This is a genomic window from Flavobacterium piscisymbiosum, from assembly GCF_020905295.1.
In the GTDB taxonomy this organism is placed as follows: Bacteria; Bacteroidota; Bacteroidia; order Flavobacteriales; family Flavobacteriaceae; genus Flavobacterium; species Flavobacterium piscisymbiosum.
This window is the reverse complement of the sequence record NZ_JAJJMM010000001.1, coordinates 288,357-346,027: the sequence shown is the minus strand read 5'-3', so window position 1 is coordinate 346,027 and position 57,671 is coordinate 288,357. Positions and strand designations below refer to the sequence as shown.

Here is a 57,671-nt window from a genome sequence, read left to right as displayed (position 1 = left end):
CAAATTTCCCGATAATTCGTCGAATAATTTTTGCATTTACTCCATATTGAAATCCGTCAACAGGCAATTTTCTGGCATACGAAAAAGTAAAACCATAATCAGCAGTCGAGAACAACCGAATTCTGTTATAATCAATATTTCCCTGATTGTCGATTAACTGAGTGGTATCCATAATATCATCGACACCAAAACGAATCATCGAAATTCCCCATGCACTCCGGTCATCAATTGGGCTTGCATAACCTATATAATCGTATTGTGCAATATTTGCGAAATAATTGGCGTGCATCAATGAAATTTGATGATCTTCAAGATTGGTTAAACCAGCCGGATTCCAATAAACCGAGTTTACATCATTTGTAGAAGCTGTTACTGCGCTTGACATTCCCAGAGCTGCTGCGTCGACACCAATATTCATAAATTCATTCGAATACTTTCGAACGGTTTGCGCATACTGCAACGTACAACTCCAAGATAATAAAAGCACAAAGATTTTCTTCAACGGATATATTTTAGCAAACCGGAGTCTGTTTTAATTTTTACCAAAAATATAATATTTTACTCAGCAAATTTATTCCTTTTGAGAAATATTATAAAAGATGGATTTTAAATAAAAAAAACTTTAGAAACTAAACTTCCCATTTACTTTTTTAAAAGATTGATATAAATTTTTTATACTAATAGTATAAATTGTCACTTATTATGCGAAATTTGTGGTTGCAATTATCAAAAATTATAAATCATGAATATCAAAAAGCACATTCCTAATTTAATCACATTAATCAATTTATTTTGTGGTTGTATCGCCGTTGTTTTCGTTTCGCAAGACGATTATTTAATGGCTTTTTATATGGTTTGTTTAGGAATCTTTTTCGATTTTTTTGATGGTTTTTTTGCCAGATTATTTAAAGTTTCAAGTCCGCTTGGTTTGCAATTAGATTCTTTGGCAGATATGGTTACCAGTGGAGTTGTGCCAGGATATGTAATGTATTCTATGTTTTTAAAAAGTGCAAATCCTCATGAAGTTATTGGGTCGGTTTTTATTCCTTTCTTAGGATTTATTGTAACGTTAGGTTCTTGCTATCGTTTGGCAAATTTTAATATCGATACGCGTCAGACAGATTCTTTTATTGGTTTGCCAACACCTGCAAATGCGCTGTTTATTTTAAGTCTTCCTTTAGTTTTAGAATATTCAGATTCTTTAATAGTATTCGAAATTTTGAGCAATCACTGGGTTTTACTTTTAATATCGCTATGTAGTGCATATATTTTAAATGCTGAAATCCCTCTTTTTGCTTTAAAAATTAAAAAGTTTACAGTAAAGGATAATGTGCTTCAAATCGTTTTCTTGTTGATTTCTTTACTTTTAGTAATAGTGCTTCAATACATGGCAATTCCGTTAATTATCATTTTTTATGTGTTATTATCAGTTGTTAATAATGTGTTTTTGAAAAAGTAGTTTCATTTTAATGGCAAGAAAAACGACAAGACGAAACTCTTATTCACGAAAAACGAAACCTCAAAAATCGATTTTTGCAAGAGCAATTCGCTTCATTATTTATTCTTTTTTTGTATTACTTTTCTTTTTTGCAGTTTATCATTATCGTGATGGACTGGCATATTATCTTGGCTTTAAATCAAACAAAGTTTTAGATGAAGATGCTGTTGACAAACATCTTTCGGATGTTAGAAATATTAAGGTACTCGAAAATCATAAAGGAAAAGTAATAGGAATTGACGTATCTGAATTTCAGGGAAAAATACAATGGGATGAAGTTGAAGTTTTAGAAGAAAAATATCCTGTACAATTTGTTTTTGTTCGTGCAACTGCAGGCAATGACAGAGTTGACAGACAGTTTAAAAAAAATTGGGAAGGAGCAAAAGAGCATAAAATTATACGTGGAGCTTACCATTATTATCGCCCAAATGAAAACTCTATCGAGCAGGCAAATCTTTTTATTAAAACAGTAAAATTGCAAAAAGGTGATTTGCCACCAGTTTTGGATATCGAAAGATTGCCTAAAAACCAACCTTTGGATAGCTTAAAAAAAGGCTTAAAACGTTGGTTAAATAAAGTAGAAGCGCATTATCAGGTACGCCCAATTATTTATACCGGCGAACGTTATTATGGTGATTTTCTAAAAGAAGAATTCGGAGAATATTTATTTTGGATAGCCAATTACAATTTCTATAGAGAAAAAATCGAAGACGATTGGCTTTTTTGGCAATTTACAGAAAAAGCATCTCTGCCTGGAATCAAACATCGGGTAGATGTGAATATTTATAACGGAGATTTACAACAATTGCAGTTTATAACCGTCGAATAAGTTTTCAGTCGCGGTTTCAGTCTCAGTAAATAACTGTAAACTTAAAACTGCGACTGTAAACTGTATACTTTCTTAAAATTCAAGTTTCTTTTTACGAAGTTCGAAGTTTTGACCTAAGTAAACACGACGAACCATTTCGTCCTCTACTAGTTCTTCCGGAACGCCGGCTTTCAAAATTCCACCTTCAAACATTAAGTAGGTTTTATCAGTAATCGCTAATGTTTCCTGAACGTTGTGATCCGTAATTAAGATTCCGATATTTTTATTTTTTAACTGGGCAACAATTCTTTGAATGTCCTCAACCGCAACGGGGTCAACTCCTGCAAAAGGTTCATCGAGTAAAATAAATTTTGGGTCTGTTGCCAGAGCACGTGCAATTTCTGTACGACGACGCTCTCCTCCCGAAAGTAAATCTCCACGGTTGGTACGAATATGTTCCAAGCTAAATTCTTCGATTAAGCTTTCCATTTTTGCAATTTGTTCTTCTTTAGAAAGTTTCGTCAATTGCAAAACACTTAAAATATTGTCTTCAATACTTAATTTTCTAAAAACAGAAGCTTCTTGTGCCAAATAGCCAATTCCTTGTTGAGCGCGTTTGTACATCGGATAATCGGTAATATTCAAATCATCGAGGTAAATGTTACCCTGATTTGGTTTTACCAATCCTACAATCATGTAGAAAGAAGTTGTTTTTCCTGCACCATTTGGTCCTAAAAGTCCAACGATTTCTCCTTGGTTTACTTCAACAGAAATTCCTTTTACTACGCTACGACCTTTATAGGTTTTGATTAAATTATCAGCTCTTAATTTCATTTTTAAAGTTTAATCGTTTAAACGTTAGAATCGTTTATTCGGTACAAATTAACGAATAAACGATTCAGCAAATAAACGTATTAACAATTATTTAGTTTCGGCTTCCTCTAAAGCTTCCCAAAATTCGTAAGCTCTTCTTAAATGAGGTACTACAATTGTTCCTCCAACCAGAGTTGCGATTCCCATTGCTTCCATCATTTCTTCTTTAGTAACTCCTTCTTTATGGCTTGTTTCTAAGTGATATTTTACACAATCATCACAACGTAAAACTGCCGAAGCTACTAATCCTAAAAGCTCTTTTGTTTTTACATCAAGGGCTCCGGCTGCATATGCATTCGTGTCAAGGTTAAAAATACGCTTTACAATTTTGTTGTTATCAGCGAGTAATTTTTCGTTCATTTTAGAACGATAGTCGTTAAATTCTTGTACGATATCAGACATTTTCTTTCAATTTATTTTTATAAACAATCCGTGAAATAAGGATACTCACTTCGTAAATAATCAGCATTGGTATTGCTACAATAGTCTGGCTTACTACGTCTGGAGGGGTTACAATTGCAGCTACAATTAAAATAATTACAACGGCATATTTCCAATATTTTCTTAAGAAATCAGGAGTTACTAAACCTAATTTAGTAAGGAAATATATAATGATAGGCAATTCAAAAAACAATCCGCTCGCAAGAATACTTGTTTTTACCATTCCCATATAAGAATCTAATGTAAATTGGTTTTTTACAACATCACTCACAGAGAAAGTGGCAACGAAATTCACAGACATTGGTATTACAACAAAATACCCGAACAATACTCCCAAAAAGAAAAGCAATGAAGAAGTGAAAATAAATACTTTGGCATTTTTTCTTTCTTTCTCGTATAATGCAGGACTGATAAATTTCCAAAGTTCCCATAAAATAAAAGGAAAACTAAGTATGAAACCGGCTAAAAGACACATCCATACAAAAATGTTTACTTGTCCTTCCATTTCTGTATTCTGAATAATGAAATTCAGTTCGGTAATACAAATGCTATCGGCGAAACCCAATGCATGGGATAAATCGCAAAACCACACATATGTAAAAAATGTAGGCCTGATAGGTCCTAAAATAATCTGATCAAATAAATAATCACTTATAAAATAAGTAAAAAAAGCCATAATGCATATTGCAATTGTGCTTCTCACTAATAACCATCTAAGTTCTTCAAGATGGTCTAAAAATGACATCTCGCCAAGGTTCTTTTTTGCCATTATACGATTCCTTCTTTTAAAATGTCATGTAAATGTAATACTCCTTTGTACTCACCATTGTCTGCAACAATAAGCTGCGTAATCGAAAAATCTTCTAAAATATTTAAAGCATCAACTGCCATAGTTTCTGAAGATACTGATTTAGGATTTTTTGACATAATATCTCTTGCAGTTAAGTCAGCTATAGTATCTACGTCATTTAGCATTCTTCGGATGTCTCCATCGGTAATAATTCCAATTATTTTATCATCTTCGATTACCGCTGTAACGCCCAATCGTTTTTCAGAGATCTCAAAAATAACTTTTTTAACTGATGTATCCGGCGTAACCATTGGTTTTAACGAATGTTCAATCATATCTTTTACGCGAAGCAATAATTTTTTACCTAAAGCTCCGCCTGGGTGATATACAGCAAAATCTTCAGGTTTAAAATCGCGCATTTCCATCAGACAAACTGCAAGAGCATCGCCCATAACAAGTTGTGCTGTGGTACTGTTTGTTGGCGCTAAATTTATTGGGCAAGCTTCCATTTCAACGGTTGTGTTCAAAACATAGTCAGAACCTTTTGCTAAAAACGAAGTTACATTTCCTGTTATGGCAATCAAAGTATTTCCAAAGCGTTTTAATAACGGAACCAAAACTTTAATTTCAGGACTATTTCCGCTTTTTGAGATGCAAATAATGATGTCTTCGTTTTGTATCATCCCTAAATCACCATGAATGGCTTCAGAGGCATGTAAAAACATAGATGGTGTTCCGGTAGAGTTAAAAGTGGCTACCATTTTTTGAGCGATGATGGCGCTTTTTCCGATGCCCGTAACGATCAAACGACCTTTGGTTTCATAAATACGTTGGACAGCTTCGTAAAAATTTTCGTCTAAAAAATCAATTAATTTTGTAATTGCTTCACTTTCAGAGAGTATGGTTTTCTTGGCAATCGCCAATATATTTTCTTTTGTAATCAAAACAGGATATTTTAAATTTGTATGTATAAAAGAAAGTTGTATCTTTATGTGTTGCAAATTTATACAAAATACCATTAATATAAAGAATGAATTCAAACGAAATTGAAATACACAAGGAATTAAAGAAGTATTTCGGCTTTAGCCAATTTAAGGGCTTGCAGGAGCAAGTCATTACAAGTATTTTAGGTAAAACGAATACTTTTGTAATTATGCCTACTGGCGGAGGAAAGTCTCTTTGTTATCAATTACCCGCTTTAATTCAGGACGGAACAGCTATTGTTGTTTCTCCTTTAATTGCTTTGATGAAAAATCAGGTTGATGCGATTCGAAGCCTTTCTTCAGAAAACGGAATTGCGCATGTGTTAAATTCCTCTCTTACCAAAACAGAAATCGCACAAGTGAAAAAAGACATTACTTCTGGTTTGACCAAACTTTTGTATGTGGCACCGGAATCTTTAACAAAAGAAGAATATGTGGCTTTTTTACAAAGTGTGCCCATTTCGTTTGTGGCTATTGATGAGGCGCATTGTATTTCAGAATGGGGTCATGATTTTAGGCCTGAATACAGAAATCTGAAAAATATAATCAAGCAATTGGGGCAAGTACCTATTATTGGACTTACAGCAACTGCAACCCCAAAAGTTCAGGAAGATATCCTTAAAAACCTGGACATGTCTGATGCAAATACTTTTAAAGCGTCATTCAACAGACCAAACTTATATTACGAAGTTCGTACAAAAACTAAAAATATAGAATCGGATATTATTCGGTTTATCAAACAACATAAAGGCAAATCCGGAATTATTTACTGCTTAAGCCGTAAAAAAGTCGAATCGATTGCCGAAGTTTTACAAGTAAACGGAATCAGTGCGGTTCCTTATCACGCAGGTTTAGATGCTAAAACACGAGCCAAACATCAGGATATGTTTTTGATGGAGGATGTAGATGTGGTTGTAGCAACAATTGCCTTCGGGATGGGAATTGATAAACCAGACGTTCGTTTTGTAATTCATCATGATATTCCAAAATCACTCGAAAGTTACTATCAGGAAACGGGTCGTGCCGGCCGTGATGGAGGCGAAGGACATTGTCTTGCTTATTACTCTTATAAAGATGTAGAAAAGCTGGAAAAATTTATGTCCGGGAAACCAGTTGCCGAACAAGAAATAGGTTTTGCTTTATTGCAGGAAGTTGTGGCTTACGCCGAAACCTCGATGTCGCGCAGAAAATTCTTATTGCACTATTTTGGTGAAGAGTTTGACAGCGAAACCGGTGAAGGTGCAGATATGGATGACAACGTTCGTAATCCTAAAACTAAAGTTGAAGCAAAAGATCAGGCGGTTAAATTGCTTGAAATTGTTCGCGATACCAAACATATATATAAGTCTAAAGAAATTGTCTTTACTTTAATAGGTAGAGTTAATGCTGTAATTAAAGCGCATAAAACAGATACGCAATCCTTTTTTGGTTCAGGATCAGACCATGACGAGAAATACTGGATGGCATTGTTGCGACAAGTTCTTGTAGCGGGATATTTATCTAAAGATATTGAAACCTACGGAGTGGTAAAAATCACTAAAGAAGGTTTGAACTTTATTAAAAAGCCAGTTTCATTTATGATGTCTGAAGATCATGAATACAATGAATCTGAAGATGAAGCAATCGTTACCGCAGCAAAATCATCAGGAACTGCTGATGAAGTCTTGATGGGAATGTTGCGAGAACTACGTAAAAAAGTAGCGAAAAAACTGGGAGTTCCTCCGTTTGTGGTTTTTCAGGATCCTTCTCTTGAGGATATGGCTTTAAAATACCCAATTACTTTAACCGAGTTATATAACATTCACGGTGTTGGAGAAGGAAAAGCCAAGAAATATGGTAACGACTTCGTAACTCTGATAAATCGTTATGTAGAAGATAATGATATTATTCGTCCAGACGATTTAGTGGTAAAATCTACCGGAGTAAATTCAGCCAATAAATTATATATTATTCAGAATATAGATCGAAAATTATCCCTAAATGATATTGCTTCTGCAAAAGGACTTTCGATGGATGCTTTGATCAAAGAAATGGAACAGATTGTTTACGCAGGTACAAAACTGAATATCAAATATTGGGTTGATGATATGCTTGACGACGATCAGCAAGAAGAAATTCACGATTATTTCATGGAATCAGAATCAGATAAAATCGAAGACGCTCTTAAAGAATTCGATGGCGATTATGATATCGATGAATTACGTTTAATGCGTATTAAGTTTATTAGTGAAGTAGCGAACTAAAAAAGTTTACAGTCTCAGTTTACAGTCTCAGTCAGAACTGTAAACTGTGACAGAAAACTGCGACTGATTACTCTTCAAATACTTCCCCACGATGCGGTTTCAAAGCATCTCTTACGGGAATCATATTTTCATCAGTTACCACCATAAAAGCGGTAGCATGCATGTCGTTTACAATTTTAAAACCCGTAATGTTTAGCGGAAGTTTTTCTATAGCGATATATTCTTTTAGGTGAATTTCGTGATGTTCAGCTGTTTTTGCAGCAGCAGGTCCACGGAAATCCCAAATCAATTTTATTTTTCTAGACATTATTTTTTAGGTTTAATCCCGAAGCTTCGGGACAGAGAGGCAAAGGTACAAAGTCTATTTTGAAAAAAGGTACTGAGGTTCTGAGATACTATCCCGATAGCTATCGGGACTGAGTTTTTTTCTATAGAGACGCAGAGTCGCAAAGAAAATAAAAAACTTTGCGTCTTCGTGACTTTGCGAGATTAAAAAATAAAACTTAGTGCACTTCGCGGTTAATTATATAAAGTCAGTTCAAAATAGTATTTTTGCATGTTCTTTTCATAAATAGAAAAGCTAATTGAATAAATAAAATAAAATGCCAAGAGAACTTTTACTTCAGGTAACGCCGGAAATAGCTGCAAACGAATTGTTGCTAAAAGACTATTTGTCTAAACAAATAAAGGTTTCTCCAAAGGAAATTCAACATGTTTCTATTTTAAAACGCTCTATAGATGCGCGCCAAAAAGCGATAAAAATCAACCTAAAAGTGATTATCTATCTGCAAGGCGAAGCCTTTCAGGAAACTAAAATAGAGCTACCTATATATAAGGACGTTTCTTCGGCTCAGGAAGTGATTGTAGTTGGCGCTGGTCCAGCCGGGCTTTTTGCGGCTTTGCAATTAATAGAATTAGGCTTAAAGCCAATTGTAATCGAACGCGGAAAAGATGTTCGAGGGCGTAGACGTGATCTAAAAGCGATCAACGTAGATCATTTGGTAAACGAAGATTCTAATTATTGTTTTGGTGAAGGTGGAGCAGGAACTTATTCTGACGGAAAGTTATATACACGTTCTAAAAAACGTGGCGATGTTACGAGAATTCTGGAACTTTTGGTAGCTTTTGGAGCTTCAGAAGATATTCTGGTAGAAGCACATCCGCATATCGGAACAAATAAATTGCCTAAAATCATTGAAGATATTCGAAATAAAATCATCGAGTTTGGTGGTCAGGTTTTGTTTGATACCAGAGTAACCGATATTTTGGTAAAAAATAATGAAGTCGAAGGAATCGTTACTCAAAACGGAGAAAAGATTCTGGCTAATAAATTGATCCTTGCAACAGGACATTCGGCGCGCGATATCTTTGAATTATTAGATAAAAAGAAAATTTTTATAGAAGCGAAACCTTTTGCTTTGGGAGTTCGTGCAGAACATTCACAAGAATTAATTGACAGTATTCAATACAGTTGCGATTATCGTGGCGAACATTTGCCTCCCGCACCGTATTCTATTGTAAAACAAGTAAACGGCCGCGGAATGTACTCTTTTTGTATGTGTCCTGGAGGTGTAATTGCGCCTTGCGCGACAAGTCCGGGCGAAGTGGTTACAAACGGCTGGTCACCATCTAAACGTGATCAGGTTACGGCAAATTCAGGAATTGTAATCGAATTGAAATTGGAAGATTTTAAATCTTTTGCAAAATTTGGTGCTTTGGCCGGAATGGAATTCCAAAAAAGTATCGAGCAAAAAGCTTGGCATTTGGCAGGAGAAACGCAGAAAGTTCCGGCACAGCGAATGGTCGATTTTACTCAAAATAAAGTTTCGGCAGATATTCCGAAAACATCTTATGTACCAGGAACAACTTCGGTAGAAATGGGACAGGTATTTCCAGGATTTTTATCTCAGATTTTACGCGAAGGATTTAAAGAATTCGGAAAATCGATGCGTGGTTATTTGACCAATGAAGCTATTTTGCATGCACCGGAAAGCAGAACTTCATCACCTGTTCGAATTCCGAGAGATCCAATTACTTATGAGCATTTACAAATAAAAGGTTTGTATCCTTGCGGAGAAGGAGCAGGTTATGCTGGCGGAATTATATCGGCAGCTATTGATGGCGAAAAATGCGCTTTGATGATTGCTGAAACTTTAAAATAATATATAATATGAAAGACTTCTTTTCTAATTTATTTGGTCGAAATAACGATCCAAAATCGATTGTTTCTTTTGATGTTGTTGATGCTATTTATACTTATTTGTATAATGAGAATAATAAACTGGAGTTTAAGATAAAAGGAATTCATGATACTGTTTTAGTGAATTTATATTCATTTCCCGGTTCATTTAATTATGAAGAGGCCCAAAATGAAATTAAAAAGGCAGGTTATAAAAATGCCTACGAAGTTTTAAACGAAATCTATAAAAAGATTAATATAGGACCAGTTTCAGAAGAGCAGATGCTTCAGGAATTGGAATACGATTATATTCATATTCAGTTTTATACAGAGCCAACCCCGGAAGCTAAAAAGTACCTGAAACATGTTTTGCATAATTTCGTTATCTTTTTTTGTTGTACGAATAGTTTAGAAACTAACGATTTTAGAATGCTCTATAATAATAGTTTTTTTCTGGATTACACCAAAGGAATATTAGATACGGAATCTATCGATATAAAGGATCCAAAAAACGATACTCAGAAAATAGGTTTCAAAGAGTTTGAGAAGGTTTTGCAGGGAATATGCGAATATGTAAAAATTGAATTACCCAAAGAAATTGAGCTTCCTTCAGCAGAAAGTTTATTACCTGAAGAAGTTGAAGTTACGCAGGAAACTTTTGAAGAGTTTATAAAATTGGTTTCAAGAGGAGATGTCGATGAAAAATTGGTTCAAAAGCAATCGAAGAAACTTTTAAAGAATTTTAAAAAAGGACATACAGAATATCATGATATCGTGAAAGGACAATGGGACTTTTTTGAAAGTATCGATGCCTGGAACAGCGACTGGAAATTTGATCCTGAAGATGCTGAATATTTTATTTCAGAAATGATTGGCGAAGATCTTAATTTCGATTATCCCGAAGAAACCTATAGCCATGATTTGTTTCCTTACATTCAATCGGCTTTAGAGAAAAGAGGTCTTGAATTGATGAGTTATGATACTCATGGAGATAATTATTTGTTTTTTGTGGCGAATAAAAATGATGTTTCCCGAATTTTACAATTGTCTGAATTGACGAAAATTGAGGTGGATAGTTTATAGAATTGGATTGAATTTTATCGTAAACGGATCTTGAAAAAGAAAGTACGCGGATAAAACGGATTTTATATGTTCATTTTATGTCATTTGTATGATAAAAGTAAATCTTTTTTTAGGGAGCTAATCCCGCTATTCGTTTCAATCTTTTCCTGGCTAAAGAAGCCAGAAAAAGGATTTCCACTTCTATCGGGGCTAGGCCAATTATTTTCATAACAATATTTTCGTATAGTTTGTCATCCCGAGAAACGAGGGATCTCCGTTAGTAGCTCGACAAAGATTGAAAACCTTGCTTGAGGAGTTTCTTGCGGAGATCCCTCGTTTCTCGGGATGACAAGATTGCACTGAAAACTGATGATGCGTGAGGGATAGAGCTAAGCTACCGCAGTAGCAGTGAAAGCCCGACAGCAATAAAAAAAGGGGCGACTATGCGATTGCAATAGTTAGCGCCTTTTTTTATTGGTGGCACGCCCAGATTATTATTATTATTATTATTTATTTCAGCAGATTGATTTTAAATCCAGATATAAATAAATCAGCGTGAAAAATAATTCGTGGCGAAAAATTACGGAATCAATATTATTTTTCCGGTGCTTTTTCGGCTTTCGAGATAATCGTGGGCTAGTTTGCCTTCGGATAATTTGAAAGAGGTGGGTTCTGAAAGTTTGATTTTTCCTTCGATGATCCAGTTGAATAATTGGCTGGATCTTTTGATTCTTTCTTCTTTAGAATTTAAATAACTCCATAAATCGCCTCCGGTTAAAGTCTTTGAAGTATCCATTAGCATTCTTGGGTCTACAGGCTCGGGATCTCCACCGGCCATCCCAAAGAAAACAACCTGTCCGCATTCTTTGGTGACTTCGAAACTATCTTTTAAAGTATTTCCAATACTGTCGTAAACTACATCAACACCTTTTGCAATTGTTTTAAAAATGTCCGATTTCCAATCATTATTATATAGAAAAACATGATCTGCACCTTGTTCGATAGCCACTTTTGCCTTGTCTGCAGATGAGGTCAGGCCAATAACATTCGCGCCTAAAAGTTTGCTAATTTGAGTTAAAAATTGCCCAACTCCGCCTGCAACAGCATGAATTAAAACAGTTTCGCCTTTCGCAGTTTTATGACTGTCGGTTGCTAAATAATGCGCTGTTAAACCTTGTAATAAAATCGAAGCGGCAGTTTCAAAAGAAATGGCTTCAGGCAGAGGGAGAACATGATTGATATTTACTGCAACCAATTCTGCATTCGCAAAAGGAACATCGGCGAAAGCTATACGATCGCCTATTTTATATTCGGGATGATTGTTGGTATTGATAACAATTCCGGCGCCTTCGTAACCGGCAATAAAAGGCGGATTTCCTTTCAGGTGATAATTACCTTTTCGTCTGTAAACATCAGCAAAATTTAATCCGATGGCTTTCATCTCGACTAAAATTTCATCGTTTTTTAATTCAGGATTTGGAATTTCTATATATTCTAAAACATCAGAATTCCCGAAAGTGGAGAAGGTAAGTGCTTTCATTTTTTACATTTTTAGAAATACAAAGTACGGTAAAATTCGACATAAAAAAACCTCGTTCCAAGAGAAACAAGGTTTTGATTTTTTCCCACAGATTAAATTATTTAAATGATTTTTTTTAAATTTAACCTGAAATAATCTGTGAAAATCTTTTAATCTGTGGCAAGAAAAACAATTATATTTTAGGGAATTTCATTTCGTTGAAAGTACTTTTTTGAGTCGCTAATTTCTCGACATCCTGCCATTTTCTAGGAGATTCTGCTGATAAATTTTCGTATGAATCTTTTGTGATTGCGATATCATCTTCGATGCGAACACCAATATTCCACCATTTTTTATCGCATTTGCTGTTTGCAGGAATATAGATTCCGGGTTCAACCGTGAGCACCATGTTTTCTTTTAGATTGCCCATATAATTTCCTTTGTCATGAACATCTAAGCCCAGAAAATGGGAGCAGCCGTGCGGATAATATATTCGGGAATCTTTAGGGTCACTAATAATGCCTAGTTTAATTAATCCTGCCGCAATAACTTCTCTGGATCTTTCATTTAGATCCTGAATTGGAGTTCCTGGTTTACAAATTTTAAAAACCTCTTCCTGTGATTCATATACCAATTGATAAATGGCTTTTTGCTCTTCGGTAAATTTTCCGTTTGCCGGAATTGTTCTGGTAACATCGGCAGAATAACCGTGGTATTCAGAACCCACATCCATCAATAATAATTGATTGTCGATTTTTGTGGCGTTATTTTCGCCATAATGCAGGATGCATCCGTTTGCTCCGGCACCTACAATTGGCGGATAACCTTCGCCTTCGGCACCGTAATGTCTGTGAATGTAAGCGTGAATTCCGTCAGCTTCGTTTTCGCTCATATCTGGACCAACGGCTTTCATTACTTCGTTATGCGCAATGCAGGAAAGTTTTACGGTTTTACGCATTAACTCCATTTCTTCCGGAGTTTTTATTTCTCTAAGCGAATTGGTGATATGGGTAAATAAGTCTATTGATGCTCCATTTTGTTGTATAATCGCGGCTTTGGTTTTAAAACTTTCTAACAGACCATAAAGATCAAATCCGCTTTTGTCATTGCCAATATCTGTTGGGATTTTATCGTAAATTATCTTGTCGAATTTTTTAAAATCGATTGCAAAATTTTTAAAATCTTTTCCGTTATAAACTGTTGTGAATCCTAGTTTAGATTTTGCGCCTTCGGTTCCTAAACGTCTTCCTGTCCATGTTTCTTTTGATGCATTTCTTTCTCTCACAAAAAGAATTTCATTGTATTTTTCTGGTCCCTGAGTTTCTTTAAAAATAAATAAAACAGCATCAGGTTCTTTGTATCCTGACAGGTAATATAAATCGGGATTTTGATGATAATTATAATTAATGTCTTTTGAAAAAACTCTGTCGGGATAAGAAAAAATTACCGCTACAGAATTTGCAGGCATTAGATTTCTAAATGCTTCCCGACGTCCTCTATGAAATTCTTTCGAGAGATAATCTGTTGGTAAATTCTCCTGAGATTGGATTTGAAAAAATGTAAAGAATAAGGCAAACAAGAAAAATAATTGCTTCATTTTGTGGTTTTTAATTGGTTTGTGGCTGCAAATTACAAAAAATATGAATTGCTATTGGAGAAAAAAGTTTGCCACGAATTTCACTAATCTCCACTAATTTTTTTCTTTATAATGTTTAATTCTAATTCGTGATAATTCGTGAAATTCGTGGCAAAAAAATAAAAAAAAACCGTTCACTTTCATGAACGGCAACTATTATTAACCAATATAAAAGTCTGTTATTTCTTTTTTAATTTGTCTTTAAATACTTTTTCAAATTTTTCTATTTTCGGCTGAATTACCATTTTGCAATACGGTTGACTCTTGTTGTTTGCATAGTAATTTTGGTGATAATCTTCGGCTTTATAGAAAACTTTAAAAGGTTCTACTTTTGTCACAATTGGACTGTTGTAAACTTTTGCTTTGTTTAATTCTGCAATAATACTTTGGGCTGCTTTTTTCTGTTCTTCATTTTTATAAAAAATAACAGAACGATATTGAGTTCCAACATCTGCGCCCTGACGATTTAATGTAGTTGGATCATGAACGGTAAAGAAAACCTGAAAAATTTCATTGATATCAGTTTTTGTTTTGTCATAAGTTATTTGAACCACTTCGGCATGGCCGGTGGTTCCTGTGCAAACTTCTTCATAAGTAGGATTGGCTACTTTTCCTCCGGAGAAACCGGAAACTACAGATTTGACTCCGTCTAAATTTTCATAAACAGCTTCAACGCACCAATAACAACCTCCGCCAAGGGTAATAGTTTCGAGGTTTGAAGCGCTTTTTGTTTTGGTGTTTTGTGCAAATCCGTTCAGGGATAATGCAAAAAAGGCAATTAGAAATATATTTTTCATCGTTGTTTTATTTAGAATCAGGAACAAAGTCAAGTGCGATCGAATTCATGCAATAACGCTTTCCGGTTGGTTCCGGTCCGTCATCAAATAAATGGCCTAAATGTCCGCCGCAACGCCCGCAAAGCGCTTCGATTCTTTCCATTCCCAGAGAGTTATCATTTTTATATACTACACTTTTTTTGTTGTCTTGTTCAAAAAAACTTGGCCATCCGCAGCTGCTGGCAAATTTGGCTCCGGAACGAAAAAGTAAGTTCCCGCAAGAAGCGCAATAATAAGTTCCTTTTTCGTCTGTATTCCAGTATTTTCCGGTAAAAGGTCTTTCGGTATCTGCATTTCGCATTACATCATAAACGTCTTCGGGTAATACCTTTTTCCATTCAGCATCCGTGACATTAAGTTTGGTGGTATCTGTGTTCGAATAATAAGGATTTCCGGGTTTAGTGATTTTGTTTTCCATGACTACTGTTTTGGTATTTTGTTTTTTTGCGCTTTGTCCGCATGCCTGTAAAATAAAAAGCGGAATTAAAAAGCAAAGGCTGAAGATTTGGGTTTTTGTTTTCATTGTTTTTGAGTGCTTTAATTCTGTGATTTCAAAGATACAACTAGATTTCGCCCTGAAATCCTGTGTATTGTACAATTGAGATTTTTTTAAGTATGTTTTAACTTTTATTATGTACGTAAAACATTTAGTTTTAGTTTTTGGGTCTTATTTTTAAAGGATTTTTGCGATTGAATGATGTGTATTTTGTTGTGAATCAGTTTTTTGTAAAATGCAATGCTCGTTAAACTTTTCACAATCTCGTCTAGGATTTTCAAGCCATTTCTTTTTTCGTATTTTTGTTTGATCAATAAGCCCTATGATAGAAGAAAACGTAATATTAGTAAACCAAAACGATGAGCAAATTGGCTTAATGCCAAAATTAGAAGCACATGAAAAAGCAGTCCTGCATCGCGCTTTTTCGGTTTTTATTTTAAATGATAAAAATGAAATAATGCTGCAGCAACGTGCTCATCACAAATATCACTCGCCTTTACTCTGGACCAATACATGTTGTAGCCATCAGCGTGAGGGAGAAACGAATGTCGAAGCCGGAAGCAGAAGATTGTTTGAAGAAATGGGTTTTAAAGCCGAGTTGAAAGAACTCTTTCATTTTATTTATAAAGCACCTTTTGATAATGGTTTGACAGAGCATGAACTGGATCATGTTATGATTGGTTATTATAATGATAACCCAAACATAAATACTGAAGAAGTAGAAGACTGGAAATGGATGAAGATTGAGGATGTAAAAGCTGATATTGAAAAACAACCTGAAATTTATACCGTTTGGTTTAAAATAATATTTGATGAATTTGATCATTATTTAGAAGATCATAAGCTTTAACCCAGACTAACCAACCACCAAATGAGAGTAACCATATCAAGAAAAGCACATTTTAATGCTGCACATCGATTGCACAGAAAAGATTGGACATCTGAAAAAAACAATGCTGTTTTTGGAAAATGTAATAATCCCAATTTTCATGGTCATAATTATGGTTTAACAGTAAGTGTTACAGGAAAAATTGACCCGGAAACTGGTTTTGTTTTAGATGTGAAAGTATTGGCGGATATTATACTCGAAGAAGTAGAGATTCCGTTTGATCACAAAAACCTGAATCTGGATGTTCCGGAATTTCAGGATTTGAATCCAACTGCTGAAAATATTGCGGTTGTGATATGGAATAAAATTAGAAAAAGAATTCAGCCTGATTTTGACTTAGAAATCGTTCTGAATGAAACGGACCGTAATTTTGTAACTTATAAAGGAGAATAATAAATGTCACTAAAAATAGGAGATATAGTTCCGAATTTTACTGCAAAAGATAGTCACGGAGAAGTTTTTGAAAGCCAAAGTGTTTTGGGGAGAAAACCTCTAGTGATTTATTTTTACCCAAAAGATAATACGCCAGGATGCACTACTGAAGCTTGCAGCTTTAGAGATCAATACGAAGATTTTAAGGATCTTGGTGCTGAAGTTATTGGTATAAGCAGCGATAGTGTAAAATCACATCAAAAATTTGCCAACAAACATCAGTTGCCTTTTATACTCTTATCTGATCAGGATAAAAAATTGCGACACCTTTTTGGGGTTCGCGATACTTTATTTGGTCTTTTGCCAGGAAGAGTAACGTATGTCATTGACAGAAACGGTGTTGTTATTTTGATTTTTGATAGTTTGAATGCCGGAAAACATATTCCGAAAGCGCTCGAAACTGTCAAAGAATTAGTATTGTAGAAAAAAATAATATCAAATCGATATTGAATTAATAAAGATATTAGCCTTAAAAAATGAACCTAAAATCATACCCTTTACAATTTGATCCCATTCTTAAAGACAGAATCTGGGGAGGAGAAAAGTTGAAAACAATTTTGAATAAGCCCATTACTTCTAAAATAACCGGCGAAAGTTGGGAGTTATCAACCGTAGAAGGCGATGTAAGTGTTGTTTCTAACGGAGTATTGAAGGGAAAATCATTGATGGAACTTATTGATGAAATGCCAAATGAAATTCTGGGAACAAAAGTTTACGAACGGTTTGGAAAACAGTTTCCGTTACTTTTTAAGTATCTGGATGCTCGCGAAGATCTTTCGATACAAGTGCATCCAAATGATAAATTGGCAAAAGAACGTCATAATTCTTTTGGTAAAACCGAAATGTGGTATGTAACCCAAGCTGATGCTGATGCGAGAATCATTGTAGGTTTTAAAGAAAATTCAAGCAAAGAGGAATATTTAAAACATTTAGAGGATAAAACCCTGGTTTCGATTTTAGATACTGTAAAAGCAAAAGCTGGTGATGTTTTCTTTTTAGAAACCGGAACTGTTCATGCTATTGGTGCAGGATTAGTCGTAGCCGAAATTCAGCAAACATCTGATATCACGTATCGTTTATATGATTTTGATCGAAAAGATGCTCAGGGAAATACAAGAGAACTTCATGTAGATTTGGCACTTGATGCTATCAACTATAATAAGGTAGAAACGCAGAAGAAATACGAGACAAAAACTAATAAATCAAATGTAGTGGTTGATTGTCCTTATTTTACAACCAATTTTATTCCGTTAGAAAATAAAGTTGAAGTGGCTAAACCAGGAGAAACTTTTACCGTTTATATGTGTATCGAAGGAAGTTTTGAAATTGAATTTGAAGGATTCAAACAAACCTATATAAAAGGAGATACCGTTTTGGTTCCGGCTGAGATAAATGCATTTATTTTGAACGGAAAAGCTTCTATTTTAGAAATTTACATTTCATAGCACTTAATAGAAAGATTATATGTACTTTTGCAGTCGCAAATTAAAATAAAAATAAAAATGGCAAACGTTAAAAATTTAAAGAAAGACATCAACTTCGTATTAGGAGATATTATTGAGGCAATTTACTTATTCGAAATGTCTACAACAGGAAATCCAACTCCTGAAACGAATGCTTTGATCGATAAGGCTATCGCAGCTTTTGATACTTTGATCACTAAAGTGAATGCTAAGAACGTTGAAAACAAAAAAGCGCACTTCAAACAAATCAATGTTGAATTGGAAGAAACTGCTAATCAATTGATTGCTAAAATCAACGAATTGTAAGCAAAAAAAGTATAAAAAAAGTGCAAATTTATTTTGGTAAAACGAAAAACCGCTTTATATTTGCACCCGTAATGAGTCGCCAGCGTAGCTCAGTTGGCTAGAGCAGCTGATTTGTAATCAGCAGGTCGTGGGTTCGAGTCCCTCCGCCGGCTCAACAAAACCATCACTTCTAGTGATGGTTTTTAATTAAAATAAAAGACAAATTATTGTGGATAATTGAAAAACCACTTGTATTTGTAAACGTAATGAGTCGCCAGCGTAGCTCAGTTGGCTAGAGCAGCTGATTTGTAATCAGCAGGTCGTGGGTTCGAGTCCCTCCGCCGGCTCAACGTAAAACCATCACTTTTTAGTGATGGTTTTTTTTTTGCTCAAAAAATAAAAAAAGAAATTCCAATATTTGAAAATTCGAAATTCCAGATGATGGAGAATTTCGAATTAAAATCCTTTAGTTTCAACTTTGAGATAGAATGGTGAAATTGATTATTTTCTAATAGTTAAGGCTTTTGAAATGATTTGGTCTATTGCAAGAGTTAAGAAATTTAGAATTTAATATTATTATTTAAATCGGAATTTGCTTTGATGAAAAATTGTAACAATATTTTTCTTATGTTTGTTTCTTAACCAAAACATATTTAACAAATGGAAGAAAATTCAGTTTTTGAAAAATTTGAGTTGCAACTCGATCAATCTGCAAAAGACTTTTTAAAAGAAACCGCAAAATGGGCTTACTTTTTATCAATAGTAGGATTTGTAGGTATTGGACTTATCATGCTAATTGCAGTTTTTGCAGGAACCTTTTTCGCAGCAATGGGATCTGTTATTCCTGGAGCCAGCGCAATGGGAGGTTCTTTTGGGGTAGTAATAGGAATAGTGTATTTTATTATTGGAGCAATTTATTTCTTCCCTGTTTATTATTTATTCAGATTTGCATCTAATGCAAAAAAAGCTTTTAGAGACAATGATACCGAAGCATTAACCAGCTCTTTTGGGTATTTGAAATCTCATTACAAATTCCTTGGTATTTTTACGCTTGCTATTTTAGTATTGTACGGATTGATATTCATACTTTCTATGTTCGGAGCTTTGTTAGGAAGATAAGCTGAAAATAAATTCCAATTTTTTGAAATTCCAAATTCAATTATAAAATTAGTTTCGTTATAGTTTGGAATTTAAAATTTGAAATTTGCTATAAAACAAAAAAAGTCCTGAGATTTCTCAGGACTTTTTTTGTTTTATATAGCTATTTGTTATTTTTGTTGCTCTTTTTTAATGTCAGCAACATATTTCGTTAATTTTTTTCCATAAAGAGATTGTGCTACTTTTGGGGTCATTGATTTCTGAATTGTATCAAGGAATTTAACATTGATGTCATAAATCTCAGATAAAGCAATATAAGGCGCAATTTCGTGATCTTTATTGTTTAGAGCGAAGTTTGTAGTGTACAAGTATTTTCTTTTGATGTTAGATTCTTGTTTGGTGTCGATGCTGTCTATTGCTTTTTGATCTTGTCTTTTTATGGCCTTAAATCTTGATTCAACCATAGAAAGATTTTCATCATTAAAACGAGAGTTTATTTTTTTAAACTCATCATATAGTTCTTGATTCTTAGACCCTGTAATTTTTGCATTAAAGATAAAGTTGTCTAAGTTAGTATCGATATTGATATTGCCTGGTTCTGCAAAAAACAAAATATTATTGTCTAATGAATTTGTAACTCCGCGATCCAGGTACAAATAAAGTACCTCAGGAGATTCCAGTTTTATGTTACTTTCAAAAGAAGAGTCTCCGTCTATTTTGATACTGTCAATAGCTACAAGAGAGGTATCAACGATTCTTTGAATATATAAAGTCCCGTTTTTTAATCCTTTTATATTTCCTGTAAGGTGTAAGCTGTCGGTAGATTCTTTTTTGCTACAAGATGCTAATAATGCGAGTGTAACAAAAGCAATAATTGATTTTTTCATTGGTTTTTTAGATTTTGCTGCAAAATAAAGAAAATAGTTTGAATGTAATGATGTAGTGTTTAAATTTTCCGAAAAAATAAAATTGCAATATATTTTCAGTCATTTAAAAATAAAAGCATAAAAAAATCCTGTAAGCTGAACTTACAGGATTTTTAAATATTTATATGATTAAAAATGTTATTTAATCATTTCAAAACTTCTTTTTACGAACGCCGTTAAAGCTTCTCCTTTTAAAAGATTTTGCGATAATTTAGCTAAGTCCAAAGCTTGTTTTACCAAGTGTTCCTGATGTGTTTTATCTTCAGTATTCAAGATGTTGGTTGCCAAATCAGAATTGGTATTTACTACCAAATTGTACATTTCTGGCATATTACCCATTCCAAACATTCCGCCACCACCTGACTGGCTCATTTCTTTCATTCTACGCATAAATTCAGGTTGCGTGATGATAAACGGCGCCGCCTGGCTATCCATAGCTTCTAGTTGTACACTATACGCTTTAGGGATATAAGCTTCTAATGAAGTTTTTAAAGTTTCTTTTTCTTCATCAGATAATTTAGAAATCGTGTTCTCATCTTTTTTGATCAGATTATCAATATGATCAGAATCTACACGTACAAAAGTTACATCTTTATTATCTCCTTCAATTTTTTGAATCAAGTGCGAGATAATAGGAGAATCTAAAAGTAATACTTCGTATCCTTTTTCTTTCGCTGTTTCAATATAAGAGTGTTGTGCTTCTTTATTTCCTGCATAAAGAACTACCAGTTTTCCGTCTTTATCCGTTTGGTTTTCTTTTAATTTCTCTTTTAATTCTTCAAGAGTAAAGTAAGTATCATCAACGGTTGGATATAAAACAAATGCACCCGCTTTTTCATAGAATTTATCTTCAGAGAGCATTCCGTACTCTAAAACGATTTTAATATCGTTCCATTTAGCTTCAAAATCAGCACGGTTTTCGTTGAATAAAGCTTTTAGTTTATCTGCTACTTTACGAGTAATATAGTTAGAGATTTTCTTCACCGCGCCATCCGCTTGTAATCCTGAACGAGAAACGTTCAACGGGATATCCGGTGAGTCGATAACTCCTTTTAGCATTGTCAAAAATTCAGGTACAATTCCTTCTACGTTATCGGTAACGTACACCTGGTTTTGGTACAATTGAATTTTATCTTTCTGAATTTGCATATCAGATCCTAACTTAGGGAAATACAAGATTCCGGTTAAGTTGAATGGATAGTCTACATTTAAATGAATGTGAAACAAAGGATCTTCAAATTGCATTGGATACAATTCTCTGTAGAAGTTTTTATAATCTTCATCAGATAATTCGGTTGGTTGTTTAGTCCATGCCGGATTAGGGTTGTTGATGATATTGTCTACTTCAAGAGTTTCGTTTACGTAATCTTCAGGAGCATCTTCCGGTTTTGGAAGTGTTTCTGTTCTTGTTCCGAATTTAATCGGAATAGGCATAAACTTATTATACTTGTTTAATAATCCGCTGATTTTTGAATCTTCTAAAAATTCAAGAGAATCTTCGGCAATATGCAGGATGATTTCTGTACCACGTGAAGTTTTGTCAGCCGGCTCTAAAGTAAATTCAGGGCTTCCGTCACAAGTCCAGTGTGCAGCTGGTTCATCTTTGTATGATTTAGTGATGATTTCTACTTTTTCAGCAACCATAAATGCGGAATAGAATCCAAGACCAAAATGACCAATAATTCCGGAATCTTTAGCAGAATCTTTGTATTTGTCAAGGAATTCTTCAGCTCCTGAAAAAGCAACCTGATTAATGTATTTTTCTACTTCATGAGCTGTCATACCCAGACCCTGGTCGATAATGTGAATTTTTTTTCCTTCTTTATCGATTTTTACTTCGATAAAAGGATTTCCGTATTCAACTTTAGCTTCACCAATACTAATTAAATGTTTTAATTTTAAAGTAGCATCGGTTCCGTTCGAAATTAACTCACGTAAAAAGATTTCGTGATCGCTATACAAGAACTTTTTGATTAAGGGAAAGATGTTTTCTACCGAAACATTAATTTTACCTGTTGTCATATTTTTTTAATTTTTTAGTTTAATGTGATGATTCTCATTTCTTCAAATAAAATACCAATTGCATTTTAAGTGACAAAATGTCGTAAGTGTTAATTTTGAAAGAAAATAATTAGATTCTGGAACACAAGATATTCTTATGAATTGTATCTTTGTGGTACAATAATTGTTAAATAAGTAAGTATTAACTTAAATAAATGTACAAAATGAAGAAAATTATTTTCATTTGCATGATCGCCACGATGTTATTCGCGTGTAAATCAGCTTCGACTACAGCTTCAACTGAAGCTACTACGCTATCGACTAAACTTGATAAATCTACTCAAGTTGCTCTTAAAGGAAATTGGGTTTTAACCAATGTATCTTATCCTGGTTCTGAATACATCAAAGTAAATTCTTTTGATCTTGCAGATTCAAAGTGCTTTATTGGTAGTACATGGAGCTTTATCTCAAATAATAACAAAGGAACAATGGCATTAACTGCGCCAAGCTGTACTGGTTTTAGTTCACCAATTGTTTGGAGTATTAATAATCAAGGTATGTTTGTACTTAAGATTCTTGATGCTGGAATTAAAGCAAAAAAAGTAAGAGATGGTTACTTATTAAAAGTTGGAAGTGTGACTGAAACTTCTTTTCAGTTAATCGATAATATTAATGTTGGAGGACAAGTAAAAGATGTTGTTTACCAATTTCAAAGAGCTAATTAAAATTAAAAATATATAATATGAAAAAGATAACAGTTTTAGGTTTGAGTAGTTTACTTGTGTTAGTAAGTTTCTTTACAAGTTGCGATTCAGTAAAAAACGCAAATAACACACAAAAAGGTGCAGGAATTGGAGTAGTTGCCGGTGGTCTTATTGGTGGTATTTTAGGAAATAATTTAGGACGTGGTGGAAACGCTGCTCTTGGAGCTGCAATTGGAGCTGCCGTAGGTGGTGGAACCGGAGCGCTTATTGGAAACAAAATGGATAAGCAAGCTCGTGAAATCGATCAGGCTTTGCCAGGTGCTTCTGTAGAAAGAGTAGGCGAAGGAATCCATTTAACTTTAAATGAAAACTCTGTTCGTTTTGACACTAACAAATCAACTTTGACAGCTCAGGCTAAAGCAAATTTAGATAAATTAGTTCCTGTATTTAATGAGTACGGAGATACTGATATTCAAATTTTTGGTTATACTGATAATACAGGAAAACCAGAATATAACTTAACACTTTCAGGACAAAGAGCTGCTTCTGTGCAAGCTTACTTAGTTGCAAAAGGATTAAAAGCAAGCCGTTTCAAAACTTCAGGTTTAGGAATTGCTGACCCTATTGCAACAAATGATACTGCTGAAGGAAAAGCGCAAAACCGTCGTGTAGAGTTTTCTATTACTGCAAACGACAAAATGGTAAATGATGCAAAATCTGAAGCTGGAAAATAAGTTTCAAATGCAATAAAATTTCTTAAAAGCTGTTTCATAATTGAAGCAGCTTTTTTTTGACTTTAGAAATTAAACATTGTAAATTTGTGCTTTCAAATATAACCCATGCTCGACATTCAAAATATCTCTTTTTCGTATACCGAAAACCCTGTTATAAAAAACGTTTCTTTTACTATAAATAAAGGAGAAAATATTGCTATTATTGGTGAAAGTGGCTGCGGAAAAAGTACGCTTCTTAAATTAATGTATGGTTTATATGATTTAAATGAAGGCAAGATTTTTTATAACGAAAAACCTATTTTAGGTCCTAAATACAATTTGATTCCCGGAATGCCTTATATGAAATATCTGGCTCAGGATTTTGATTTGTCTCCTTTTGAAACTGTTGCCGAAAATGTTGGAAAGTTTCTTTCGAATGGTTTTGCGAACATGAAAAAACTTCGTGTTCAGGAATTGCTGGAAATGGTAGAAATGGAGCAATTTTCGAATGTAAAAGCGAAGTTTTTAAGCGGAGGACAACAACAAAGGGTTGCATTGGTAAGAGTTTTGGCCCTAGAGCCGGAAGTAATTTTACTGGACGAACCTTTTAGTCAAATAGATGCTTTTCGTAAAAATGCTTTGCGCCGAAATTTATTCAAATATTTAAAACAAAAAGGAATTACCTGTATTATTGCAACACATGATAGTACTGATGCTTTATCGTTTGCAGATGAAGCGATCGTAATGCGAAATGGTGAAATTATTGTAAAAGATAATCCGGCCAAAATTTACGAAGATCCTGAAACTAAATATGTAGCATCTCTTTTTGGAGAAGTAAATGAGGTTCCTACTCATTTATTGCTTTCTTATGAGGATGAAATGCATAAAACTTTAGTATATCCCCATCAGTTTAAAATGGTTAATGAATCAAATTTGCCGGTAAAAATTAGAAAAACTTATTTTAGAGGAAATCATTATTTGATTGAAACGGTTTATAAAAGGCAATTGATCTTTTTTGAAAGTGAAATCGATTTACCTCTTGAACAGGAAATATTTTTAGGTTTAAATTATCTTTAAATTAGGCAATGTGTCAATGAGAAAATTAGATAATTCTTTTTAAATACTATAAAATAAGAAACCCGATAGTCTAAACTATCGGGTTTCTTATTTTTTGTTTTATTAAATCCTACAGGTTTTTTAAATCTGTAGGGTTTGCGTTGTAAATATTTTGTATTATCGATTAGTTTTTTAAATACTTCTCTAAAAACTGATCTTGTTCCCAAAGCAGGTGTAGGATGTTTTCTTTGGCAACATAACTATGTGCTTCTTTAGGTAAGATTACCATTCTTGTAGTTGCTCCCAAACCTTTTAAGGCTTGATAATAACGTTCTGTCTGCAAAGTAAAAGTTCCTGGGTTATTATCGGCTTCACCGTGAACTAATAAAAGTGGTGTTTTCATTTTATCTGCATTCATAAAAGGAGACATTGCAGTATAAACCTCAGGAGCTTCCCAGTAATTACGTTGTTCGCTTTGGAAACCAAATGGAGTTAAGGTTCTGTTGTAAGCACCGCTTCTGGCAATTCCGCAAGCAAACAGGTTAGAATGTGTCAATAAATTAGCAGTCATAAAAGCTCCGTATGAATGTCCTCCAACCGCTACTTTTTTACGGTTAATATATCCTAAAGCATCAACAGCATCAATGGCAGCTTCTGCATTGGCTACCAATTGAGGTATAAAGTTGTCGTTAGGCTCTGTAGTTCCTTCACCAATAATTGGGAAAGCGGCATCGTCAAGAACAACATATCCTTTGGTTACCCAATAAACGAAAGATCCATAATAAGGAAATGTAAATTCGTTTGAGTTTTGAGTCGATTGTCCTGCACTGTTTTTGTCTTTGTATTCAGCCGGATAAGCCCAGATTAATAAAGGTAATTTCTCTTTTTTTGTTTTATCGTAACCTGTAGGCAAATATAAAGTTCCTGAAAGTTCGACACCATCTTTACGTTTGTATTTGATTACTTCTTTACTCACGTTTTTAATACTTTCAAACGGATTTTGGAAAGATGTAATTGGTGTCAGGCTATTTTGTTTTTTAATATTTCTAAAATAATAATTAGGATACTCGCTTTTAGACTGAATCTGAACTAAAACTTTACCTGATTTAAAATCTTCAATTTCTAATAAATCTTCTTTTTTGTCTTTATAAGTAGAAGTATATAGGCGTTTTGCTTGTAGTGTTTTTAAATTGAATTCATCAATAAAAGGAAATTGTCCTTCTTTTGTATATCCTTCGCCAATACGATAGGCATTGTCTTTTTCTATCGCTAAAACATATTTATTGTACTCATTCTTTCTAGTTTCAAAAACTCCCGGATCTGAGTAAACATCCTGTTGATTTCTGTCTGTAATTACTTTTGGCTGCTGGCTTGGGTTCGACGGATTTATTAAATACGTTTTTGTATTGCGGGTGTCGTACCACTCATCAGTAAGAAAAGCAATATTATCATTACCCCAAACAATGTCATTATAACGTTGAGGTACTTTTGCCAAAGTTGTTGCATTGTTTGCAAAAGGCGCATCCCAAAGAAAAACTTCGTCTCTAAAATCAACTTTATTTGCAGGATCTCCTTCATCCAGAGCAACTACATAAGATAATGTCGCTGGTTTGTCATTTCTCCAGGCCATTTCTCTTTTTCCTTTTCTAACTGCCATAAAACCTTTAGGGATTATTTCGTTTAAAGGAACTTCATTAACAGTTTTAATTTCTTTTCCTCTTGCATCATAAACAATTGTTCTGGATGGAAATCTATATAAAGGAACAACGTATGAAAAAGGTTTCTGGATTGTAGTCAGCATAATGTAATTACCATCTGGCGAAATTTTTTCTCCAGCATACATTGCTGCTTCTTTAAATAAAGTCGCAGTTCCGTTAAGGTTGACTTTGTACAATTCTGATGTGATAATGTTCTCAAAATTAATTTCGTCATTTTGGTTTTTCAACATGTCAGGATAGGTTCTGTTTTGAGACTTTGCACCCGCCGTACTTGAAATGATTGGACCAGTTGGCAGATCTTTTTTAGAATCTAACAAAGGCTTTCTGTTTTTAGGAAGCATTTTTACCAAAATAGTTTCATTGTCTAAAAACCAGCTAAACGGATTACCAAGATTTGCATTTACAGTCGCATCAGTAAGTTTTGTCGCTTTTGCTGTTGCTACATCTATAACCCAAAGTTCTACACCTGAATTTGTAGTATGCGAAAACAAAATTTTCTTATCATTTGGTGACCATGAAATGTTGCTTATTTTAGGATTGTCAGGCAAACCTGCAACTTGTATTTCGTTCTTTCCGCTAATCTTTCTTAGTTTAAGATTGATGGTATAAGTTACCGTACTCGATATATTAGTTACCGGATTAATTCTCAATCCGCCTAAACGAAGTTCTTCCTGGTTTAAATCGTCTAATGTTTTGTATGTGTTTCTGTACATTAGTAACATATTTTCCTTTTTAGTATCCATAGATACTGTTGGAGCTTTTTCGTAATCGGCTAAATCTAATATCGATTTAGAAGGTTTTTGATAGGTTAGGTTTTCCTGAGCAAAGGCAAAAAAGCCCATGTTTAGAAATAAGAGGAGAGTAACCTTTAATTTCATAATTTGAATTTTAGGAGTTTAAAAAAATGCTTTCTATAATGTTTGACTAAAGTACTTTAAACTTGTTACATTTTATGCGTTATTTTTCATAGTTTTCAGTGTTTTGGTATGAAAACTGTTTTTTCGTGATGTAAATAGCTTCAATGGAGCTTATAATTGAAGTATATTAAATTGTCAATTACGAAAAAAACACTAATTTGTACGCTAATGATTTAAAGTATACTTAAATTTGCAATCAAATTTTTTAATAAATAATAAAACAATATGTATCACTCAAAAATAGCGGGCTTAGGATATTATGTTCCTTCAAATGTTGTGACCAACGATGATTTGTCTAAGATTATTGATACCAATGATGAGTGGATTCAGGAGCGTACGGGAATTCAGGAACGAAGACATATTATTCGCGGAGAAGATACCACTACTACAATGGGGGTAAAAGCAGCTAAAATTGCTATAGAACGTTCTGGCATAGCCAAAGAAGATATTGATTTTGTAGTTTTTGCTACATTAAGTCCGGATTACTATTTTCCAGGGCCTGGAGTTTTGGTACAACGTGATTTAGGGTTGCGTACTGTAGGGGCATTAGATGTTAGAAATCAATGTTCGGGATTTGTGTATGCTATTTCTGTTGCAGACCAGTATATTAAAACCGGAATGTATAAAAATATTTTGGTAATTGGTTCTGAGGTACATTCTACAGGATTAGATATGACAACCCGCGGACGTGGAGTTTCGGTAATTTTTGGAGATGGAGCAGGAGCAGCAGTTTTAAGCCGTGAAGAAGATTTGACAAAAGGAATTTTATCTACTCACTTGCATTCAGAAGGACAACATGCAGAGGAATTAGCTTTGCAGGCACCCGGAATGGGAGCGCGTTGGGTAACGGATATTTTAGCAGATAATGACCCGAACGACGAAAGTTACTATCCGTACATGAACGGACAATTTGTATTTAAAAATGCAGTAGTTCGTTTTGCAGAGGTAATCAATGAAGGTTTAGAAGCAAACGGTTTACAAGTTTCTGATATTGACATGTTGATTCCGCATCAGGCGAATTTGAGAATTTCACAATTCATTCAAAACAAATTCAAATTGACGGATGATCAGGTGCATAATAACATCCAAAAATACGGTAATACCACCGCAGCCTCAATTCCGATTGCTTTGACAGAGGCGTGGGAACAAGGAAAAATCAAATCAGGAGATACAGTTGTTTTAGCTGCTTTTGGTAGTGGTTTCACCTGGGCAAGTGCTATTATTAAATGGTAAATTAATTCATCTTGCATTATATTTTAAAACCTGCTCTTTTTTGGAGCAGGTTTTTTTATACTTTAGTGTTTGTTTTTTGTCAGCTCTTCTCTTGTAGTAATGACAGATTAAACGAAAATGTTGTTATGAAAATGATTTTCCTAGCCCCGATAGAAGTGGAAATCCTTTTGTGTCCGCCGCGGCGGACACAAAAGATTACTTCACTTAGTTTTTATTTTATTTCGGAGTTCAGTGAACTTCGTTTGTAACGGATAGCGGGATTAGCTCCTGAAAAAAGATTTGGTTTTATCATAGAAATCACAAATTTGGGTAAATTATATTTTAATCAAAATGAAAAAAAATCAACTGGAAATAGCGTGTTTCAATTACCAATCGGCATTGATTGCAGAGGAAAGTGGTGCAGACAGAATTGAGTTGTGTGAAAACATGCAACTTGGCGGAACTACGCCAAATGCTGTTTTGGCGGTAAGAGTTCGTGAAAAATTATCGATTAAAATGCATGTTATTATAAGACCTCGCGGTGGAGATTTTGTATATACTGATGAAGAATTTGTAGAAATGAAGCAGGATATAAAACACCTTAAAAAATTAGGTATTGACGGCTTTGTTTTTGGGATTTTAAGTCCTGACGGAAGCGTTAATAAAATGCAAAACAAGGAATTAGTCAATTTGGCGAGTCCGCTTTCCTGTACTTTTCATCGTGCTTTTGATAGTGTGAATTCGATAGAACAGGCTCTCGAAGATGTTATCGATTGTGGTTTTCAAACTATCTTAACATCGGGACGTGGAAAAAATGTCGAAGAAGGAATCGATGATTTAGAAATGATTCAGAAACTTGCCCGAGACCGAATTGAGATTATGCCCGGAGGAGGTTTGCGATCTTCGAATATTAAATTATTACAGGAAAAATTAGAACCTACTTTTTTCCATTCATCAGCGATTACAGATAATTCTGAAACTGCAAATCCCGAAGAGATAAAAGAATTGCGAAATTTTTTATAAGCAATGCATAAAATAAGAAAAGCCTGAAGTTGGCAAACTCCAGGCTTTTCTTTTCTACAAGAACTATTAAAATCTACTAGTAAAAGTGGGATTAAAACATTCCGCCGCCACCTTTATTAGTGTTGTCTTCTCTTTGTTTACGCTCAAGATTTTTAATTTTTGCTCCACCAAAATTATAGGTTAATCCTAAATAAACGGTTTGGCTTTCCCATGTAAACTGTCCTGCCTGAGGATAAGGATACATCGTATCAAAAGCATATTTCATAGTATTGAATACGTCATTAAAACGTAAACTAATGTTCATCTTGCTGTCTAACAATGTATAACGCGAACCTATGTCCATTTTGTACATTTCATGGTTATTATTTTGCAGTCCATCAACAGCACCTCTGTAAAATCCGAATAATAAGAAGCTTAAACGCTTGTTTACTTTAAAGTTTGAGTTCATACGACCGTTAAATGCTGCAACGGTAACTTTTCTTTCAATAGGGTTGCTAATTTTTGTTGCCGGATCATATAAAAACACAACTCCCTGCTGATTGATACTTGAGAAATCAATAGATGGAGAGATGTCCCACCATTTTGTAATTTTATAATTGAATGAAACTTCGAAACCGTAAGAAGTATTATGATCATAATTGGTAAAAGTCATGATCTGTTTGTTGCCACTTGGATCTGTATCGTCCGGATATAAAATTCTACTAATTTGGTCGTTGATGCTTCTATAGAATACGCCTGTTGTAAAACTTCCTTTTTCGAAAGTTTTAGTATAATTTACTTCTACTGAGTTCGTAAATTGAGGTCTCAATTCAGGATTTCCTAATGAAGTTACTAACGGAGTAGAAAATTCACGAATAGGTTTTGTCTGCTCTAAACTCGGGCGGTCTACACGACGGCTATAGCTAAATTGGAAAGTATTTTTCTCATTCAAATTATAAGTGAAATAAGCTGATGGATATAAAGTGATATAATCATCATCAAATTTTTCAAGACCGTGATTTAAATTAGCGGCTACTTTATAGCTTTCGAAACGAGCTCCTAACTGGTAACTGAATTTTTTAAATTTCTGTCCAAAAGTTACATAAGCCGAGTAAATATCTGTATCATAAGTATAATTAGAAACCGGAATTTCTGCTAATGGGTTTCCTGTAGTATAATCGTTATCCGTTTTAGTAATTCTGGCTTCGGCACCTGCTTCAAGAGTAGTTTTCTCGTTTAGCGGATTTACGTAATCAACATTCAAAGTGCTTAATTTACGAGTACCTCTGATATAGTCATCATAAATTACGCTATTTTTAGTATTGTCAATTTTTGTTGACTGAGTATCAAAAGAAGCATATTGAGTTTCTTTGTTATCGCTGTAGTTTCCTTCAACATCCAAAGTATGACCTTCTTTTTTAAAGATATGCTTGTATGCTAAATTGTAAGTCCCAACCTGATCCGGACCTGTGTATTTAGATTTTTGAAAAACATTTAGTAAATCAGAATCAGCTACATTATTATAATCAATGTTGGTATCTACAAAACCTTTTCCGTTAGATTTATTTTGATTGGTATAAAATGATAAAGTATTGTGATCATCGATTAAATAATCCATTCCAATTTTATACAAGTAAGAATCGTTGTCGTTTTTAATGTCTAAATTTTGAGTAATATCCTGATCTAATCTGTTGATATGTCCTTCATTAAAATAAGTTCCAAAATTCTGACCTACGTTACCAAAGAAATTCACTTTTCCTGTTTTATAATTCAGGTTCAAAGACTGGTTGTATTTTGCTGTTTCACCAAAAGTGATTCCGCCACTGTAACTTCCGTTAAAACCAGTGTTGGCATTTTTATGCAAAACGATATTAATAATTCCCGACATTCCTTCAGGATTGTACTTCGCACTTGGATTGGTGATTAATTCAATTTTTTTGATCGAAGTTGATGGAATTTGTTTTAATAATTGAGCAGGATCAATATTTGATGGTCTACCGTCAATTAGTACACGAACATTATCGTTTCCACGAAGTGAAAGTTTTCCGTCCTGATCTACATTTACAGATGGAATATTGTTCATAATGTCAGATGCAGAAGCTCCTGCAGTTGTCAAATCCTTTCCAACAGTAATTACTTTTCTATCAATTTTTTGTTCTATTGTCGAACGATCGCTTACAATATTTACACCTTTAAGCTGAGTTGCTTCCTCTTCAAGAGCAGCGTTAATTGTAGCTGATTTTTTATTGTCGCTTAAAATTACTGAACCAACGTATTTTCTAAATCCAATGTATTGAATCTCGATAGTATAACTTTTTAAAGCCAAGTTTTTAATCGAAAAGCTTCCATTATCATCTGTATTTACTCCCGTAACTACTTTTCCGTTGTCTTTGATGGAGACTGTGGCGTAAGAAATAGGCGCATTATTCGATTTTTCGGTAATTTTCCCGGACACTGTTCCCGTGTTTTGGGCCTGTGTTGTTGCAATTACCCCCAGTAATGCAAACAGAAAGAATTTTAGTTTCATAATGATGTAATGATTATTTTGATTTGATTGATGATGATGATTTGTTTTTTTGTTTTTGTTTTTTGCTTCAAAATGAATTCAAAGTCCCTATTAAGACTCTTTTATCATCGATATGTTACAGAAAAAAATAAAAAATATTTTGTTTTTTTTAAGATGGTCTGTTTTTTAATAGATTAGCATTTTAATTTTTTGATAATTTTAACAATCAGAATAAAGGGCTTTTTAAGAAATTCAAATTGTTTTGTTCTATTTTATATGTTTTTCATTTTCTGTAATTGATGAATAAGCAGTATCTTTGCTCACTTTAAAAATAAGTTTACATGTCATTATCACAAATTCTTACTCCTTCTATACAAAAAGCTATACAAGCATTATTTGATGTTACTGTTGATAAAATCGAATTTCAAACTACCAGAAAAGAGTTTGAGGGCGATATTACAATGGTAATCTTTCCTTTACTAAAAGTGATCAAAAGCAATCCTGTAGAATTAGGAAATAAAATAGGGAATTATTTAGTCGAAAATCTTTCTGAAGTATCACGTTTTAACGTTGTTTCGGGCTTTTTGAATATTGTAATTGCCGATAGTTATTATTTGAATTTCTTTAATGAAATAAGAGACAACCAAAAGTTTGGATATGTAACTCCAAATCCGGAGGACAAAGCCATTATGGTCGAATATTCTTCGCCAAATACCAATAAACCTTTACATTTAGGTCACGTTCGTAACAATTTGTTAGGATATTCTGTAGCCGAAATTATAAAAGCTTCGGGTAAAAAAGTGTACAAAACGCAAATCATTAACGATCGTGGAATTCATATCTGTAAATCGATGCTTGCATGGCAAAAATTCGGAAATGGTGAAACTCCTGAAAGTTCAAACTTAAAAGGGGATAAATTAGTTGGTAAATATTATGTAGAGTTTGATAAAGCTTATAAAGTCGAAATCAATCAATTAGTAGAAACCGGTAAAACCGAAGACGAAGCAAAAAAACAAGCTCCAATTATTATTGAAGCTCAGGAAATGCTTAAAAAATGGGAATCTGGAGATGAAGAAGTTATTTCACTTTGGAAAATGATGAACCAATGGGTCTATGACGGTTTTGCTACAACTTACACCAATCTTGGAGTTAATTTTGATAAATATTATTATGAAAGTAATACCTATTTATTAGGAAAAGATGTAGTTCAGATAGGTCTTGATAGTGGTGTCTTCGAAAAAGATCCTGACGGTTCTGTTTGGATTGATTTGACAGACGAAGGTCTGGATCGTAAAATTGTACTGCGTTCTGACGGAACTGCGGTTTATATGACGCAGGATATTGGTACAGCAATTCAGCGTGTAAAAGATATGCCGGATGTTGGCGGAATGGTTTATACCGTTGGTAACGAACAGGATTATCACTTTAAAGTATTATTCCTCATCCTGAAAAAATTAGGTTTTGACTGGGCTTCAAGCCTGTATCACTTATCATACGGAATGGTTGATTTACCTTCCGGAAAGATGAAAAGCCGTGAAGGAACTGTTGTAGATGCAGATGATTTGATGCAGGATATGACCGATACCGCGCAACAAATTTCTGAAGATTTAGGAAAATTAGACAGTTATTCGGCTGAGGAAAAAGCGAAATTGTACAAAACAATTGGTCTTGGTGCTTTAAAATATTACATCTTAAAGGTAGATCCTAAAAAACGTATTTTGTTTAATCCAGAAGAATCTGTTGATTTTGCCGGAAATACTGGACCGTTTATTCAATATACATATGCCAGAATTCAATCGATAATCCGTAAAGCCGATTTTGATTTTTCTGCTATAACAAATACCGAAGAATTACACGAAAAGGAAAAAGAATTGGTAAAACAAATCGAACTTTTCCCGGAAGTAATTCAAAATGCAGCTCAAAATCACAGCCCTGCTTTAATTGCAAATTATACTTATGATTTGGTAAAAGAATACAATTCATTTTATCAATCGGTACATATATTAGGAGAAGTAGATTTGACTAAAAAGATATTCAGAGTGCAGCTTTCGCAGAAAGTAGCCGAAGTCATTAAATCAGCGTTTACATTACTAGGAATTGAAGTTCCGGAAAGAATGTAAATTTCTTAAATACTTAAAAGTTTAAAAAGCCAATAGTTGCAAAACTATTGGCTTTTATTGTTACTAATAAAACGTATTGTTCCTTTTTAAAGGATTGTGCTGTAATATTTTTGCAAAAAATAATATCTTTTAATGTTTATTAAACTTGAATAAATGAACAGTCTAAAGTTCGATTACTTGAATATGTAGTCTTAAAATATTTCCTAATATTTATTTTTATCTATTTTGAATTAGTACACTATTTAGTGAAAATGATAAAAGGATCACCGTCTGAAATTGATTTTTTAGACGTTTTTTTTTATGTCGCTAATTAAAGTTTTTTAAAAGATGTCAATGCATCTCAATATTAATACTAAAGTCAAAATTTTTTAATTTTTTGTCAGATTTTGATTTTTTGTAATAATTCTTACAAGTTGTTGCTTTTCCTTCCTAAGCAATGTAAAATCAATTATTTAATAGCATCTAATTTTGTTAAAAGTAGTAAATGGATTACTTTTTAGTGTGTTAAAAAAATTAAAAATCTTGTTAAAGTTGTATTAATTTGATAAGTTGCGCCAAAATAATTCAAAATTTAAACAATGAAACAAAAAATTAAAGGGTTGTTACTACTGATTGTTGTACTGAGTTCTCAGTTGTTTTTTGCACAAGAACGAGTTATTTCGGGAACTGTGTCAGATGCGTCTGCACCGGTACCTGGGATAAATGTTATCGTCAAAGGAACGAAGAATGGTGTACAGACAGATTTTGATGGTAAATATTCAATCAAAGCAAAAACCGGAGATGTTCTTTTATTTTCCTATGTAGGTATGCAGGATGTTACTATTACTGTTGGCGCTTTCTCAGTAGTAAATGCAAAGATGAAGGAAGTTGGAAAAGAGCTGGATGAAGTTGTTGTTGTAGCTTTTGGTACTCAGAAGAAATAGGAGATTACTGGAGCTGTTGCAAAGGTAGATTCAAAAATGTTAGAAAACTCACAATCTTCTAATGCTGTTCAATCACTAACTGGTAAAGTTGCGGGAGTTCAAATTAGTTCAAATTCAGGTCAGCCTGGAGATCCGCCGCAAGTAAGGTTTAGAGGGATTGGTTCTATTTCATCTTCGAATGCTCCTTTATATGTAGTAGACGGCGTGCCTTTTAACGGAGATATAAATTCAATAGCAACTCAGGATATAGAGTCAATTAGTTTTCTAAAAGACGCATCTTCGAATGCATTATATGGAAGCAGAGGTGCAAATGGAGTTATCATTGTAACTACAAAAAAAGCTAAAAAAGGACAATTAAAGGTTACTTATGAAACTAAAATAGGAGTTAACTCAAGATCTGTGCCTGAATATGATATGATTACTGATCCGGGAGATTATTATAAGACGGTTTATAATAGAATAAAAAACGGATTGATTTATAAAGGTACTACACAGGCAGCTGCATCAAATATTGCGGCCCAAAACCTTATAAATGGTGATTCATATTCGTTAGGCTATAACAATTATAATGTAGCAGATAATCAGGTAATAAATCCTGCAACCGGAGAAATAAATCCTGATGCTAAATTACTGTACAATGATAATTGGGCAAAAGAATTATTTCGTAATTCTTTTAGACAAGAACATTATTTAAGTATATCGTCAAGTACAGATAATCTTAGCTCGTATTTATCATTGGGTTATTTATCTGATGATGGATATACAATAAATTCTGGTTTTGATAGAGCAACTTTAAGAGCTAATATAGATTATATTATTTCAAGCAAAGTTAAAGTTGGTGCAAATGTAAATTATGCACATACCAATCAAAAGGCACCTATTTCTCAAGTATCATCAAATACCTATAGTAATTTATTTAACTGGGCTAGGAGTATAGCACCAATTTATACAATATGGCAAAGAGACACTAATGGTAACATGATTTATAATGCAGATGGATCTAAAGCTTATGAATTTAATAAATCAGGAAACAGACCTTATGGCTCAAATATGAATCCGTATGCTACCACTTTATTAAACACAAACTTAAATGAAGAAAATAAATTTGGAGCTAGAGCATATATTTCTATTGATTTCTTGAAAGATTTTAATTTTAGATATAATCTTGGTTATGATTTATTATCAGGTTATTATGTAAATACAGCAACTGGATTTGGTGGAGACGCAGAAGGTGTAAATGGTAGAATTGGTACAGCAACAAAAAATAATTATACATTAACAAATCAGCAATTGATAACATGGAAAAAAACTTTTGGTTCTCATAGTCTGGATGTTTTGATAGGTCATGAGTCTTCGGATTATACTTCAAAAATGTTAGCGGGACAAAAAAACAATATTATTATTCCTGATTTAACAAATATTAGTAACGCTACAACTTATAGTTATCTAGATGGATATAACGACTTATATAAAGTTGAAGGTTATTTTTCTAGAGTAAACTATAATTATAAAAATAAGTATTTTTTTAATGGTAGTTACAGAAGAGACGGGTCGTCTGTATTTGCACCGGAGAATAGATGGGGTAATTTTTATGGTTTTGGAGCGGCGTGGTCTGTAATGAAAGAATCATTTTTTCCGAAAACCAAATGGATTACGGATTTAAGAATAAAGGGAAGCTACGGAGAACAAGGAAATGATAATATTCAATATCCTAAAACTTCACAAATTAATCATAGGAGTTATTTTGGTAGTTTGAGAAATTATTATGCTTATGAAACACAATATGAAATTCTTCCTGATGCTGAGGGTAACGCAAGTGTATTATACGTTTTTGATGCTCAAAGAGATGTGAAGTGGGAAAAATCAAAAAATCTTAATGTTGGATTTGATATTGTATTGTTTGACAGAATTTCATTTGAAGCTGAATATTTTGAAAGAAATGTAAGTGACCTAATTTATAATTTCCCAATTGGACCTTCAACGGGAACTCAGTATGTTTCAAAAAATATTGGAGATATGAGTAACAAAGGAGTTGAAATCAATTTAGGTTTGGATATCATTAAAAAAGAGAAAATCGATTTTAATATTTGGGCAAATGCTACGCATTACAAGAATAAAATAACATCATTACCAGCGGCTTTTAATGAGGGTATATCTCGTTTTGAAGAAGGCGCCCCGGCTTACTCTTATTTCCTTAAAGAATTTGCTGGAGTTGATAAAACAAATGGAGATGCATTGTGGTACAAGGATGAAAAAGATGCTAGTGGAAAATTAACTGGAAATAAATTAACGACTAATGTTTACGGAGATGCAACTACATATTTAAGCAGTAAAGATGCCAACCCTAATATATATGGAGGATTTGGAACTTTATTTAGATTTAGAGATGTTACTTTTCAGGCCAGTTTTGCTTATCAAATGGGCGGATATATGTATGATGGAGTTTACCAAAATGCAATGTATTCTGGCTCTGACAACATAGGTCAAAATTATCACAAAGACGTTAATAAGGCGTGGACAGTTGACAATCCAAATTCAGATATTCCAAGAATTGATCACATATCTACTTTTCAAATGACAACATCTGATTACTTTTTAAGTAAGTCTGATTATTTAAGTCTGCAGGATGTCTCTATATCTTATGATTTTAAGAATATGGCACTTAAGAATTTGGGTGTTCAATCAACTAAATTTAGTTTAATGGGATCAAATTTAGCTTTATGGTCTAAAAGAAAAGGAATGGATCCAAGATTAAATAATATTGGAGAAAGATCCAACAACGGTCAGTCTTTAAATGTTTATGGTGTCACAAAAACCGTATCGTTTGGTTTAACAGTTAATTTTTAAATTATGAAAAAGATAGTAGTAATAGCACTTTGTGTTGTACTTTTTACAAGTTGCGAAAAAGATTTTTTGGATACAATACCAAAATCTACAATAAATGGCGACCAGCTTGCAACCTCTGCCTCGGCGAATCAGGCATTAATAAGTGGAATTTATGCAGCATTAAGATCCTATGGCCTTTCAATACCGGGAAGTCATGAAGATTATGGACATAAATCTGTTCTTTCAGCAATGGATATGATGTCTAATGACATGCTTATGACGAAATCAAGCTGGTACTCAAATTTTTATAATTATTTAGGAAGACAGCAAACTAATACTAGATCTAGATTAGTTTGGGTTACTTATTATTCTCAAATTAAAGCTGCTAATACCGTCTTAATAGCGATACCTTCTGGTACAACAGATCAAGAATTAAAAATGATTAGAGGACAGGCTTTAGCATTAAGAGGGTATTTCTATTTTATGCTCGCTCGTACTTATGGCCCTACATACGTAAATAACGATTCGGAATTATGCGTACCTCTTTATAAAGAAGTAGCGTTGGAAGGAAAGGCAAGATCAACTGTTAATGAAGTATATACTGTAATTGAAAGTGATTTGCAAGAATCAATTGAATTATTAAAAGATTATAAGCGTTTAAATAATGATTCAGTTGATCGTAGTGTTGCTCAGGCATTTTTAGCACAAGTCTATTTGGAAATGGGAAAATATTCAGAAGCGGCAAACACAGCACATTTAGCAAGAGAAAATTATACTTTGCTTAGTGAAGCAGAGTGGTTGTCTGGTTTTTCAGTAACAAAATCAAATGAAACGATGTGGGGAGCAACATTGAATTCTTCCATTTCAACTTTTGTGGCAAATTTCTTTAGTCACTTTGATAATACAAATCCTTCTGGTTATGCAGGTGGAAATGGAATTTTCAAAAATATTGATAAAAGATTATATGAAAATATTTCAAATACTGATTTTAGAAAAAAAGCTTTTGTTGGTCCAGATGGAAATGAGGTTTATACAAAGCTTCCGGTATATGCTAATATAAAATTTAGAGATCCAACAATTGATGGGGGTAGTTATATTTATTTAAGATCATCTGAAATGTATTACATAGAAGCTGAAGCTCTTGCTAGATCTGGAGACGAGGCAAATGCAAAGAAAGTATTGTATGAAATAACTGTAACTAGAGATCCTGCTTATGTTTTATCTACTAATTCCGGAAGCAATTTAATTAATGAAATTATTCTTCAAAAGAGAATTGAATTGTGGGGTGAAGGTTGTGCTTGGTATGATATGAAGCGTTTGGGAGTTCCTCTTGTAAGAGATTATTCAGGTACAAATCATCCAGAGTTTGGTAGATTTAATATTCCCGTAGGAGATAATAAATTTATTTTTCAAATGCCACAAGCGGAGATCGATGCAAATCCTTTAATGGTTCAAAACCCATTGTAATGTTCTTAAATAATAGGGCGATAATCCTCAAAGTTTACCGACTTTTTAAATTAATTATTTTAAAATATTCCTATTGTTAACATAGAAACTCATGTGACTATTTAAAAAAACGAGAAGCCGAAAATCGTAAGAGTAGGCAAAAAACTTAAAAAACTAAAAAATGATTAAAAGATCTTTTTTGACACTAATATTTCTTTTACTATGTTGTAAAATGAATGCGCAAGAATTAATTTCGCCTTCTTATGGGTTTTCTCATAGTAAAACAGCTTATATAACGTTGGCAGATGGAACAGAAATCAACGGAACGATCAAAGACATTGATAGAGATAAAGGACTAATTGAGTATATCAAATTACAAGATGGTACAGGCAAAAAGCATAAACTGAAACCAAAAGATATTAAGTTTATGTATTTGCCGCCAAGCGGACTTGATAATTTAGGTAAAAAAATGAGTTTTGCGTCAAATTTTAAAAAATGGAATGATCAAAAATTAAATGAAGATTTTTTAAATCAAGGTTACGCTTATTTTGAAACAGCAGATGTAAAAGTTAAAAAGAAAGACAGTAAATTACTAATGCAGCTTCTTAATCCTACATTTAGCAAAGAATTCAAAGTATACTGTGATCCTTATGCTAAGCAAACGACTTCATTAGGAGTTGGAGGTGTTAAATTTTTGGGAGGAGATTTAAAATCATATTATGTGGCTAAAAAAGATTCTCCAGCATTTCTTTTAAAGAAAAAAGATTATAAAAAAGAGTTTGTTCCATTGTGGGGAAGTTGTGACAAAGTAATTTCTGAATATAAAGAAATCATATGGACTGACTTAGTGAAACACATTATCACATATTCTGAATGCGTGGATCCAAGTTAATATTCTCGCTAGTAAAGAGTTTCGAAACATTATAGTTAATTACAAAAAAAGCCGATAGTCCTAAAACTATCGGCTTTTTTATAACTAACACAAATATTTTTATTTTACAAATTTGTCGATAATAGCATCTGATTCTGCTTTTGTAGCAGTTGGTTTTAAATCGAACAAAAGAGAGTAAAGAGCTTTTCTATCTACTTTAGCTTCCAGGTTTAAGTCTTTATGTCTGTCAAAAAGCGTTTGCCATTTGTCACGAACATTTTTCCAAAGCGCATTATTTTCCTTCCACCATTTTTGTCCTGCGATACATTTAATGTCTGCTACTTTAGTGTAAACATCCATACCTTTTTCTTGCGCTAACAAAACATCTTTTCCGCTTTCATCGCGAATCAATTTATCATTGTCTTGCTCATGGTTCCATCCTGTAGCAGTAATTTCGTGAATGTTTCTTCTTTTTAAAACATTATAGTCATTACGTTTTGTTTGCTCTCTTCTAGGTAGAGGAGCATCAGCAACGTTTGCCCAATAATCTTGTCCGTCTACGTGTACCCATGTAGATGATCCTTCATAACGCGGACTATCGTCTACCTGATATACTTTTTGAGTCCATTGACCTTTTACGGCTTTTTTGTCCAGTTTTTTATATTTCCAGGAACTTCCTTTGTCGAATGAGTATAAATCAGTGTTTTCATATAACCAATCTTGTCTCCATTGTTTGATGATCATATCGTCACTTACGATTAATAAGTGTTGCATTACAATTTTATTAGGAGTGTCTTCTAATAGCTCTACCCATTCTAAAGCAGATTCATGTTTCGTTTCTGAAGGTTTGTAAGTAAGAGAATCTTTAGGATATTGAAAAGTTTCTGTAAAATTAAACTTCACTTCGTAGCAACCGCACATAGATTTGATTGATTTAATGTCTTGTTGCTTTTTATCCTGACTGAAACCAAGGCTACAAGTCAAAGCCATAACGGCTGAAAAATAGAGGTTTTTTGAAATCATAACTTATTTTTTTGTTTTTTTAATTTTCGCAAATATATATAATTTATTTAGAACAAATAAAAATAGTTTATATATTTGCACCATTATTAAGACTGAATAAAAATAATGAAAATAAAATTTACCCTTTTTGCAGTTATCCTTTTTTCTCAGATTTCTGTTGGACAGGAAATGCAAAAAGATAGTACTAAGACAAATGAATTGTCGGAGGTAACGGTTACAACAGCTACAAGAACCGAAAGAGTACTTTCGTCTTTGCCGTTACCTATGACAGTTATTACATCTGAAGCAATTATAAAATCAGGAGTTACAAGATTAAATGAAATTCTAAACGAACAAACGGGAATTATTTTAATTCCGGATGAAAGCGGGTTTGAAGGTGTTCAGATTCAGGGTTTAGATGCGGCATATACCATGATTCTTATTGATGGAGTTCCTCTTGTAGGTAGAAGTTCAGGAGTTTTGGATTTATCAAGAATATCTGTTGGAAATATAGAGAGAATCGAAATTGTAAAAGGAGCGTCATCGGCGTTGTACGGTTCAGAAGCAATGGGCGGAGTAATCAACGTAATTACAAAAAGACCTAAAAAAGATATGTTTTCAGGTAATCTTTCTTATCGATACGGTACTTTTAATACCAATGATGCAAACGCTAATTTACTTTGGAAAAAGAAAAAATTTGCTGCCAATTTATTTGCTAATTTTTATTCGACCGACGGATTTGACTTAGATAAAAGTACATGGTTAAAGAATGTAGAAAAATATCATAATACCACAATTCAGCCTAAAATATATTACGATTTTTCAGAAAACCTTAAACTAACTTTTAGTAATCGTTTTTTTAATCAAAAGATCGATAATAGAGCTTTAATTGAATCTGAAAGATATGAAGGTGATGCAAAAGAAAATGAGTGGAACTCGCAAATTAAAGTAGAACACAGATGGAATTCCAGATTATACTGGGAATACGAATTATATGCGACCAATTATAAAAATGATGCATTTTTGAATAATCCGGATAATGTACTTTTTGATAAAACCTATTACAATCAGTGGCTTGTAAGACCAGAAATAAGAACAACCTGGTCTATAAATAAAGATAAATTAACAGCAGGAGCCGGATTGAATTACGAAACTTTAGATCGTACTTATTTTGCTAGTAATGTAAAGTTTAATTCGCAATATGTTTATCTGCAATATGATTATAATCCTACCGAAAAATTAAATATTCTTGCCGGATTCAGATATGATAATCATAGCGAATATGCATCACAATTTAGTCCAAAATTAGCCGTAAATTATAAATTCACTAACAGTTTTTCTCTTAAAGGTTCAGTAGGATACGGGTACAAAGCACCAGATTTCCGTCAGTTGTATTTTGATTTTACAAATCCATCAGTAGGATATACTGTTTTAGGATATAATGTAGCCGAAGCCCGATTAGATGAATTTGCAAACCAGGATTTACTTTCGTTTCGAGTAGCGGGAATCAATTTTGATGAACCCCTGAAGCCGGAAAGCTCTATCAATTTTAATTTTGGAGGATATTATAAAAAAAACAAACTTAAAATAGAACTAAATGCTTTCTACAATACTATAAGCGATTTAATTGATACAGGTGTTGTTGCTACCAAAAAAAATGGACAAAACATTTTTAGCTACTTCAATTACAGTAAAGTTTTTACTTATGGTTTAGAGTTTAATTCTGCTTATGATTTTACGAAAGAATTTTCAGTTTCGCTTGGCTACCAATATTTAACTGCCAAAGACAAATCAGTTGTTGATAATTTTGAAGAGCATCAATATATCAGGAATTCTGATTTGCAAACAATTAAAATTGATAAATCAGACTATTTCGGTTTATACAACAGATCCAAACATACTGCCAATATTAAATTTGCTTATGCCATCCCGTCAATTAAAACAGACATCAACTTGCGTGTTCTTTATCGAAGCAAATACGGACTGTTTGACACCAATGGAAACGGAATTCTCGACAATTACGACAATTTTATAGGAGATTATTTTATAGCAAATTTATCAGCCTCAAAATACATTATGGATAAATTCATGCTTCAGGCCGGAGCTAATAATTTATTTGATTACACAGATCCTGGCCAAATTCCTAGTCTTTCAGGAAGGCAGATTTATGCACGAATTCAATACAATTTTTAAAAATCAACAATTATTTAAATACCATTACTATGAAAACAAATTTTTTAAAACTTTCGCTTTTAGCACTAGTACTTTTTACTGCATCTTGTAGCAGTGATGATGATAAAGACACAACTACTGAAGTAGTTGTAACAACAAAAGTTTCAGATCTTAATGCTCCACAAACAGGAGGAGGACAAGCAGGAGCGGCGAGTGGTGAATTTACGAGATTCAGTTTCTCTGAAAACAAAATTGTTACTACCGACAAATGGGATATCGCTTTTCGTGGAACGGTTATTATTGTAAACGGAGGAGTTAAAGTCAACGTTGATGATTCAGGTGAACCAGCAAGAACAGGATCTGGAGCTATTAGTACTGTTTCTAACACTTTTGGAGCTGTGACGACATTTCCTGCAGCAAGTACTTTTAAACAAGATGCAGCTACAGTTTACTCAATTCCTGCAGTAGCCGGACAAGGATGGTATAATTATGCAAACACTATAATTTCTCCTATTGCAGGAAAAGTTTTTGTTGTTAAAACTCACGATGGAAAATACGCAAAATTTGAAATCTTAAGTTATTATAAAGGTGCACCAGCAACTCCAGCGGCAGATTCTACACCAAGATATTATACTTTTAATTTTGCTTACCAAGCAAATAGTACTACAACATTCTAAGAAAATATTTAAGAGGTATAATATACTCTTCGTAATAGTTTCGTAATGAAAACAAAATTATTCATGCTGATTTTAGTGGAACTGAAGACTTTGGTTTTAAGCTTTGAGAGCCAATATTATATCATACAATACATTAAAATTTAGTTAATCATTAACTTTGTTTTTTTTATTTTTTTTTGATAAAGAGGTTAGATTCATCTAGCCTCTTTTTTTGTTTTATTTTAATGAAAAAAATAATTCATAAATTAATGTTTAATTCTATCTTTGCACATACTTTTTTATAAGGAAATGGCAGAAAATTTTGATAAAAAAAATTAGTTAATCCTTTCTTCAAATTTATAACTACTAGTGAATACAAAATCTTATTTTTTTCAGTCTTTTGCAATTGTAGCATTGGCATTCGTGGCTTTCATTGGATTTAAACAAATCTTACCTGATAAAATTTTTCCGGATAGTAAAGTAGATTCTAAAAACGTACTTATTGATAGTTTGCTTTTAGAATCTGTAGCAAACGATTCGTTGGCGCTAAAAGGAGACAGTATTTCTGAAAGTGAAAAAAAGGAAGCAGGAGAAAAAATTACTTTTGGTGCTGCTGAGGGAATCGAATTTCCATCTGAAACTTTTGATAATTATAAAGGATATCAATACCTAATTTCTTTTTATGAAAAATTATATCAGCTTGAAAAGAATCCACAAGCCAAAGTAAGGATCGCTTATTATGGAGATTCCATGACAGACGGAGATTTGATCGTGCAGGATGTTCGATCGAATTATCAGGAACGTTTTGGCGGTAACGGTGTTGGTTTTGTTTCGATAACTTCAGAATCTGCAGCTTCCAGAGGATCTGTTAAATCTACTTATTCTAAAAACTGGAAAACACTATCGTATTTAAATATCAAAAATCCTATTAGTCCATTTGGAGTAAACGGCCATGTGTTTTTTGCAAATGATAAAGCAAATACAACCTGGGTTCAATACGAAGCAGGTCTTAATAAATACGCAACAACTTTAGATAATCCAACATTATATTATGGAAGATCGTCTAAAAAAGGAAATGTGAATTTTATTATAGGAAAAGATACTTTACGAAAAAGTCTTGTCCCAAACAATTTGATCAATACCTTAAAAGTAAGCTCAGGAAGTATAAAAGCATTCAAAGCTAATTTCATTCATGCCGATTCAATTCCTATTTATGGCTTTAATTTTGATAACGGAATTGGGGTTCACGTTGATAATTTCTCACAAAGAGGAAATTCAGGATTGCCAATTTCGATGTTCAATGCCAATGTAATGCAGGGATTCAATAATAGCTTAAAATACGATTTGGTTATTTTGCATTACGGAACCAACGTTTTAAATTACGGAACCAAGAATTATTCATGGTATCAAAGAGGAATGACAAAAGCGGTGAATAAAATAAAAGAATCTTTTCCGGGAGTTTCTATTTTGATTATTTCAACAGCTGATAAGTCTACAAAATATGATATGGAAATGAAAACAGATTCTGCCGTTGTGCCTTTAATGAAAGCTCAAAAAAGATATGCACTCGAAACCGAATCCGGATTTGTGAATCTGTATACTTTAATGGGAGGCGACGGATCTATGGTAAAATGGGTAGATGAATCGCCGGCAAAAGCCAATAAAGATTACACACACTTTAACCAGCGCGGAGCAAAAGCTATAGGTAAATTATTATACGATCAATTGAATAAAGGTTACGAGCAATATAAAGCATTGCGAGAAAATAGAGAAACTGACGTTAATAAGCGGAAAGCCGTCAGGAAAACAAATACAGATTCCGTTTCTGTAAAAAATGATAGCGTAAATGACTAGATTAATAATTTTCTTTTGTTGCCTTTTTTTCGCAACAAACGATAAAATGCAAAAGCCAGATCCAATACCAATAACAAAAAACATGATTCATAAAGTCGATACAGCAGCAGTTGATTCTTTTTCTGAGGATGGAATCTATAATGCAAAAGTCTTAAAGCGTTTTTTTGAGAAATTAAAAGAAAACGAGGATCATAATAATCAAAAAATAAGTATTGTACATATTGGCGATTCTCATATTCAGAGTGATTTAATGACCAATGAAATCAGGCTTAATCTTCAACGAAAGTTTGGTAATGCCGGTAGGGGATTGGTTTTTCCTTATCAATTAGCCAAAACAAATGGTTCTTATAATGAGCGTTTCTATTCGAACAGAGCATGGGAAAACTATAGAAACATTCATCCTTTCAAAAATGTTCCTGTTGGTTTAAGCGGAATAGCATTATGGAGAGATAATGGTGGTTTTGCAATCGAATTACATATCAAAGAGGCAAATTTTAAGTTTAATACCATTCATGTTATTACGCCTAAAAACGAGAATATGTTTGATTTGGCTACATCATCCCAAACCAAAACGATTCAGTCAACAGAGCGAAAAGTGATTACCCATAAAATTAAAAAAGGCGAAGCGATCTCGACAATTGCCGATAAATATAATATCTCGATTGCCGAAATTAAACGAGAAAATCATCTAAAATCAAATAACATCCGCGCGGGCAGAACGCTAAAGATTTTAACGAATGAAACAAAGCCTAAAAATATTACAAGTTCAGCGTTTGTTTCCTTAGACCTCGAATCTGATTCTTTTTCTCATTCGTATCACTCGGATAAAGCATTGGATAAAATTTTTCTGATCCCGAATAAAAATGCCGACAAATATGCACTTAACGGAATTGTTCTTGAAAAAGATGCGCCTGGAATCATGTATAGCGGAATAGGCGTAAATGGAGCAAAATTCTCAGATTATAATAAGTATCCTTTATTCTTTGAGCAACTAAAAGCTTTACATCCTGATATGTTGGTTCTTTCCTTTGGAACAAATGAAAGCTACGATCACATGGAAGCTTTGGCTTATATCGAACAAATTCGTCTATTTATTAAGAAAGTGAAAGAGCAGAATATAAATGTCCCAATAATTATTAGTACGCCAGCACCTTCTTTACTTAAAGGAAGAAGAACTAATACTTACATATTCGATTATGCGAGAAGTATAATTCAAATGGCCGAAACGGACAATGTTGCTGTTTGGGATTTATATGATGAATTTGGTGGAATGCATGGAATCCAGCAGTTAAAATCTCAAGGATTGATAGGGCCCGATTGGGTTCATTATTCTAAAAAAGGATACGAAAAACAAGGAGACTTGTTTACAGAGGCGTTTTTAAAAGCATACGATAATTTTAAATTAAAAAAGTAAGTTGATTACAATAGATAACATAAATAATTGGTTTGTTCAAAATTTCGGTGCAGTTACTTTAGAACAGGCTAAAAGTTGGTTTATATACAATCCCGAAGAAAAACTATTGTTTAATACCGGTTTATTCTTAGGATTGTTTCTCGTGTTTTATTTTGTGTATGCTTTTTTACGCAAAACATTTTATTTGAGATTAACATACGTTATTCTCTTCTCGCTTTTCTTTTATTATAAGTCAAGCGGAATTTACTTTTTGCTATTACTGCTTTCCTCAGTTGTAGATTATGGCTTGAGCCAAATTATTTATCGAGAAGCAAAAGACAGCCGAAAGAAAATTTATTTGGTTATCAGTGTAATCCTGAATTTGGGGTTATTGGGGTATTTCAAATACATGAATTTCATGATCGTAACATTCAATGATATGTTTCATGGCAATTATAAGCTTCATGATATTTTCCTTCCTGTTGGTATTTCGTTTTACACTTTTCAGTCGATGAGCTATATTATCGAGATTTATCGTGAAGAAATCAAGCCAACAAAAAACTACATCGAATATCTATTTTTCGTTTCGTTTTTCCCGCAGTTAGTTGCCGGACCAATCGTTAGGGCAAAAGACTTCTTGCCACAGATTTATCAAAAGCTAAATCTGACCAAGCAAGATGTAAACAACGCTTTGTTTTTGATTATTGGTGGATTAATCAAGAAAACCGTAATTTCAAATTACATCTCGATAAACTTTGTTGACCGTGTTTTCGATACGCCAATGAATTATACATCGTTCGAAAATTTAATGGCATCTTACGGATACGCTATTCAAATTTATTGCGACTTTTCAGGATACTCAGATATGGCAATCGGAATCGCTTTGTTATTAGGATTCAAATTACCAGCCAACTTTAGAACGCCATATAAATCAACATCCATTACAGATTTCTGGAGAAGATGGCATATTTCCTTATCAACCTGGTTAAAAGATTTCTTGTATATTTCTATAGGAGGAAATCGAGAAGGAACTTTCGCGGGATTTTTATTCCCAAGTTTATTCTTCTTCGGATTATTGCTTTGGGGAATGTCAAATATAAACGAGAGTTTTATTCCGTTAGGTATAGCAATTGGTGCAATCATATTATTCTCTTTGACATTTTTACTTTCAAAGAAAAAACATCAAACATTGGTAACCAATTTCAATTTGTTTACCACAATGCTTTTAGGAGGATTATGGCATGGAGCCGGAGCACAATTCATTGTTTGGGGAGCTTTACACGGATTAGCATTAGCGGTTCATAAAATCTTCATGGAATTTTTCCCATCCAAAAAAGAAGGTAAAGGTTCCAATTTCTTATGGACATTTTTCTCAATCGTAATTACATTCCATTTTGTAGTTTTTTGTTGGATCTTTTTCCGCGCCAGAGATTTTGAAACAGCCTTACAGGTCATCAACAATATTGGTCAGTTAACATTCGAACCAGAACATTGGCAAGCCATTATATTAGGATATAAAAATGTATTCTTATTGATGCTTTTTGGATACGTTTGGCATTTCTTGCCAGAAGTGATCACATCAAAAATGAAATTTGTTTTCGATAAAACCCCATTAATAGGAAAGGCAATTATCCTTGGTTTCGTTTACTGGATAGTGTACGCTACAGCCGTTGCAGGTTCACAGCCGTTTATTTATTTCCAATTTTAAAAAAAAGGTTCAAAGGTTCATAGCCACAAAGGCACAAAGTCGCAAAGTTTTTTATATTCTTTGCGACTTTGCGTCTTTGCGAGTAAAAACATTGCGTTCTTTGCGTAAAACTTAGCGAACTTAGCGGTTAAAAAACACAACGCAAACGATAAACTTTGTGCCTTTGAGCTTTCGTGGCAAAAAGCAAACTTTGCACTTAAATAAAAATTGCCTGAAATACCTAATTAGATTATCTTTGCACTTCAAATAAAGAAAAAATTATGTTTGATAATTTAAGTGATAAGTTAGATAAAGCCTTCCATATATTAAAAGGGCACGGTAAAATTACAGAAGTAAACGTAGCCGATACCTTAAAAGAAGTTCGTCGTGCCTTATTAGATGCCGATGTTAACTTTAAAATTGCTAAAGATTTTACCACCAAAGTAAAAGAAAAAGCGATAGGTCAGGACGTTTTAACAACACTTCAGCCAGGACAATTATTGGTGAAGTTAGTAAAAGACGAACTAACCGAATTAATGGGTGGTGATGTTGCCGGAATCAATCTTTCCGGAACTCCTAGTGTTATTTTGATGTCAGGACTTCAGGGTTCTGGTAAAACAACTTTCTCTGGTAAACTTGCCAACTTCTTAAAAACAAAGAAAAATAAAAAGCCACTTCTTGTAGCGTGTGATATCTACCGTCCTGCGGCGATTAATCAGTTGCATGTTGTTGGAGATCAAATAGGCGTTGAGGTTTACTCAGAGCCGGATAATAAAAATCCTGTAGAGATTGCTCAAAACGCAATCAAACATGCAAAAGCAAACGGTTTCAATGTAGTAATTGTCGATACAGCCGGACGTTTAGCAGTAGATCAGGAAATGATGGACGAAATTGCTCGTGTTCATAAAGCAATTCAGCCACAAGAAACCTTGTTTGTTGTAGATGCAATGACAGGACAAGATGCTGTAAATACAGCAAAAGCCTTCAACGATATCTTAAACTTCGACGGAGTTATCCTAACCAAATTAGATGGAGATACTCGTGGTGGAGCCGCAATTTCGATTAAATCGGTTGTAAACAAACCAATCAAATTTGTAGGTACAGGCGAAAAGATGGAAGCAATTGATGTTTTCTATCCAGATCGTATGGCCGAGCGTATCTTAGGTATGGGAGACGTTGTGTCTCTTGTAGAAAGAGCGCAGGAACAATTTGACGAAGAAGAAGCCAGAAAACTTCAAAAGAAAATCGCTAAAAACGAATTCGGTTTTGATGATTTCTTAACGCAGATTCAGCAAGTAAAAAAAATGGGTAATATGAAAGACCTGGTTGGAATGATACCGGGAGCTTCAAAAGCCATGAAAGACGTAGAAATAGAAGATGATGCCTTTAAACATATCGAAGCCATCATTCACTCGATGACACCAATCGAAAGAAGCAAGCCGGCCATAATCGACGTAAAAAGAAAAGCCAGAATCGCTAAAGGTTCCGGAACCAAAGTCGAGCAAGTAAATCAGTTAATGAAGCAATTCGACCAAATGAGCAAAATGATGAAAATGATGCAAGGTCCGGGCGGAAAAAACCTGATGAAAATGATGGGAGGCATGAAAGGAATGCCAGGCGGAATGCCAAGATAAAAAAATAAGAAAAAAGTTTCAAGTTTAAAGTTTCATGTTCGAGACTAAAACTTGAAACTTTTTTCGATAAATATATATGCGTTTCGCTTGTAACGTGAAACCTGAAACTTTAAACTTGAAACAAAAACAATGCAACTACTAGACGGTAAAAAAACAGCTGAAGACATTAAAAACGAAATTGCAGCCGAAGTTCAATCGATAAAAGATGCCGGAGGAAAAGTACCTCATTTGGCAGCCGTAATCGTTGGTACAAACGGGGCAAGTTTAACTTACGTAGGAAGTAAAGTAAAATCTTGCCAGCAAATTGGCTTCGATTCAACTTTAGTAAGTTTACCCGAAGATATTACCGAAGAAGCTTTACTGGCAAAAATCAAAGAACTAAACGAAGATGATGATCTTGATGGTTTCATCGTTCAGTTACCGTTACCAAAACATATCGACGAGCAAAAAATCTTATTAGCAATCGATCCTTATAAAGACGTTGATGGTTTTCACCCAACAAACTTCGGAAGAATGGCTTTAGAGATGGAAAGCTTTATTCCTGCAACGCCATTCGGGATCATGCAATTACTAGAGCGTTACAACGTAGAAACTGCCGGAAAACATACCGTAGTAATTGGTAGAAGCCACATTGTAGGCCGACCAATGAGTATTTTAATGAGCCGTAAAGGAAATCCTGGAGATTCAACCGTTACGCTAACACATAGCCGAACTAAAAATTTAGCCGAATTCACTAAAAATGCAGATATCATTATCACCGCTTTAGGAGTTCCTGAATTCTTAAAAGGAGATATGGTTAAAGACGGCGTTGTAATTATAGACGTTGGAATTACTCGTGTAGACGATGCATCAAACCCAAAAGGTTACGTTATAAAAGGTGACGTTGATTTTGACGAAGTAAGCAAAAAATCATCTTATATCACACCGGTTCCAGGTGGAGTAGGGCCAATGACAATTGCAATGTTGCTTAAAAATACACTTTTAGCAAGAAAAATGAGAAGCGCCAAAAAATAATTCTTTTCAAATAAAAATAAACAAAGCCTATTCAATCGAGTAGGCTTTCTTGCGTTATATACTTTGGGCGTGACCGTATTTACAAAAGGCGCTACTTAACATGCCGCTTATGTGCGCCTTTCGTAAATACGGTCGGGCTATCCACGCTACTTCGGTAGCCAGCTCCTATCCCTCACGCAACTTTATGTTCATTCATGAAGTCCATCAAAATTATAAGTATTTAAATCGCTATTCGAATTTATGATGTAGTCCCATCGGGACGATATATTTATAGATATCTATGAATTTTGTCTTTCAGAACCCCATCGGGGTGGCATATAAAAATTTAAGTTAAGTCGACTTCATAAAAAAAAATCAATTTTCTATTTGTCAATTCAAAATAAAATATAACTTTGCATTACAAAGTACTTTATTTATGAATCAGAAGCACCAAGAAGATTTAGCACACATTCGTTCCATGATGGAGCGCTCTTCAAGATTTATATCCCTAAGCGGACTCTCAGGAGTTTTTGCGGGTCTGTCGGCTTTAATTGGCGGATTGTACGTTTTTCAATTATTCAAAGCAAATGGCATTGAGTATTTCGACGCACAACAAATTATCATTCCGGCTAGTTTAGTGTCTCAATTGTTTTTTACTGGGATTGTTATTCTAGCTTTCGCTTTTGTTTTTGGACTAACCTTTACGATCAGAAAAAGCAGAAAATACGATTTACCAATCTGGACATCGGCTACAAAAAATATGTTGTTCAATTTAGCAATTCCTCTTTTGGCAGGAGGTATTTTTTGTCTGGCACTTTTGCGCCATGAACTTTATGGCTTAATTGCTCCGGCAACTTTAATTTTTTATGGTTTAGCACTTGTAAACGCAGAGAAGTACACATTTTCAGATGTTAAATACTTAGGCTTCTGCGAATTAATTTTAGGATTTGTTTCTCTTTTTTATATCGGGTATGGTTTAGTTTTTTGGATCGTAGGTTTTGGTATTTTGCATATCTTGTACGGACTAATAATGTTCAAAAAATATAAATAATCCACGCAATGGGAATCATTGATAAACTAAATAAAGATTTTGAAAGCCGTGTCAGACTGGGTATTATGTCCGTTCTGATGGTCAATGAATGGGTTGATTTTACCGAGATGAAAAACCTCTTGAACATTACCGATGGAAATTTAGCCAGTCATTCCTCAGCGCTTGAAAAGTCTGAATACATAGAAGTTAAAAAAGAATTTGTGGGTAAAAAGCCCAAAACCTCTTATCAGGTAACTCCTAGGGGACGTGCAGCTTTTAAAGAACACCTTTCTTATCTTGAAAAATTAATGAAATCGTAATAACTATATTTTTTTGCCTAAGCGCTTTGAAACGCAAAGTACTTTTAAATTTAAAATAACAAAATCACTATTAAAAAAAGGTGAATCACAAGCAATAAATAAATTCAACAAATATGAAAAAACATCAAATCATTCTAGCTTGCAGTATATTATTTACACTGCTTTTTTACAACGAGTCAGTAGGAGTAAACCTCTCTATTTTTGCACTATTATTAACCGGTTCAATCTGTTATTTCTTTCAGGATCGGTTTACAGACAGATCGCATCTGATCTTGGTTGTTACTTCGGTATTATCTTGTCTGGCTTTTGCCTGGTATGGAGATTTTGTTTCTTTCCTGGCTTTGTCAATGTCAATTCTTTTTTTACAGTTTAAAACCCAGGAATCAAAACTTAAAACCGTACAAGTATTTCCATTAGTGTTTTTAAATGCATTCGCTTCAATAGGACGTATTTTCATGTTCAGCCAGTGGCTTCCGGAAAAGAAAATTCACAATAATTTTGCTAAAAAACTAGTTGCGTATTTCATTATCCCAACGATTTTTATCATCGTCTTTTTTACAGCCTATTCTTTCGGAAGCTCTCATTTCTCTTCTTTACTAACAGATTATACTTTAGATGTTGATATTGTCGAAGTTATATTAATTGGAGTTTTGGGGTTCTATATTTCATTCAGTTTCTGGAATTACTGGGTACCCGAAGTTTGTTATGAAAAAAACGAATTATTAGACAATGATTTTAAGAATATAGCCGAAATTAAAACTCAGAATACATTTTCGTTTTTAGATATTGACTTCGAGAGAAAGAGCGGCGAAATTACTTTGGTATTGCTAAACATTATGCTTGTAGTATTTATTGTAACCTACAACTACGAACAGTTTTTTGAAGTGATAGCAAAATCAAACCTGAGTGCCGATACGCACGAAAGAGTCAATTCAGTAATTTTCTCGATCGTTATGGCTGTTGGTGTAATTATGTTCTATTTTAAGGGCGGATTTAATTTTGATAAAAAAGCAACCAATCTCAAAAAACTGGCTAAAATCTGGATTGCCCTAAACGGACTTTTGATTGTGAGTACGATTATTAAAAACTCAGAATATATTTCAGTTTTCGGATTAACATATAAACGATTAGGAGTTTATGCTTTCTTAATCTTGGCCATTATAGGTTTAGTTTTTGTTTTTCTAAAAATCACAAAACAAAAAACAAATGCTTATCTGGCAAACCAAATGGTATGGTATTTTTACGGAACGGTTCTGTTATGTAGTTTCGTAAATTGGGGAAATCTAATTACCACTTATAATATTGCAGTAAACAAATGTGTTGAACCGTTATTTTTGAGCAATTTGAATTTTAATGATGAAGCCCGAAGAGAATATTTTTCGAAAAATCATTTAGATGGTCAATTAATTGAAATTAAAAGAGAAGAACTAATCGATGAGTATCAGAATAAAAGATTTTTATCAAAAGCATTGTATTATGAGTTTTTGAATAATAAAAAGTAATTTTTTCAGAAAAACACCTTTAGTAAAATACTGAAGGTGTTTTTTTTAGTATTTAATTATGCGTTTAAAGTTTTGGGTTTTAAAAATAAAAGATACTTTTGCAGCACTTTAAAAAAAAACTTTTCCAATGGACGATTATTATTCGTTAGTATTAAATTAAAATAGCTTTTTGAATCCTCTCAAAATGCTATGATAAAACCCTGCAATTTTGAAATGAAAGCCTTTTACAATAACAACAACGGATTAATCGAGACAAAAGAATGGACTCCAAATTGCTGGGTCAACATTGAATCTCCATCAGAAACAGAAAAAAAATATTTACTCGAAGAACTTCAAATTCCCGAAGCCTTTTATAATGATATCGAAGATATCGACGAAAGACCTCGTATTGAGATAGAAGACGGCTGGACACTAATCATTATGCGTGTTCCTATAAAAAGCAATGATGTTAAGTTGCCTTTTCAAACCATCCCAATGGGATTAATTTTTAAAGAAGACGTTTGTGTGACCATCAGCTTTTATAAAACAGAAATCATTTCTGATTTTGTACAATACACCAAAAGAAAAAATATTCATATAAAAGATAATTTCGATCTGGTTTTAAGATTGTTATTATCATCGAGTGTTTGGTATTTAAAATACCTGAAACAAATTAATCAAAAGATAAAACTGGCCGAAGATAATTTAGAGAAGTCGATTAAAAATGAAGAATTACAGGCGCTTTTGCAAATAGAAAAATGTCTGGTCTTTTTTATTACTTCCTTAAAAGGAAACCATGTTTTGTTTCACCGAATCAAAAATTTGAAAGCCCACAGAGAACACTTTGATCCTGATTTGCTGGAAGATGTTGATATCGAATTAGGTCAGGCGCAGGACACTGCTAATATCTACAGCAATATTTTGACCGGAATGATGGATGCGTATGCTTCGGTAATTTCGAATAATATGAATAATATAATGAAGCAAATGACTTCGATTTCTATTATTTTGATGATCCCAACTTTAATTGCAAGTTTATACGGAATGAATGTCCCTAATGGATTAGAAGAAAGTAAATATGGTTTTTGGATTCTTCTTTTCGTATCCGTTATTTTGTCTTCTGTAGGAGCATTTTTATTTAAAAGAAGAAGATGGTTCTGATATCATAATTCATAAAATTATATAAAAAAATACCCTTTCGTTTTAGCGAAAGGGTATTTTTTATAAGATCAGTTTAGTAATCTCCTTTTTTCTTAAATCTCGGATCATCCTTTGATATAAAATCTGTTCGTCGTTTAGGAACATCATTTTTTGATAAAAAATCAGTTCTTCGCCTTGGAGTTTCAACTTTTGGCAAACTTGCTTCTTCGGTTTTGCTTGACGGTTCAATTAAATGATTTAATTCTTTAATTTCATCATCAGTCAAATCACGATAACGACCAACAGGAACATCAAGCGAAATATTGATGATTCTGATACGTTTAAGCGCCGTTACATCATAACCTAAATATTCGGTCATTCTACGAATTTGACGGTTTAAACCCTGCGTTAAAATGATTTTAAAAGTGAATTGGCTAATTTGTTCTACTTTACATTTTTTAGTCACAGTATCCAAAATCGGAATACCATTTCCCATGCGCTGTATAAAACGTTCTGTAATAGGTTTATTTACCGTTACCGTATATTCTTTTTCGTGATTGTTTCTGGCGCGTAAAATTTTGTTTACAATATCGCCGTCATTCGTCATAAAAATTAATCCTTCACTCGCTTTATCCAATCGTCCAATTGGGAAAATACGTTTAGGGTAATTAATATAATCTACAATATTATTTCGAACTTCAAGATTCGTGGTGCATTCAATTCCGACCGGTTTGTTGAAAGCCAGGTAAACTAGTTTTTCGTGTTTTTCAACAATCAGTTTTCCGTCAATACGCACTTCGTCATTTTGCGAAACTTTCGTTCCCATTTCTGGTACAACACCATTTATTGTTACGCGTCCTTCTTCAATAAGTTTATCGGCTTCACGGCGGGAACAATATCCTGTTTCACCAATAAATTTATTCAGACGTTTTAAATTCTCTTCCATACTGCAAAAGTAAGCAAAATTTAGACTTCTTAGATTTTAGATGATTAGATCTTTAGATGATTAGATCTTTAGATTGTTGGATTATTAGATTGTTGGATTATTAGATTTTTTTGAATTCCACGCCACCTTTTTATATTGAAGTACGCAAAATCTCCCAATAAGCTTAATAATACGCGGATGACACGGATTTGCTTCGCAAAGACACGGATTTTAGCGGATTTTTTTTCTTCGTAATCTTTACTCTAAGGTTGAAAATACGATTACCAATGTTTGAAAAAATCTTAGCAACTTAGAACCTTAGAATCTCAGTACCTAAAAAAAACTTTGAACCTTTATTGATGATAAGAAGAACTATCTTCCGGAGTTTCTTTTCGTTCAAACATTCCGTAATCGCGAACAACAGCAGCAATTCTTAAATGATAGTCTTTAAAAACTTCATTTCTGCCTTTAGCCTGAGCGTGGCGATGCATTTCGAGATTTCGCCATTGCTGGATACTTTCTTCATCTTTCCAGAAAGATAATGACAAAACTTTATCGGGATTGCTAAAACTCTGAAAACGTTCTATCGATATAAATCCTTCGATATGATCTAATTCAGGTCGCAGGCTTGCAGCGATATCCAGATATTCTTCTTTTTTCCCTTTATTAGGAATTACTTCAAAAATTACTGCTATCATATTTTTTGGAATTTTAGATTTTAGATTTTTTTTGAATGCAAAAAAAACTTTGTTTCTTTGAGCCTTTGCAACTTTGAACCTTGTTTAAGAAGCAAACAAAAAGGCAACCACTTTCTCATACAATTCATCATCATGCATTCCGTGACCTAAACCTTTGGTTTCTATAAACTGGCTATTCTTCCAGTTACTCGCAATTTTTTTTCCTTCTTCAAAA

Annotated in this window: 50 protein-coding genes and 2 tRNA genes (2 of these 52 cut by a window edge); 34 read left to right on the top strand and 18 right to left on the bottom strand. The window is 33.5% G+C overall.

Features of this window, described 5'->3' with window-relative positions:
• A protein-coding gene (locus LNP81_RS01665) for a putative type IX sorting system protein PorV2 (protein WP_487318659.1) crosses the window boundary here: on the bottom strand, positions 1-502 show its beginning. Its footprint begins 566 nt before the window's first position; only the first 502 of its 1,068 coding nucleotides appear in the window; its start codon is at positions 500-502; its stop codon lies off the left edge, out of view.
• Between the two features lie 240 nt (positions 503-742).
• Between LNP81_RS01665 and LNP81_RS01660 the strand changes: the two genes are divergently transcribed.
• Together LNP81_RS01660 and LNP81_RS01655 are read left to right on the top strand one after the other, a co-directional pair.
• Positions 743-1,459: a CDP-alcohol phosphatidyltransferase family protein gene (locus LNP81_RS01660; RefSeq protein ID WP_230032964.1), complete on the top strand. Its 717-nt coding sequence runs from the start codon at positions 743-745 to the stop codon at positions 1,457-1,459.
• Between the two features lie 10 nt (positions 1,460-1,469).
• Complete coding sequence (locus tag LNP81_RS01655) at positions 1,470-2,327, top strand: glycoside hydrolase family 25 protein (protein ID WP_230032963.1); 858 nt, start codon at positions 1,470-1,472, stop codon at positions 2,325-2,327.
• Between the two features lie 72 nt (positions 2,328-2,399).
• Here the strand turns inward: LNP81_RS01655 and lptB are convergent, their stop codons facing one another.
• The 4 genes from lptB to LNP81_RS01635 form a co-directional block, all read right to left on the bottom strand.
• A complete protein-coding gene (lptB, locus tag LNP81_RS01650; protein ID WP_029272155.1) occupies positions 2,400-3,140 on the bottom strand; it encodes an LPS export ABC transporter ATP-binding protein in 741 nt (246 codons plus the stop codon).
• An 87-nt stretch (positions 3,141-3,227) separates the two neighbouring features.
• The gene (locus LNP81_RS01645; protein WP_065450930.1) at positions 3,228-3,581 is read right to left on the bottom strand and encodes a carboxymuconolactone decarboxylase family protein; all 354 of its coding nucleotides are present in this window, start codon (positions 3,579-3,581) and stop codon (positions 3,228-3,230) included.
• Complete coding sequence (gene tatC / locus LNP81_RS01640; RefSeq protein ID WP_078005926.1) at positions 3,574-4,389, bottom strand: twin-arginine translocase subunit TatC; 816 nt, start codon at positions 4,387-4,389, stop codon at positions 3,574-3,576. Before tatC ends, LNP81_RS01645 begins: the two co-directional genes overlap by 8 nt.
• Positions 4,389-5,354: a KpsF/GutQ family sugar-phosphate isomerase gene (locus LNP81_RS01635; protein ID WP_230032962.1), complete on the bottom strand. Its 966-nt coding sequence runs from the start codon at positions 5,352-5,354 to the stop codon at positions 4,389-4,391. Before LNP81_RS01635 ends, tatC begins: the two co-directional genes overlap by 1 nt.
• 86 nt (positions 5,355-5,440) lie before the next feature.
• On the opposite strand from LNP81_RS01635, the gene recQ reads away from it, so the two are divergent.
• On the top strand, positions 5,441-7,636 hold the full coding sequence (recQ, locus tag LNP81_RS01630; protein WP_230032961.1) for a DNA helicase RecQ: 2,196 nt from the start codon (positions 5,441-5,443) through the stop codon (positions 7,634-7,636).
• Between the two features lie 67 nt (positions 7,637-7,703).
• Here the strand turns inward: recQ and LNP81_RS01625 are convergent, their stop codons facing one another.
• Entirely contained in the window at positions 7,704-7,943 is a 240-nt protein-coding gene (locus LNP81_RS01625) for a hypothetical protein (RefSeq protein WP_230032960.1), read from the bottom strand.
• Positions 7,944-8,238: 295 nt separating this feature from the next.
• Between LNP81_RS01625 and LNP81_RS01620 the strand changes: the two genes are divergently transcribed.
• Together LNP81_RS01620 and LNP81_RS01615 are read left to right on the top strand one after the other, a co-directional pair.
• Positions 8,239-9,798 carry an NAD(P)/FAD-dependent oxidoreductase gene (locus LNP81_RS01620; RefSeq protein ID WP_230032958.1) on the top strand — a complete coding sequence of 520 codons (1,560 nt, stop codon included), beginning with the start codon at positions 8,239-8,241 and terminating at the stop codon, positions 9,796-9,798.
• Positions 9,799-9,806: 8 nt separating this feature from the next.
• Positions 9,807-10,898, top strand: coding sequence for a DUF6630 family protein (locus tag LNP81_RS01615; protein ID WP_230032956.1), 1,092 nt, complete (start codon positions 9,807-9,809; stop codon positions 10,896-10,898).
• A gap of 559 nt (positions 10,899-11,457) precedes the next feature.
• On the opposite strand, the gene LNP81_RS01610 is transcribed toward LNP81_RS01615, so the two are convergent.
• From LNP81_RS01610 to msrB, 4 genes are all read right to left on the bottom strand, one after another.
• Complete coding sequence (locus tag LNP81_RS01610) at positions 11,458-12,417, bottom strand: quinone oxidoreductase family protein (protein ID WP_230032954.1); 960 nt, start codon at positions 12,415-12,417, stop codon at positions 11,458-11,460.
• A gap of 172 nt (positions 12,418-12,589) precedes the next feature.
• A complete protein-coding gene (locus LNP81_RS01605; protein WP_230032953.1) occupies positions 12,590-13,993 on the bottom strand; it encodes an aminopeptidase P N-terminal domain-containing protein in 1,404 nt (467 codons plus the stop codon).
• A gap of 218 nt (positions 13,994-14,211) precedes the next feature.
• Entirely contained in the window at positions 14,212-14,829 is a 618-nt protein-coding gene (gene msrA, locus LNP81_RS01600; protein WP_230032952.1) for a peptide-methionine (S)-S-oxide reductase MsrA, read from the bottom strand.
• Between the two features lie 7 nt (positions 14,830-14,836).
• Positions 14,837-15,391, bottom strand: a complete 555-nt coding sequence (msrB, locus tag LNP81_RS01595) for a peptide-methionine (R)-S-oxide reductase MsrB (RefSeq protein ID WP_230032951.1) — start codon at positions 15,389-15,391, stop codon at positions 14,837-14,839.
• A gap of 295 nt (positions 15,392-15,686) precedes the next feature.
• On the opposite strand from msrB, the gene idi reads away from it, so the two are divergent.
• From idi to LNP81_RS01555, 8 genes are all read left to right on the top strand, one after another.
• Complete coding sequence (gene idi, locus LNP81_RS01590) at positions 15,687-16,214, top strand: isopentenyl-diphosphate Delta-isomerase (RefSeq protein WP_230032950.1); 528 nt, start codon at positions 15,687-15,689, stop codon at positions 16,212-16,214.
• 21 nt (positions 16,215-16,235) lie between these two features.
• On the top strand, positions 16,236-16,646 hold the full coding sequence (locus LNP81_RS01585; RefSeq protein ID WP_208683751.1) for a 6-carboxytetrahydropterin synthase: 411 nt from the start codon (positions 16,236-16,238) through the stop codon (positions 16,644-16,646).
• Positions 16,647-16,649: 3 nt separating this feature from the next.
• Positions 16,650-17,108 (top strand): peroxiredoxin, encoded by a 459-nt coding sequence (locus LNP81_RS01580; protein WP_230032949.1) that lies wholly within the window; start codon positions 16,650-16,652, stop codon positions 17,106-17,108.
• A gap of 53 nt (positions 17,109-17,161) precedes the next feature.
• A complete protein-coding gene (locus LNP81_RS01575; protein WP_230032948.1) occupies positions 17,162-18,130 on the top strand; it encodes a type I phosphomannose isomerase catalytic subunit in 969 nt (322 codons plus the stop codon).
• A 57-nt stretch (positions 18,131-18,187) separates the two neighbouring features.
• Entirely contained in the window at positions 18,188-18,454 is a 267-nt protein-coding gene (locus LNP81_RS01570) for a hypothetical protein (protein WP_230032946.1), read from the top strand.
• A gap of 78 nt (positions 18,455-18,532) precedes the next feature.
• Positions 18,533-18,606: transfer RNA gene (locus tag LNP81_RS01565), tRNA-Thr, on the top strand.
• A gap of 100 nt (positions 18,607-18,706) precedes the next feature.
• A tRNA-Thr gene (locus LNP81_RS01560) sits at positions 18,707-18,780 on the top strand.
• Between the two features lie 313 nt (positions 18,781-19,093).
• On the top strand, positions 19,094-19,552 hold the full coding sequence (locus LNP81_RS01555; protein WP_230032944.1) for a DUF5362 family protein: 459 nt from the start codon (positions 19,094-19,096) through the stop codon (positions 19,550-19,552).
• Positions 19,553-19,701: 149 nt separating this feature from the next.
• On the opposite strand, the gene LNP81_RS01550 is transcribed toward LNP81_RS01555, so the two are convergent.
• Together LNP81_RS01550 and htpG are read right to left on the bottom strand one after the other, a co-directional pair.
• Positions 19,702-20,418 carry a DUF4369 domain-containing protein gene (locus tag LNP81_RS01550; protein ID WP_230032942.1) on the bottom strand — a complete coding sequence of 239 codons (717 nt, stop codon included), beginning with the start codon at positions 20,416-20,418 and terminating at the stop codon, positions 19,702-19,704.
• A gap of 177 nt (positions 20,419-20,595) precedes the next feature.
• Positions 20,596-22,479, bottom strand: a complete 1,884-nt coding sequence (htpG, locus tag LNP81_RS01545; RefSeq protein WP_230032941.1) for a molecular chaperone HtpG — start codon at positions 22,477-22,479, stop codon at positions 20,596-20,598.
• 203 nt (positions 22,480-22,682) lie between these two features.
• On the opposite strand from htpG, the gene LNP81_RS01540 reads away from it, so the two are divergent.
• The 3 genes from LNP81_RS01540 to LNP81_RS01530 all read left to right on the top strand — a co-directional run bounded on the left by LNP81_RS01540 (position 22,683) and on the right by LNP81_RS01530 (position 24,952).
• Positions 22,683-23,183, top strand: a complete 501-nt coding sequence (locus LNP81_RS01540) for a lipocalin family protein (protein ID WP_208683758.1) — start codon at positions 22,683-22,685, stop codon at positions 23,181-23,183.
• A 17-nt stretch (positions 23,184-23,200) separates the two neighbouring features.
• Entirely contained in the window at positions 23,201-23,896 is a 696-nt protein-coding gene (locus LNP81_RS01535) for a YiaD family glycine zipper/OmpA-like lipoprotein (protein ID WP_230032940.1), read from the top strand.
• A gap of 105 nt (positions 23,897-24,001) precedes the next feature.
• Positions 24,002-24,952 (top strand): ABC transporter ATP-binding protein, encoded by a 951-nt coding sequence (locus LNP81_RS01530; protein ID WP_230032939.1) that lies wholly within the window; start codon positions 24,002-24,004, stop codon positions 24,950-24,952.
• Between the two features lie 163 nt (positions 24,953-25,115).
• Here LNP81_RS01530 and LNP81_RS01525 read toward each other — a convergent pair whose 3' ends face one another.
• On the bottom strand, positions 25,116-27,527 hold the full coding sequence (locus LNP81_RS01525) for a S9 family peptidase (protein WP_230032938.1): 2,412 nt from the start codon (positions 27,525-27,527) through the stop codon (positions 25,116-25,118).
• A 264-nt stretch (positions 27,528-27,791) separates the two neighbouring features.
• On the opposite strand from LNP81_RS01525, the gene LNP81_RS01520 reads away from it, so the two are divergent.
• Together LNP81_RS01520 and LNP81_RS01515 are read left to right on the top strand one after the other, a co-directional pair.
• A complete protein-coding gene (locus LNP81_RS01520; RefSeq protein WP_230032937.1) occupies positions 27,792-28,799 on the top strand; it encodes a 3-oxoacyl-ACP synthase III family protein in 1,008 nt (335 codons plus the stop codon).
• A 330-nt stretch (positions 28,800-29,129) separates the two neighbouring features.
• Complete coding sequence (locus tag LNP81_RS01515) at positions 29,130-29,801, top strand: copper homeostasis protein CutC (protein ID WP_230032936.1); 672 nt, start codon at positions 29,130-29,132, stop codon at positions 29,799-29,801.
• 91 nt (positions 29,802-29,892) lie between these two features.
• Here the strand turns inward: LNP81_RS01515 and LNP81_RS01510 are convergent, their stop codons facing one another.
• Positions 29,893-32,307 (bottom strand): TonB-dependent receptor, encoded by a 2,415-nt coding sequence (locus LNP81_RS01510; protein WP_230032935.1) that lies wholly within the window; start codon positions 32,305-32,307, stop codon positions 29,893-29,895.
• Positions 32,308-32,627: 320 nt separating this feature from the next.
• On the opposite strand from LNP81_RS01510, the gene argS reads away from it, so the two are divergent.
• The 5 genes from argS (at position 32,628) to LNP81_RS01485 (ending at position 40,493) form a co-directional block, all read left to right on the top strand.
• Complete coding sequence (gene argS, locus LNP81_RS01505; protein ID WP_230032934.1) at positions 32,628-34,406, top strand: arginine--tRNA ligase; 1,779 nt, start codon at positions 32,628-32,630, stop codon at positions 34,404-34,406.
• Positions 34,407-34,984: 578 nt separating this feature from the next.
• Positions 34,985-35,329 (top strand): carboxypeptidase-like regulatory domain-containing protein, encoded by a 345-nt coding sequence (locus LNP81_RS01500; protein ID WP_230032933.1) that lies wholly within the window; start codon positions 34,985-34,987, stop codon positions 35,327-35,329.
• Positions 35,330-35,332: 3 nt separating this feature from the next.
• On the top strand, positions 35,333-38,176 hold the full coding sequence (locus LNP81_RS01495; RefSeq protein ID WP_346432752.1) for a SusC/RagA family TonB-linked outer membrane protein: 2,844 nt from the start codon (positions 35,333-35,335) through the stop codon (positions 38,174-38,176).
• 3 nt (positions 38,177-38,179) lie between these two features.
• Positions 38,180-39,622, top strand: coding sequence for a RagB/SusD family nutrient uptake outer membrane protein (locus tag LNP81_RS01490; protein WP_230032929.1), 1,443 nt, complete (start codon positions 38,180-38,182; stop codon positions 39,620-39,622).
• Positions 39,623-39,782: 160 nt separating this feature from the next.
• Positions 39,783-40,493 carry a YgdI/YgdR family lipoprotein gene (locus LNP81_RS01485; protein ID WP_230032927.1) on the top strand — a complete coding sequence of 237 codons (711 nt, stop codon included), beginning with the start codon at positions 39,783-39,785 and terminating at the stop codon, positions 40,491-40,493.
• Between the two features lie 99 nt (positions 40,494-40,592).
• Here the strand turns inward: LNP81_RS01485 and LNP81_RS01480 are convergent, their stop codons facing one another.
• Complete coding sequence (locus LNP81_RS01480) at positions 40,593-41,495, bottom strand: DUF6607 family protein (protein WP_230032926.1); 903 nt, start codon at positions 41,493-41,495, stop codon at positions 40,593-40,595.
• 105 nt (positions 41,496-41,600) lie between these two features.
• Between LNP81_RS01480 and LNP81_RS01475 the strand changes: the two genes are divergently transcribed.
• From LNP81_RS01475 to LNP81_RS01425, 11 genes are all read left to right on the top strand, one after another.
• Complete coding sequence (locus tag LNP81_RS01475; RefSeq protein WP_230032925.1) at positions 41,601-43,667, top strand: TonB-dependent receptor plug domain-containing protein; 2,067 nt, start codon at positions 41,601-41,603, stop codon at positions 43,665-43,667.
• 29 nt (positions 43,668-43,696) lie between these two features.
• Positions 43,697-44,323, top strand: coding sequence for an HmuY family protein (locus LNP81_RS01470; RefSeq protein ID WP_230032923.1), 627 nt, complete (start codon positions 43,697-43,699; stop codon positions 44,321-44,323).
• A gap of 348 nt (positions 44,324-44,671) precedes the next feature.
• Positions 44,672-46,156 (top strand): SGNH/GDSL hydrolase family protein, encoded by a 1,485-nt coding sequence (locus LNP81_RS01465; RefSeq protein WP_230032922.1) that lies wholly within the window; start codon positions 44,672-44,674, stop codon positions 46,154-46,156.
• A 46-nt stretch (positions 46,157-46,202) separates the two neighbouring features.
• Positions 46,203-47,570, top strand: a complete 1,368-nt coding sequence (locus LNP81_RS01460) for a LysM peptidoglycan-binding domain-containing protein (RefSeq protein ID WP_230032921.1) — start codon at positions 46,203-46,205, stop codon at positions 47,568-47,570.
• A 1-nt stretch (position 47,571) separates the two neighbouring features.
• Positions 47,572-49,257, top strand: a complete 1,686-nt coding sequence (locus LNP81_RS01455) for an MBOAT family O-acyltransferase (RefSeq protein ID WP_230032920.1) — start codon at positions 47,572-47,574, stop codon at positions 49,255-49,257.
• A gap of 260 nt (positions 49,258-49,517) precedes the next feature.
• Entirely contained in the window at positions 49,518-50,870 is a 1,353-nt protein-coding gene (gene ffh / locus LNP81_RS01450) for a signal recognition particle protein (RefSeq protein ID WP_230032919.1), read from the top strand.
• Positions 50,871-50,999: 129 nt separating this feature from the next.
• Positions 51,000-51,884: a bifunctional 5,10-methylenetetrahydrofolate dehydrogenase/5,10-methenyltetrahydrofolate cyclohydrolase gene (locus tag LNP81_RS01445; RefSeq protein WP_230032917.1), complete on the top strand. Its 885-nt coding sequence runs from the start codon at positions 51,000-51,002 to the stop codon at positions 51,882-51,884.
• 415 nt (positions 51,885-52,299) lie between these two features.
• Complete coding sequence (locus LNP81_RS01440) at positions 52,300-52,914, top strand: hypothetical protein (RefSeq protein WP_230032916.1); 615 nt, start codon at positions 52,300-52,302, stop codon at positions 52,912-52,914.
• Positions 52,915-52,922: 8 nt separating this feature from the next.
• Positions 52,923-53,213: a winged helix-turn-helix domain-containing protein gene (locus tag LNP81_RS01435; protein WP_055093284.1), complete on the top strand. Its 291-nt coding sequence runs from the start codon at positions 52,923-52,925 to the stop codon at positions 53,211-53,213.
• A 113-nt stretch (positions 53,214-53,326) separates the two neighbouring features.
• Positions 53,327-54,715, top strand: a complete 1,389-nt coding sequence (locus tag LNP81_RS01430) for a DUF4153 domain-containing protein (RefSeq protein WP_230032915.1) — start codon at positions 53,327-53,329, stop codon at positions 54,713-54,715.
• A gap of 189 nt (positions 54,716-54,904) precedes the next feature.
• The gene (locus tag LNP81_RS01425; RefSeq protein WP_230032912.1) at positions 54,905-55,855 is read left to right on the top strand and encodes a magnesium transporter CorA family protein; all 951 of its coding nucleotides are present in this window, start codon (positions 54,905-54,907) and stop codon (positions 55,853-55,855) included.
• A gap of 73 nt (positions 55,856-55,928) precedes the next feature.
• On the opposite strand, the gene rluF is transcribed toward LNP81_RS01425, so the two are convergent.
• The 3 genes from rluF to LNP81_RS01410 all read right to left on the bottom strand — a co-directional run.
• Positions 55,929-56,780, bottom strand: a complete 852-nt coding sequence (gene rluF / locus LNP81_RS01420) for a 23S rRNA pseudouridine(2604) synthase RluF (RefSeq protein ID WP_230032910.1) — start codon at positions 56,778-56,780, stop codon at positions 55,929-55,931.
• A 332-nt stretch (positions 56,781-57,112) separates the two neighbouring features.
• A complete protein-coding gene (locus LNP81_RS01415) occupies positions 57,113-57,457 on the bottom strand; it encodes an antibiotic biosynthesis monooxygenase family protein (RefSeq protein ID WP_230032908.1) in 345 nt (114 codons plus the stop codon).
• Positions 57,458-57,541: 84 nt separating this feature from the next.
• Positions 57,542-57,671: the 3' end of an alpha/beta fold hydrolase gene (locus LNP81_RS01410; protein WP_230032906.1), read on the bottom strand. Its footprint extends 722 nt past the window's final position; only the last 130 of its 852 coding nucleotides appear in the window; the start codon falls outside the window, past its right edge — the gene reads right to left on this strand; it ends in the stop codon at positions 57,542-57,544.

What these genes read in the sequence shown, in the direction of transcription:
- ffh (WP_230032919.1), top strand. Translation starts at nt 49,518, where the DNA reads ATGTTTGATAATTTAAGTGATAAGTTAGATAAAGCCTTCCATATATTA.
- LNP81_RS01510 (WP_230032935.1), bottom strand. Translation starts at nt 32,307, where the DNA reads ATGAAACTAAAATTCTTTCTGTTTGCATTACTGGGGGTAATTGCAACA.
- LNP81_RS01535 (WP_230032940.1), top strand. Translation starts at nt 23,201, where the DNA reads ATGAAAAAGATAACAGTTTTAGGTTTGAGTAGTTTACTTGTGTTAGTA.
- LNP81_RS01580 (WP_230032949.1), top strand. Translation starts at nt 16,650, where the DNA reads ATGTCACTAAAAATAGGAGATATAGTTCCGAATTTTACTGCAAAAGAT.
- recQ (WP_230032961.1), top strand. Translation starts at nt 5,441, where the DNA reads ATGAATTCAAACGAAATTGAAATACACAAGGAATTAAAGAAGTATTTC.
- LNP81_RS01485 (WP_230032927.1), top strand. Translation starts at nt 39,783, where the DNA reads ATGATTAAAAGATCTTTTTTGACACTAATATTTCTTTTACTATGTTGT.
- LNP81_RS01540 (WP_208683758.1), top strand. Translation starts at nt 22,683, where the DNA reads ATGAAGAAAATTATTTTCATTTGCATGATCGCCACGATGTTATTCGCG.
- LNP81_RS01435 (WP_055093284.1), top strand. Translation starts at nt 52,923, where the DNA reads ATGGGAATCATTGATAAACTAAATAAAGATTTTGAAAGCCGTGTCAGA.
- tatC (WP_078005926.1), bottom strand. Translation starts at nt 4,389, where the DNA reads ATGGCAAAAAAGAACCTTGGCGAGATGTCATTTTTAGACCATCTTGAA.
- LNP81_RS01525 (WP_230032938.1), bottom strand. Translation starts at nt 27,527, where the DNA reads ATGAAATTAAAGGTTACTCTCCTCTTATTTCTAAACATGGGCTTTTTT.
- lptB (WP_029272155.1), bottom strand. Translation starts at nt 3,140, where the DNA reads ATGAAATTAAGAGCTGATAATTTAATCAAAACCTATAAAGGTCGTAGC.
- LNP81_RS01475 (WP_230032925.1), top strand. Translation starts at nt 41,601, where the DNA reads ATGAAAATAAAATTTACCCTTTTTGCAGTTATCCTTTTTTCTCAGATT.
- LNP81_RS01575 (WP_230032948.1), top strand. Translation starts at nt 17,162, where the DNA reads ATGAACCTAAAATCATACCCTTTACAATTTGATCCCATTCTTAAAGAC.
- LNP81_RS01610 (WP_230032954.1), bottom strand. Translation starts at nt 12,417, where the DNA reads ATGAAAGCACTTACCTTCTCCACTTTCGGGAATTCTGATGTTTTAGAA.
- LNP81_RS01570 (WP_230032946.1), top strand. Translation starts at nt 18,188, where the DNA reads ATGGCAAACGTTAAAAATTTAAAGAAAGACATCAACTTCGTATTAGGA.
- argS (WP_230032934.1), top strand. Translation starts at nt 32,628, where the DNA reads ATGTCATTATCACAAATTCTTACTCCTTCTATACAAAAAGCTATACAA.
- LNP81_RS01620 (WP_230032958.1), top strand. Translation starts at nt 8,239, where the DNA reads ATGCCAAGAGAACTTTTACTTCAGGTAACGCCGGAAATAGCTGCAAAC.
- htpG (WP_230032941.1), bottom strand. Translation starts at nt 22,479, where the DNA reads ATGACAACAGGTAAAATTAATGTTTCGGTAGAAAACATCTTTCCCTTA.
- LNP81_RS01480 (WP_230032926.1), bottom strand. Translation starts at nt 41,495, where the DNA reads ATGATTTCAAAAAACCTCTATTTTTCAGCCGTTATGGCTTTGACTTGT.
- rluF (WP_230032910.1), bottom strand. Translation starts at nt 56,780, where the DNA reads ATGGAAGAGAATTTAAAACGTCTGAATAAATTTATTGGTGAAACAGGA.
- LNP81_RS01520 (WP_230032937.1), top strand. Translation starts at nt 27,792, where the DNA reads ATGTATCACTCAAAAATAGCGGGCTTAGGATATTATGTTCCTTCAAAT.
- LNP81_RS01550 (WP_230032942.1), bottom strand. Translation starts at nt 20,418, where the DNA reads ATGAAAAAATCAATTATTGCTTTTGTTACACTCGCATTATTAGCATCT.
- LNP81_RS01515 (WP_230032936.1), top strand. Translation starts at nt 29,130, where the DNA reads ATGAAAAAAAATCAACTGGAAATAGCGTGTTTCAATTACCAATCGGCA.
- LNP81_RS01445 (WP_230032917.1), top strand. Translation starts at nt 51,000, where the DNA reads ATGCAACTACTAGACGGTAAAAAAACAGCTGAAGACATTAAAAACGAA.
- LNP81_RS01430 (WP_230032915.1), top strand. Translation starts at nt 53,327, where the DNA reads ATGAAAAAACATCAAATCATTCTAGCTTGCAGTATATTATTTACACTG.
- LNP81_RS01425 (WP_230032912.1), top strand. Translation starts at nt 54,905, where the DNA reads ATGATAAAACCCTGCAATTTTGAAATGAAAGCCTTTTACAATAACAAC.
- LNP81_RS01460 (WP_230032921.1), top strand. Translation starts at nt 46,203, where the DNA reads ATGCAAAAGCCAGATCCAATACCAATAACAAAAAACATGATTCATAAA.
- LNP81_RS01655 (WP_230032963.1), top strand. Translation starts at nt 1,470, where the DNA reads ATGGCAAGAAAAACGACAAGACGAAACTCTTATTCACGAAAAACGAAA.
- LNP81_RS01615 (WP_230032956.1), top strand. Translation starts at nt 9,807, where the DNA reads ATGAAAGACTTCTTTTCTAATTTATTTGGTCGAAATAACGATCCAAAA.
- LNP81_RS01530 (WP_230032939.1), top strand. Translation starts at nt 24,002, where the DNA reads ATGCTCGACATTCAAAATATCTCTTTTTCGTATACCGAAAACCCTGTT.
- LNP81_RS01625 (WP_230032960.1), bottom strand. Translation starts at nt 7,943, where the DNA reads ATGTCTAGAAAAATAAAATTGATTTGGGATTTCCGTGGACCTGCTGCT.
- msrB (WP_230032951.1), bottom strand. Translation starts at nt 15,391, where the DNA reads ATGAAAACAAAAACCCAAATCTTCAGCCTTTGCTTTTTAATTCCGCTT.
- LNP81_RS01585 (WP_208683751.1), top strand. Translation starts at nt 16,236, where the DNA reads ATGAGAGTAACCATATCAAGAAAAGCACATTTTAATGCTGCACATCGA.
- LNP81_RS01490 (WP_230032929.1), top strand. Translation starts at nt 38,180, where the DNA reads ATGAAAAAGATAGTAGTAATAGCACTTTGTGTTGTACTTTTTACAAGT.
- LNP81_RS01555 (WP_230032944.1), top strand. Translation starts at nt 19,094, where the DNA reads ATGGAAGAAAATTCAGTTTTTGAAAAATTTGAGTTGCAACTCGATCAA.
- LNP81_RS01605 (WP_230032953.1), bottom strand. Translation starts at nt 13,993, where the DNA reads ATGAAGCAATTATTTTTCTTGTTTGCCTTATTCTTTACATTTTTTCAA.
- LNP81_RS01440 (WP_230032916.1), top strand. Translation starts at nt 52,300, where the DNA reads ATGAATCAGAAGCACCAAGAAGATTTAGCACACATTCGTTCCATGATG.
- msrA (WP_230032952.1), bottom strand. Translation starts at nt 14,829, where the DNA reads ATGAAAAATATATTTCTAATTGCCTTTTTTGCATTATCCCTGAACGGA.
- LNP81_RS01470 (WP_230032923.1), top strand. Translation starts at nt 43,697, where the DNA reads ATGAAAACAAATTTTTTAAAACTTTCGCTTTTAGCACTAGTACTTTTT.
- LNP81_RS01660 (WP_230032964.1), top strand. Translation starts at nt 743, where the DNA reads ATGAATATCAAAAAGCACATTCCTAATTTAATCACATTAATCAATTTA.
- idi (WP_230032950.1), top strand. Translation starts at nt 15,687, where the DNA reads ATGATAGAAGAAAACGTAATATTAGTAAACCAAAACGATGAGCAAATT.
- LNP81_RS01500 (WP_230032933.1), top strand. Translation starts at nt 34,985, where the DNA reads ATGAAACAAAAAATTAAAGGGTTGTTACTACTGATTGTTGTACTGAGT.
- LNP81_RS01645 (WP_065450930.1), bottom strand. Translation starts at nt 3,581, where the DNA reads ATGTCTGATATCGTACAAGAATTTAACGACTATCGTTCTAAAATGAAC.
- LNP81_RS01415 (WP_230032908.1), bottom strand. Translation starts at nt 57,457, where the DNA reads ATGATAGCAGTAATTTTTGAAGTAATTCCTAATAAAGGGAAAAAAGAA.